44 protein-coding genes (1 of these 44 running past the window's edge) are annotated in these 57,671 nt (G+C 45.7%); 22 read left to right on the top strand and 22 right to left on the bottom strand.

The genetic code is table 11. The annotated features are described in order from the left end of the window. On the bottom strand, positions 1–615 hold the 5' portion of the coding sequence (locus F0364_RS21525; RefSeq protein WP_153799883.1) for a DUF2306 domain-containing protein. Its footprint begins 3 nt before the window's first position; 615 of the gene's 618 nt are visible here — the first part of the coding sequence; it begins with the start codon at positions 613–615; the stop codon falls past the left edge of the window. 534 nt (positions 616–1,149) lie between these two features. Between F0364_RS21525 and F0364_RS21520 the strand changes: the two genes are divergently transcribed. Further along, positions 1,150–1,527 (top strand): septal ring lytic transglycosylase RlpA family protein, encoded by a 378-nt coding sequence (locus F0364_RS21520; protein WP_153799882.1) that lies wholly within the window; start codon positions 1,150–1,152, stop codon positions 1,525–1,527. A 103-nt stretch (positions 1,528–1,630) separates the two neighbouring features. Here the strand turns inward: F0364_RS21520 and rho are convergent, their stop codons facing one another. Further along, entirely contained in the window at positions 1,631–3,313 is a 1,683-nt protein-coding gene (rho, locus tag F0364_RS21515; protein ID WP_153799881.1) for a transcription termination factor Rho, read from the bottom strand. 498 nt (positions 3,314–3,811) lie between these two features. Continuing rightward, positions 3,812–6,967, bottom strand: a complete 3,156-nt coding sequence (locus F0364_RS21510) for a PAS domain-containing protein (RefSeq protein ID WP_153799880.1) — start codon at positions 6,965–6,967, stop codon at positions 3,812–3,814. 120 nt (positions 6,968–7,087) lie between these two features. On the opposite strand from F0364_RS21510, the gene asnS reads away from it, so the two are divergent. Then, the gene (gene asnS / locus F0364_RS21505; RefSeq protein WP_153799879.1) at positions 7,088–8,527 is read left to right on the top strand and encodes an asparagine--tRNA ligase; all 1,440 of its coding nucleotides are present in this window, start codon (positions 7,088–7,090) and stop codon (positions 8,525–8,527) included. 106 nt (positions 8,528–8,633) lie between these two features. On the opposite strand, the gene F0364_RS21500 is transcribed toward asnS, so the two are convergent. The 6 genes from F0364_RS21500 to F0364_RS21475 all read right to left on the bottom strand — a co-directional run bounded on the left by F0364_RS21500 (position 8,634) and on the right by F0364_RS21475 (position 13,284). After that, a complete protein-coding gene (locus F0364_RS21500; protein WP_153799878.1) occupies positions 8,634–9,317 on the bottom strand; it encodes a 3-keto-disaccharide hydrolase in 684 nt (227 codons plus the stop codon). 559 nt (positions 9,318–9,876) lie between these two features. Next, positions 9,877–10,860: an EamA family transporter gene (locus F0364_RS21495; RefSeq protein WP_153799877.1), complete on the bottom strand. Its 984-nt coding sequence runs from the start codon at positions 10,858–10,860 to the stop codon at positions 9,877–9,879. A gap of 3 nt (positions 10,861–10,863) precedes the next feature. Then, positions 10,864–11,334, bottom strand: a complete 471-nt coding sequence (locus F0364_RS21490; protein ID WP_153799876.1) for an Lrp/AsnC family transcriptional regulator — start codon at positions 11,332–11,334, stop codon at positions 10,864–10,866. A gap of 431 nt (positions 11,335–11,765) precedes the next feature. After that, positions 11,766–12,092, bottom strand: a complete 327-nt coding sequence (locus F0364_RS21485) for a hypothetical protein (RefSeq protein WP_153799875.1) — start codon at positions 12,090–12,092, stop codon at positions 11,766–11,768. A gap of 55 nt (positions 12,093–12,147) precedes the next feature. After that, positions 12,148–12,525: a response regulator gene (locus F0364_RS21480; RefSeq protein ID WP_153799874.1), complete on the bottom strand. Its 378-nt coding sequence runs from the start codon at positions 12,523–12,525 to the stop codon at positions 12,148–12,150. A 438-nt stretch (positions 12,526–12,963) separates the two neighbouring features. Beyond that, complete coding sequence (locus tag F0364_RS21475) at positions 12,964–13,284, bottom strand: Dabb family protein (RefSeq protein WP_153799873.1); 321 nt, start codon at positions 13,282–13,284, stop codon at positions 12,964–12,966. 136 nt (positions 13,285–13,420) lie between these two features. On the opposite strand from F0364_RS21475, the gene F0364_RS21470 reads away from it, so the two are divergent. Next, the gene (locus F0364_RS21470; protein ID WP_153799872.1) at positions 13,421–14,965 is read left to right on the top strand and encodes a bifunctional metallophosphatase/5'-nucleotidase; all 1,545 of its coding nucleotides are present in this window, start codon (positions 13,421–13,423) and stop codon (positions 14,963–14,965) included. A gap of 897 nt (positions 14,966–15,862) precedes the next feature. On the opposite strand, the gene infB is transcribed toward F0364_RS21470, so the two are convergent. From infB to F0364_RS21455, 3 genes are all read right to left on the bottom strand, one after another. Further along, positions 15,863–19,030, bottom strand: a complete 3,168-nt coding sequence (infB, locus tag F0364_RS21465) for a translation initiation factor IF-2 (RefSeq protein WP_153799871.1) — start codon at positions 19,028–19,030, stop codon at positions 15,863–15,865. Positions 19,031–19,222: 192 nt separating this feature from the next. Next, the gene (gene nusA, locus F0364_RS21460) at positions 19,223–20,467 is read right to left on the bottom strand and encodes a transcription termination factor NusA (RefSeq protein WP_153799870.1); all 1,245 of its coding nucleotides are present in this window, start codon (positions 20,465–20,467) and stop codon (positions 19,223–19,225) included. A 48-nt stretch (positions 20,468–20,515) separates the two neighbouring features. Continuing rightward, entirely contained in the window at positions 20,516–20,986 is a 471-nt protein-coding gene (locus F0364_RS21455) for an LSm family protein (protein ID WP_153799869.1), read from the bottom strand. Positions 20,987–21,448: 462 nt separating this feature from the next. On the opposite strand from F0364_RS21455, the gene F0364_RS21450 reads away from it, so the two are divergent. After that, the gene (locus F0364_RS21450) at positions 21,449–21,688 is read left to right on the top strand and encodes a hypothetical protein (RefSeq protein ID WP_153799868.1); all 240 of its coding nucleotides are present in this window, start codon (positions 21,449–21,451) and stop codon (positions 21,686–21,688) included. A 29-nt stretch (positions 21,689–21,717) separates the two neighbouring features. Here the strand turns inward: F0364_RS21450 and F0364_RS21445 are convergent, their stop codons facing one another. Further along, positions 21,718–22,332, bottom strand: a complete 615-nt coding sequence (locus F0364_RS21445; RefSeq protein ID WP_153799867.1) for an HAD family hydrolase — start codon at positions 22,330–22,332, stop codon at positions 21,718–21,720. Between the two features lie 317 nt (positions 22,333–22,649). On the opposite strand from F0364_RS21445, the gene F0364_RS21440 reads away from it, so the two are divergent. Further along, complete coding sequence (locus F0364_RS21440; RefSeq protein WP_153799866.1) at positions 22,650–22,955, top strand: hypothetical protein; 306 nt, start codon at positions 22,650–22,652, stop codon at positions 22,953–22,955. Positions 22,956–22,972: 17 nt separating this feature from the next. Here F0364_RS21440 and F0364_RS21435 read toward each other — a convergent pair whose 3' ends face one another. Then, positions 22,973–23,692 carry a Crp/Fnr family transcriptional regulator gene (locus F0364_RS21435; RefSeq protein ID WP_235921189.1) on the bottom strand — a complete coding sequence of 240 codons (720 nt, stop codon included), beginning with the start codon at positions 23,690–23,692 and terminating at the stop codon, positions 22,973–22,975. Positions 23,693–24,216: 524 nt separating this feature from the next. Between F0364_RS21435 and F0364_RS21430 the strand changes: the two genes are divergently transcribed. The 3 genes from F0364_RS21430 to F0364_RS21420 are packed head-to-tail and all read left to right on the top strand — an operon-like array spanning position 24,217 to position 26,722. Continuing rightward, positions 24,217–24,828: a methyltransferase domain-containing protein gene (locus tag F0364_RS21430; protein ID WP_153799865.1), complete on the top strand. Its 612-nt coding sequence runs from the start codon at positions 24,217–24,219 to the stop codon at positions 24,826–24,828. A 38-nt stretch (positions 24,829–24,866) separates the two neighbouring features. Further along, positions 24,867–25,058 (top strand): hypothetical protein, encoded by a 192-nt coding sequence (locus F0364_RS21425; RefSeq protein ID WP_153799864.1) that lies wholly within the window; start codon positions 24,867–24,869, stop codon positions 25,056–25,058. Further along, positions 25,055–26,722: a SulP family inorganic anion transporter gene (locus tag F0364_RS21420; protein WP_235921188.1), complete on the top strand. Its 1,668-nt coding sequence runs from the start codon at positions 25,055–25,057 to the stop codon at positions 26,720–26,722. The genes F0364_RS21425 and F0364_RS21420 overlap by 4 nt, the downstream gene beginning before the upstream one ends. A gap of 149 nt (positions 26,723–26,871) precedes the next feature. Here F0364_RS21420 and F0364_RS21415 read toward each other — a convergent pair whose 3' ends face one another. Both F0364_RS21415 and F0364_RS21410 read right to left on the bottom strand, forming a co-directional pair. Then, a complete protein-coding gene (locus F0364_RS21415) occupies positions 26,872–28,344 on the bottom strand; it encodes a sensor histidine kinase (RefSeq protein WP_153799863.1) in 1,473 nt (490 codons plus the stop codon). 2 nt (positions 28,345–28,346) lie between these two features. Next, positions 28,347–29,057, bottom strand: coding sequence for a response regulator transcription factor (locus F0364_RS21410; protein ID WP_153799862.1), 711 nt, complete (start codon positions 29,055–29,057; stop codon positions 28,347–28,349). A gap of 210 nt (positions 29,058–29,267) precedes the next feature. Here F0364_RS21410 and F0364_RS21405 point away from each other — a divergent pair, with 210 nt between their 5' ends. From F0364_RS21405 to F0364_RS21395, 3 genes are read left to right on the top strand one after another with little or no spacing between them, the layout of a single operon-like run. Next, positions 29,268–29,735 carry a YHS domain-containing (seleno)protein gene (locus F0364_RS21405; RefSeq protein WP_153799861.1) on the top strand — a complete coding sequence of 156 codons (468 nt, stop codon included), beginning with the start codon at positions 29,268–29,270 and terminating at the stop codon, positions 29,733–29,735. Further along, positions 29,732–30,175, top strand: coding sequence for a YHS domain-containing (seleno)protein (locus F0364_RS21400; protein WP_153799860.1), 444 nt, complete (start codon positions 29,732–29,734; stop codon positions 30,173–30,175). The genes F0364_RS21405 and F0364_RS21400 overlap by 4 nt, the downstream gene beginning before the upstream one ends. Continuing rightward, positions 30,175–30,585, top strand: a complete 411-nt coding sequence (locus F0364_RS21395; protein WP_153799859.1) for a DoxX family protein — start codon at positions 30,175–30,177, stop codon at positions 30,583–30,585. Before F0364_RS21400 ends, F0364_RS21395 begins: the two co-directional genes overlap by 1 nt. Positions 30,586–30,696: 111 nt before the next feature. On the opposite strand, the gene F0364_RS21390 is transcribed toward F0364_RS21395, so the two are convergent. The 4 genes from F0364_RS21390 to F0364_RS21375 all read right to left on the bottom strand — a co-directional run bounded on the left by F0364_RS21390 (position 30,697) and on the right by F0364_RS21375 (position 36,320). Next, on the bottom strand, positions 30,697–31,068 hold the full coding sequence (locus F0364_RS21390) for a diacylglycerol kinase family protein (RefSeq protein ID WP_153799858.1): 372 nt from the start codon (positions 31,066–31,068) through the stop codon (positions 30,697–30,699). 554 nt (positions 31,069–31,622) lie between these two features. Further along, positions 31,623–33,269, bottom strand: a complete 1,647-nt coding sequence (gene betA, locus F0364_RS21385; RefSeq protein ID WP_153799857.1) for a choline dehydrogenase — start codon at positions 33,267–33,269, stop codon at positions 31,623–31,625. Position 33,270: 1 nt separating this feature from the next. Beyond that, the gene (gene betB, locus F0364_RS21380) at positions 33,271–34,755 is read right to left on the bottom strand and encodes a betaine-aldehyde dehydrogenase (protein ID WP_207632819.1); all 1,485 of its coding nucleotides are present in this window, start codon (positions 34,753–34,755) and stop codon (positions 33,271–33,273) included. Between the two features lie 32 nt (positions 34,756–34,787). Continuing rightward, positions 34,788–36,320: an amino acid permease gene (locus F0364_RS21375; protein ID WP_153799856.1), complete on the bottom strand. Its 1,533-nt coding sequence runs from the start codon at positions 36,318–36,320 to the stop codon at positions 34,788–34,790. A 347-nt stretch (positions 36,321–36,667) separates the two neighbouring features. Between F0364_RS21375 and F0364_RS21370 the strand changes: the two genes are divergently transcribed. The 6 genes from F0364_RS21370 (at position 36,668) to F0364_RS21345 (ending at position 45,564) form a co-directional block, all read left to right on the top strand. Continuing rightward, a complete protein-coding gene (locus F0364_RS21370; RefSeq protein WP_153799855.1) occupies positions 36,668–37,882 on the top strand; it encodes an aromatic ring-hydroxylating oxygenase subunit alpha in 1,215 nt (404 codons plus the stop codon). Further along, positions 37,882–40,305 (top strand): GcvT family protein, encoded by a 2,424-nt coding sequence (locus F0364_RS21365; RefSeq protein WP_153799854.1) that lies wholly within the window; start codon positions 37,882–37,884, stop codon positions 40,303–40,305. The genes F0364_RS21370 and F0364_RS21365 overlap by 1 nt, the downstream gene beginning before the upstream one ends. Further along, positions 40,302–41,567: a sarcosine oxidase subunit beta family protein gene (locus F0364_RS21360; RefSeq protein ID WP_153799853.1), complete on the top strand. Its 1,266-nt coding sequence runs from the start codon at positions 40,302–40,304 to the stop codon at positions 41,565–41,567. The genes F0364_RS21365 and F0364_RS21360 overlap by 4 nt, the downstream gene beginning before the upstream one ends. Positions 41,568–41,871: 304 nt before the next feature. Next, positions 41,872–42,177 (top strand): sarcosine oxidase subunit delta, encoded by a 306-nt coding sequence (locus F0364_RS21355; protein ID WP_153799852.1) that lies wholly within the window; start codon positions 41,872–41,874, stop codon positions 42,175–42,177. Further along, positions 42,174–44,873, top strand: coding sequence for a glycine cleavage T C-terminal barrel domain-containing protein (locus F0364_RS21350; RefSeq protein WP_153799851.1), 2,700 nt, complete (start codon positions 42,174–42,176; stop codon positions 44,871–44,873). The genes F0364_RS21355 and F0364_RS21350 overlap by 4 nt, the downstream gene beginning before the upstream one ends. A gap of 130 nt (positions 44,874–45,003) precedes the next feature. After that, positions 45,004–45,564 (top strand): sarcosine oxidase subunit gamma, encoded by a 561-nt coding sequence (locus F0364_RS21345; RefSeq protein ID WP_153799850.1) that lies wholly within the window; start codon positions 45,004–45,006, stop codon positions 45,562–45,564. Positions 45,565–45,702: 138 nt separating this feature from the next. Here the strand turns inward: F0364_RS21345 and F0364_RS21340 are convergent, their stop codons facing one another. Beyond that, complete coding sequence (locus F0364_RS21340) at positions 45,703–46,560, bottom strand: phosphatase PAP2 family protein (protein WP_153799849.1); 858 nt, start codon at positions 46,558–46,560, stop codon at positions 45,703–45,705. Positions 46,561–47,025: 465 nt separating this feature from the next. Between F0364_RS21340 and F0364_RS21335 the strand changes: the two genes are divergently transcribed. From F0364_RS21335 to F0364_RS21325, 3 genes are all read left to right on the top strand, one after another. After that, a complete protein-coding gene (locus F0364_RS21335; protein ID WP_153799848.1) occupies positions 47,026–47,808 on the top strand; it encodes an amidohydrolase in 783 nt (260 codons plus the stop codon). Continuing rightward, positions 47,801–48,901: an N-acetylglucosamine-6-phosphate deacetylase gene (gene nagA / locus F0364_RS21330; RefSeq protein ID WP_153799847.1), complete on the top strand. Its 1,101-nt coding sequence runs from the start codon at positions 47,801–47,803 to the stop codon at positions 48,899–48,901. Before F0364_RS21335 ends, nagA begins: the two co-directional genes overlap by 8 nt. A gap of 311 nt (positions 48,902–49,212) precedes the next feature. Beyond that, on the top strand, positions 49,213–50,814 hold the full coding sequence (locus F0364_RS21325; RefSeq protein ID WP_207632818.1) for a T9SS type A sorting domain-containing protein: 1,602 nt from the start codon (positions 49,213–49,215) through the stop codon (positions 50,812–50,814). 344 nt (positions 50,815–51,158) lie between these two features. Here the strand turns inward: F0364_RS21325 and F0364_RS21320 are convergent, their stop codons facing one another. Further along, a complete protein-coding gene (locus F0364_RS21320; RefSeq protein WP_153799845.1) occupies positions 51,159–51,980 on the bottom strand; it encodes a hypothetical protein in 822 nt (273 codons plus the stop codon). A gap of 164 nt (positions 51,981–52,144) precedes the next feature. Here F0364_RS21320 and F0364_RS21315 point away from each other — a divergent pair, with 164 nt between their 5' ends. Both F0364_RS21315 and F0364_RS21310 read left to right on the top strand, forming a co-directional pair. Beyond that, positions 52,145–55,741, top strand: coding sequence for a T9SS type B sorting domain-containing protein (locus F0364_RS21315; protein ID WP_207632817.1), 3,597 nt, complete (start codon positions 52,145–52,147; stop codon positions 55,739–55,741). Positions 55,742–56,102: 361 nt separating this feature from the next. Then, positions 56,103–57,206 (top strand): IS110 family RNA-guided transposase, encoded by a 1,104-nt coding sequence (locus F0364_RS21310; protein ID WP_153795953.1) that lies wholly within the window; start codon positions 56,103–56,105, stop codon positions 57,204–57,206. Positions 57,207–57,671: the final 465 nt, after the last annotated feature.

Here is a 57,671-nt window from a genome sequence, read left to right as displayed (position 1 = left end):
CATGCCTAGCCATTCTATTATGGCAGGGCCCCAGTAAAATTTGGTAAAGTAGTAGGTGCCCACGGCCAGTATTGCAATCATCAGCAAAATAACTATGGTTGATAAAGCCTGCAGAAGCAAATGCATTTTTTTACCCCGCATACGGATAAACGCTTCCGCTATAAGCAGGTTGGGCAGGTAAAAGAAAAAGGCCATTATCCTGTCAAACAGGCCTTCAAAATTTTTTTGGTGGCCAATGCCGTCTGCCAGCATTAACCAAAAGCCATAATCCATCCGGTACAACCAGCTACCTATTGCCAGGGCATAGAGGCGCAGTGCCCAGGCTCTGTGCAACTCCAGCCGCCTGGCTATCGCATGGCGCCAAGTTTCTATTCCCGCTATCAGCATCAGCAGTCCGTATAAGCCGAAGCCAGCGTTCATAACAGCGCCGCCAATAGTGCCTTTTACCGCAATGAATGCAAGGCCGCCAAGAGCTGCCAGCAGGCAGGCCACAACGTAAACCCTGCCGGTAAAACGATGAAAGGCAGGCCACCTGTTCCTTATTTTTTCAAGCAATTGTATATTGCCTAACACCAGTATAATGCCGCCCATGGCAAAATGTACCCCAATGCCCATTGTTGCAGCAGGGGCGTCTTTGTTATATAGGCCGGGGAGGTTTGGAGGGGATAATCGCAGCCCTGGTTGCGGTTGCTGACATAGTGCCTGTGTGGTTTGAACCAAAATAAGAAAAGCCGTTTTATTTTCCTATGATATAACCTTAAATTTTTAATAGGGGAGGACTGTGGTTCACAATATTTTGAATACAAACCTGCCTGTTAAATAAGCGGCGTGCTGCACCTTTGGGTGAGGGATTGAAGCGGTTACCCCGGTGAGGCCATAGCAGCAGGGCCCTGCGCCGGAGTAATAGCGGAAAGCCCGACCCGAGGCACGAGGGGCACCCCCAAAACAAGTACGAAGAGTGAAGTACGAAGTACTTACTTATGTTAGATGTTTGATGTGGGATGTACGATGTAAGTGTCTCGGGGGTGTCATTTGTTATTGATGCTACGCATGGACGGGAATAGCATCCAGGTAGTTATCTGCACAATGGTGGAAAAATGCTTTGTGTAAACCGTATGTATGCGGCTATTTTTACAGAAACCAACATCCATGAAGTATTTGACGGGAGCCACAAACCTTCTTCTTCATTTAGCTATAACTATACTGTTTGCATCCTGCGGCAGGTATATTACCGAATCTGGCCAGGCATCTTACTACGCGGATAAATTTGAAGGGCGGAAGACGGCCAATGGAGAAGTTTTCAATCAGTCACATTTAACTGCGGCGCATAGAACGCTGCCTTTTGGCACAACGGTTAAAGTTAAGAATCTTTCAACCGGAAAAACGGTTAAAGTACGTATTAATGACCGCGGCCCGTTTGTTACCGGCAGGATTATAGACCTGAGCAAAAAGGCAGCTTCGAAAATTGACCTTACCCAAAAAGGTGTGGCGCAGGTTCAGATAAAATACAGGAAAAAGAAAAAGTAAATGTGGGGACCTGGCTGCAAATGAATGGGAATGATGTGCATTATAAAAATAAAGCCGCAATGTTTTTTATTGCGGCTTTAATGATGTATTAAAAGTGAGGAAATTATCCGTTCATGCTTGCGAGGAACTCTTCATTGCTCTTGGTATTGCGCATACGTTTCAGCAATTCAGACATGGCTTCTTCTGTGTTCATGTCGTTAAGGTATAAACGCAGGAGGTTCATGCGCTGAAGCACTTCTCTTTCCAGCAACAGGTCATCGCGCCTTGTGCTGGAAGCAACCAGGTCGATAGCAGGATAAATACGCTTGTTGGCCAGCCTTCTGTCTAATTGAAGTTCCATGTTGCCGGTACCTTTGAATTCTTCAAAGATTACTTCATCCATCTTGCTGCCGGTTTCAATAAGCGCCGTAGCGAGGATGGTCAGGGAGCCGCCGTTTTCAATTTTACGGGCAGCGCCGAAGAACTGCTTGGGCTTCTGCATGGCGTTGGCTTCAACACCGCCGCTCAGTACTTTACCGCTTGCAGGGGCAACCGTATTGTGTGCACGGGCAAGACGTGTAATGGAATCAAGCAGTATTACTACATCGTGGCCGCATTCTACCAGGCGTTTTGCTTTTTGCAGGGCAATGGTAGAAACTTTAACGTGTTTTTCGGCCGGCTCGTCAAAAGTGGAGGCGATTACTTCGGCCTTGACGCTGCGCTCCATATCGGTAACTTCTTCAGGCCTTTCATCAATCAGCACCACCATCAGGTAACATTCCGGGTGGTTGGCCGCGATGGCATTGGCCACTTCTTTCAACAGCATTGTTTTACCCACTTTGGGTTGCGCAACAATTAAACCGCGCTGGCCCTTACCAATGGGCGTAAACAGGTCCATAATGCGGGTGCTGTAATTGTTGGGCTGCATGAAAAGGTTAAGCTTTTCAAACGGAAACAGCGGTGTGAGGTAATCGAAAGGAACGCGGTCGCGGACTTCATCCGGGCTTTTGCCGTTGATGCTTTCCACTTTGAGCAGCGCAAAATATTTTTCACCTTCTTTGGGTGGGCGAACGGCGCCAAATACGGTATCACCGGTTTTTAAGCCAAAAAGTTTTATTTGAGATGGTGATACATATACATCATCCGGGGAAGAAAGATAATTATAGTCTGAGGAGCGCAGGAAGCCATATCCATCGGGCATCATTTCCAGCACGCCTTCAGATTGGATGATACCGTCAAACTCAATATTGAATGCAGGTTCTTTGCGGTATTGTGGCCTTACCGGCGCTACAATATCTTCGCTGGCGGGGCCGGCCTCTTCTTCGTCAAAAGCTTCATCAATATCCTCTTCTTCGTCATCGTCGAAAATAGGTTCGTCATCGCCAAAAGCCATTGCCAGTAATGCTTCTCCAATCTGGGGCTCATGGGCGGCAGGTTCAGGATTAGCGGGCTGTTCGGTTAACTCTTCAACCGGTTCATCAATTACCGGCTCTTCTACTTTTGCTTTGGCTTTTTTAGCAATTCTTTTTCTTGGTGTTGTTTCTTCGGCAGCTTTTGCGGTTTTAGGTTCGCTCATCACTACTGCTTCTTCCGTAGCGTTAGCGGTACTGGCTTTCACAATACGTTTACGCTTTGGCTTATCTTCTGCGGTTTCTTTTTTTTCGCTTGCCATAACAGCTTGTTTGTCTAAAATTTGGTAAATAAGTCCCTGTTTATCCAGCTTTTTTGAATTTGGGATATTCAATTGCTCTGCAACATCCTGTAATTCGGGTACTAACAGGTCGTTTAATTGCGAAATATCGTACATAAAAGGGGTCTGAAGAATCGTTTTTAAATCACTAATTCCAGTCTAAAAAATGATTGAAGAAAATTAAATTTGGTTGATTACAAGAAAACAGGTGAGCTGAGAGGATATGATTTATATGAACTGATCAGCTTGTTTCCAGTGCAATGTTACGGCAAAATGTTCAAAAACAAAACAAATTTTGAAAAATGCCCGGCCCTGAAAGTATGTTTGCCACATATTAAGAATCCTTTATAAAAAACGGGCAGTTTCAAAGCTTTACCAATTACCGGTGTGCCAATTAAGCCTGGTTTTATTTCTAATCATGTGATACTTATGCCACCAGAAATTGCCACATGCTGCCACCCATTAATATTACAGATACCGGATAATACGACTACGCATCCGCAAACACAATGCCATTTCAAAAAAATACCGCTCAAGTGGTTATCCACAATTTAGGCTGCTGGTTTTAAACAACGATAAATTGGGGTTATTTACGGAGTAAAAGGCTGTAAAACATCAATTAACCGGCAGTGTTTTACCTGTAATCCTGCGGATAACTTCATCAAGTTCTTCCGCAGATAATTTGAGTTTGCCAAGCAACTCTGAATCTTCGTTTTCTATTCCCGGGTCTTCCGTAAGTAAAGAAATAAGGCCGAGTATGTTGGCAAGGGGCCTGCGTAATTCGTGAGATTGTATCCTTGCTATTTCTCTCAACTGCTCGTTTTGCCTTGAAAGCTTTATCTCAAAGAGTTTTCGTTTATCAATATTGGATGAGTTGATAACATAGCCAATGTAATTATCTTTCTCGTTGTAAACGGGATAAAACTTTCGGTGAAACCATATCTTATCGCCATCAGGATAAAATACCTGTTGCTCCAGCTCTACGGATTGTTTTTCCTGTAGATTTTGAAGGTTTTGTTTGAAAATTTCGATGCTGTCCTGCGGCATGTAATCCAATATGTTGGCGCCCTGTTGTAAAGCTTTGTTGCTTAGTTTTAAGAAATGGTGGGTTGCGGCTTTATTGTAAAAAATAACCTTATTGTCGGTGTTGATAAAGAGGATATTATCTGACGAACTGTTAATTACCGCTTCTAACTGGTTAATGGTTTCCCTTATCAGCATTTCGTTCTGCCGTAGTTGCTCGTTTTGGTTACGGCTTACTTCAATTAATTCTTTCAGCAGTTGGTTCTGGTGTTCTATCTGGTATTCTTTTAGTTTAATGCTGGTAATATCGGTAGCAATAACAGTACAGCCGGAGTAGTTGCCATTTTCATCGTAAACTGGGAAGAATTTGTTGTACAGCCAACGCCTTAAGTCGTGCGCCAGGTTAAGTTTACTCTCAACAAAAACAGATTTGCCGGTTCGTTGCACTTCGTTGATAAAATCTGCTGCCGGCGCCCTGTTTTCTTCCGGCAAAAAATCCAGCAGGTTGGCGCCCTTGGTATAAGGCTTACCAAGGTAAGTAAGTGCAGCTTCGTTGGCTGTGCTATTAAAGAGTACCACACGCATTTGTGTGTCTAAAAGAAGAATATAGTCAGACGAGCTGTTGATGAGGGATTCAAGCTGTTTTTTTGTTTCTTTAATAACAGCCGTTTTTTGTTTTAGTTCCTCATTTTGCTGCTGTAGTTTAAGTTCTGCGCTTTTGCGCTGGGTGATGTCGCAAACATTGATAAAGCTACCGATATAAGCGCCTCTTGCATCTATGGTAGGAAAAATGCGGATAGAATACCATGCTGTTGCGCCTCCAGGCATCCTGAACTTTTTTTCAAGGTTTACTACTTTATTATGTTTAGCAATTTCAAGGCTTTCGTTTACCTGGCGGTGCAACGTTTTGGGCATAAAGTCAAATAAATAGTCGCCTTCAGTAACAATCCTTCCCCAGTATTTCATGGCGAATGTTTCACTTGCCCTATTGCAAAAAACTTTTTTGTGGTCGGTATCAATAAAAGCGATAATGTCTGAGGAACTGTTAATAGCTGTCTGCAATATGTTCCTGGTGGCCCTTAGTTCTTCTTTCTGCTTCTCTTCTACTTCCACCAGGGCCTTTAGCTGCCTGTTTTGTTCCTGTATCTGCAATTCCTTTTCTTTTATAGAAGTGATGTCTGTAACTATCATGGTGCAGCCGGCATAATTGCCGTTTTCATCAAAAACAGGAAAATATTTGCTGTAAAGCTGCAATGTTTTGGTTGCCAGTGTAAGAGATGTTTCCCTAAATACAGGCTTTCGGGTTTCAATAACTTTTTGAATGCATGTTTTCAGGTTTTCGCGGTTTACTTCTGGTAAATCCATTGGGCTAAGCACATCATAGTCGGCCTTCCCAAGGTACTTAACCGCAGTGCGCCTTACTTCATCGTTGTACAAAACCACCTGCATATCCGCGTCAAGCAGTAATATAAAATCCGAAGAACTGTTGATAAGATTTTCAAATTGTTTTTTGTTTTTACTTATCAGCACTTCCTGGGCTTTCAGTTGTTCATTCTGCAGGCGAAGGCGCAATTCATTTTCTTTTCTTTCTGTTATGTCAGTATAATTTAGCACACAGCCTGTATAGGCGCCCTTCTCATCGTAAGTGGGGTAAAATTTTATATAGTACCATTTTTCTTCCCCATTTAAAAATTGCAGCTTTTCCTCAGCAAAAACTTCTTCCCTGTTTTGCACCTTATGCAGGCAGGCCATAATAACTTCTTTTCTGCTGCAGGCTTCCAGCAGGCTTATAACATATTCGCCTTCTTTTACTTCCCTGCCCAGTAAGCTAATGCCAAACTGCCTGGCTTTAGGGTTGCACAGTACAATCCTGAGTGATGTATCCAGGAAAAGGATGCAATCCGATGAACAGTTTAAAATGGCGTCAAGCGTTTTCTTTAAGGCATTGGTATTTTCTTCCTGCTGTTTTTGTTTGGTAATGTCTGTATAGGAAGTTACCACTCCGTAACCCGGCAGGTTAAGATAAGCCGCGGATATATTTACCCATGCGGTATCCTGGTTTTTTCTGTTAAGGCCAAGGGTAACATTTTTTATAACAGTTTTTTGTTCAAGGGCTGCTGCACTTGGGAATTCGGCTGGCTCAATTGGAGTATGGTCTGTGTGCACTATTTCAATATTCTCCAGTTTTTCCCTTACCGTCATGTACGAAGATTCTTCCCTGCTAATTCCAAATAATTCCTGTGATGCGGTATTGCATTCAATAATAAACCCATTATCGTCACTGATAACAATTCCTTCAGGAAAAAAATCGTAAATGCGCTGCATTAAAAGTTTTCCATTTACCCTGTCATTCTGGTCGCAGTCTGCCCCTGTAACGTCTTTAAGCACACAAACAAGCTGTTTATTGCCGCCAGGTACTGTTGCGGATGGAAATATTTGCACCGCCATACAGGCATTTTTTCCACGCAGATGAGAAACATACTTAAAATTAGTGATGTTATTACCGGCAGTGCACTCTTGAAGCCGTGCATTAAGAATGTATGCATCTTCAGGCGGCAGCACGTTGGCTATTTCGTTATGGATGACATGGTTATAATGGAGGTTTACCATGTTTAAGAAAGACTGGGAGGCATGCACTATTTCAAACCCTGCGCCAGCTTTTGCAGTTACCGCAAAAACGGCATCTGCAAAAGGCTCTGCATAATTATTCAATGGCGTTTGATTTTTCGGGTATATGGACGTAATCATAAACGGGGTATGGATATGCTGAACATTAATTCACACGCAAAATAAGATACCTCTAATTCAGTCATGCCATATCTTTGCCGACTAATTAAAAAATTAAGGAGTTTTAAATATCCGCCATTTATGCTTAACCACAGATTGAAGATAAAGGCCCTGCTGGCAGATGAACGTACCGGGTACGAAACCACAGTAATGGGCTGGGTACGCACTTTCAGAAATAACCAATTTATTGCTTTAAACGATGGAAGCACCAATAATAATCTGCAGGTTGTGGTTAACCAGGGTTTACTGGATGAAACGCAGCTAAAGCGTATAACCCCCGGGGCTTCTTTGAAAGTTACCGGCGAAGTGGTGGAAAGCCTTGGCAAAGGCCAGAAGGTGGAACTGAAAGCGAAAGCTTTGGAAATATTCGGGGACTGTGACGGCGAAAAATACCCCCTGCAATTAAAAAACCGGCCTTCGCTGGAGTATTTGCGGGAGATAGCCCATCTGCGTTTTCGCACCAATACATTTGGCGCTGTTTTCAGGGTGCGGCACAGCCTGGCTTTTGCTATACACCAATTCTTTAATGAAAAAGGATTTGTTTACCTGCATACACCTGTAATTACAGCCAGCGATGCCGAAGGTGCCGGTGAAATGTTCCGGGTAACAACACTGCCCTTTGATAAGCCGCCACGCAATGAAGATGGCAGTATTGATTTTAAAGAAGATTTCTTTGGCAAAAGCACCAACCTTACAGTGAGTGGTCAATTAGAAGGTGAATTGGGCGCCATGGCTTTCAGTGAAATTTATACGTTTGGCCCCACTTTCAGGGCAGAGAACAGCAACACTACCAGGCACCTGGCCGAGTTCTGGATGATTGAGCCAGAGATGGCTTTTCACGATATTGAAGACAATATGAACCTTGCCGAAGAGTTCATCAAGTACATTATACGTTATGCCATGGAGCATAACCGCGAAGACCTGGAATTTCTTGCCCAGCGCCTGGCCGATGAAGAAAAATCTCTTCCGCAGGACAAGCGCAGCGAACTTGGCCTTATAGAGAAACTGGAGTTTGTTGTAAACAATGCATTTGAAAGAATTACCTATACCGAGGCGGTAAACATTCTTCGCGAAAGCCCTGCTTATAAGAAGAAAAAATTTCAGTATGATGTAACCTGGGGTATTGACCTGCAAAGCGAGCATGAGCGTTACCTGGTAGAAAAGCATTTTAAAAAACCGGTTATTGTTACGGGTTACCCGGCCGCAATAAAAGCTTTCTATATGCGCATGAACGATGATGGCAAAACCGTTGCCGCAATGGATATACTGGCGCCGGGCATCGGGGAAATTGTGGGGGGATCTCAACGCGAAGAAAGACTTGAAAGGCTGGAAGCCCGCATGAAAGAAATGCACATACCGGTTGAAGATATGAGCTGGTACCTGGATACACGCCGCTTTGGAACCGTGCCCCATGCCGGGTTTGGACTGGGCTTTGAGCGGATGGTGCAGTTTGTAACCGGCATGACCAACATACGCGATGTAATACCTTTTGCCAGGACCCCAAAAAATTGTGAGTTTTAGCTTAGTTCTGTGGCAATCGGTGCAATAAAAACAGGGAGCGGTTTAACTACTGCTCCCTGTTTTATTTGGCAATATGGGTGTATTACAAAAGGCAATGGAAAATGCATCACAAAACTTTAATCTTAATATTCTTAAACCATATCGGCGCACCTGCATGTTTGCCCTGCAGCCCTATATGGCCATGCAGTGGCAATGTTGCCAGCGGGTTGCTTAACCATGCCGGAATTTCAGAGCCGTCGGGGTTGGTTTTGGCCGAAGTATAAAGGCTCATGTCAAAGCTGTTTACAAGCTCTCCGTTCAGCGCAATCCATATTTTTTTGCCTTTGCAGGTGATGGTGTAATGGTTCCATTCGCCGGCTTTTTTTACTGTTCTTTTGGTGGCTGCCTGGTGGCCAAAAACGGCAGCGCATTGCCAGTAGGCCGGTGCTTTAGACCATTGCTGCGAGTAATCATCCGCAATTTGTATTTCAACGGAATGCGGTATCCAATCCTTTATGTCGCTTGCATGCACAATCACGCCACTGTTGGTGCCATCGGCGTTTTTAAAGTACAGGTCAAGAACAAAATCGTCGTATGCATCCTTGCTCCACAGCGCTTCATCCTGTGTTGCTGTAAAAATGCCATCGCTGCAACTCCAAACGTTTTCAGGAAACAACGCATTGGACAGGTCTGGTTTATACAAATCTATCCATCCCGGGCCAGAGGTATCAGGGTTAGTATAGGCAGAGTCCTGCGCGGTGGTTGCAATAACGGTGATGAAGGAAATACAGCACAGCAATGTTTTTTTCATAGACAAACTTTTGATAAACTAAGTTAAGTGTTGGTAGTGCAATAAAATAAAAAAGACCTCCTTGTTAACAGGAAGTCTTTTGCTGATGTTATTATGTAAGAAAGGTACAATGCTATTTTGGGGTGCCCCCAAGCTATCGCAAGGGGTCGGGCAGAACTGCGTTCGCAACCTTCGTCAAAGCAACATTTAGTTGCTTTGACGAAGGTTGTGCTATTACTCCGGCGCAGCGCCTTCCTGCGATTCCTTCACCGGGGTAACCGCTTCAATCCCTCACCCGAAAGCGAGTTACCGGTTACCAGCCTGTTGATTTTTTAGACCCCCTTTTTGTATTAATCATCTCTTGTTTAACATTCATTTTGTGAGTGGTGCTATGTACTTTATTCCATTTCTTCATTCAACATTCCTTGTTCCTTGTTCGATATTCAATACCCGGGTCTAAAAAGCCGCCCAATGAACCGAACGATGAAGTGATTGCGACGCAACGATGCTCAATTGAAATACCAAACGCTGGTATCCAAAAAATGGTTGAATAACTGATAGTACCGATTGTTGGGTTTGTTTATACCGCTATTGCTTTTCCCTTGGTGTTAAGCCTTGGTATAGCTTCTTTCTGCTGTTTTTCTTTGCTGTGTTTGGCCATGTTGATTAGCAGTACACTGGTTAGTATAACGGCCAGCCCGGCAATCTGCAACGGGCTCATGTGCTCGCCTGCAATAAAAACGCCCAGTAGTACCGCCACTACAGGGTTTACGTAGGCGTAAGTGCTTACCTGTGTAGCCGGCCTTACCTGCAACAACCATACATAAGCACTGTAACCAGCCAGTGAACCCATGGTGACAAGATAGGCAACAGACAGCCAGGATTCCAGCGTAACGGCCTCCCATTTAAACCCGCTCCAGTCATTACTAATAAAACTGCTGGGTATAAAAGCTATACCGGCAGCCATCATTTGCCATGCTGTGTTGACAGTGGCAGAACCGGTTGATTTATACCTGGAATAAAGGGAACCGCCAGCCCAGCTCATAGACCCCATAACAAGCACTAACAGCCCTATTATCTGGTAAGCATTGCCCGGGGTGGATAAGGCTGCGCTAACCCTTTCTTTAAACAGCAGTATTACACCTACAAATCCTACTGCCAGCCCCAACAGTGTTTTGCGGCTGGTGAAGTTTTCTTGCCATTTGGGTTTATCCAGCACTACAAACCATATAGGCGCGGCGGACACCAATACCGCTACCAACGAACTTGGCAGTGTTTCCTCAGCCCAAATTACGGCGCCGTTGCCAATAAAAAGCAACAGAAAACTGCTGATGGCGGCATGTTTTATCATTTGCACATCCCAAAGTTTTTCGCCTTTAAAGGCGCACCAGGCCATAAGAATAATGCCTGCCGTTATAAAGCGTAAGGCGCCCAGTATAAACGCTGGTATATGCGCTACCGCTTTTTGTATAAAAAAATAAGTTGAACCCCAAACAAGGTAAACGGTGGCAAAGGCTATGATAACCATTGCCTGCGAAGCGGATTTTCTTTCAGTGGTTAGCATGATCTATTTTTTTAATATCACTAATTGCTGTTGCTCTTTTACGGTTTCTAACACTATGGTGGTTTTGGTGGAAAGGATGCCCGGAATCTGCTTAAGCGAATTGCGCATCAGCGCCATCAGAGAGGCAGAATCTTCGGTACGTACTTTTACCAGGAAACAATCTTCGCCGGCTATATGGTGTACTTCCTGTACTTCGGGCAGGGCTGAAAGTGCATCGGCTGTGTTGGTGCTGCAGGTAAAACCTTCCTGGGATTTTATAAAGATGAATGCCAGCAGCTTCTGGTTTACAGCCTGGGGGCTAATGGCTGCATTGTAGCGTAGTATTACTTTCTTCTGTTCCAGCTTTTTTACTCTTTCCAGTACCGCGGAGGCTGCCATGTTCAATTCTCTTGCCAGGTCGGCATTGGAAATGCGGGCATTGTTCTGCATCAATTCCAGTATTTGCAGGTCAATGTTATCCAGAGTTATATCCATTTCCGATTAATTTTCTGTAAATGTAGATAATTCAGAATAAAATTCTGAATTATATTATTTATAATGAATATAAATCTGTTTAAATGGCTAAAATTCGTATTCGGAAGGTTCAGTTGGCTGTAGGGTGGGGCAGAGGTTCCGTTTCTGTTTGGGATGAATAACTTTTGGTGGAAACAGGAAGGGTACGTTTAAGTTATTCATCCCAACAGGTGAACGGGTAATGGGGAAACGCTTTTGCCTAAAAAGGTGGGATGTGGATAGAGGAGAATATGGTATATGGGCAGCGGCGTTTCCGTGTTACAGGTTTTTATAAAGCTGGATTAAAAATCAGGTTACACAGGGGGATTAAAGTAACAGTTGCATAGGATATGGATTAATACCGGGTACTGAATTAAAAACCGGTTGCACAGGATAAAGGATTAAAAAAGGGGTCAATTACAGATTTTACCTGCAAGAAAATAATGGGGGTCAATAGAGAACATATAATCAACCTGGCCGGGGCATTCGCCAAGTTCCATTTCAAGGCATTCTTTGTTTTGCTTCATTTGCCACAGGAAAAGTTTTTTACCTGCCGCGGATGTTTCTACCAGGCCCGGAAGCATTTCGTACAGCATGCCGTTCCAGCAGGCATCTTCCAGTTGTTCCGCTTTTGACAAAGGACGGCTACCGGGTATTTCGTTTTTCTGGCACCATTGTCTTTGGGTGAAGCTTGTGTTGATCATCAGCAGGATCTCCTGCCGGATAGACTGGTTTTTCATAAACGCTTGTTTAAGAAGGTTTTGGTGATTATTTCACTTATGTATTAAGGAGCAGTTAAGAAAATCTGGGTTTTTTGCTGCAGACTGCCGAGAGGCTTTCGGCTAATAAGCCCGGTGCAGCTTTATCTTTAACCAGGTATGTTTCAGCACCCATTTTTACCGCTTCTACAGCGCCTGGCAGGGTTTCCGGTGCGGTTAAAATAATCAATGCTATATTACCGCGTATATACAACAGTTCTCTTATTATTTCTTTTACTTTAATGCCTGAAAAGCTAATGTCGAAAATAATAGCGTCAAAATGCAGTGATTTAAGTAATACCATCGTCTCATCTATCCCGGCTGCAGTGGTAATGTAACAGTGGCTGCATTTTATTAGCTGACTTTTAACCCACCTGAGCGTACTCTTATCATCGCCAAATATTAATATTTGCATAGGTATGGACTAATTGGGTATCTGCCAGCCTGGCATTTTTGCCATTGTTTTATAGGGTGTACGGAAGAAAAACGGAGCCTTGGTAAAGCCACCTTTTGCAGGGTGGCTTTGTTTATAACTCACCTCACCAGGCTCTTGTAGGATATTGGATTTTGTATGTACGGATAACTTCTTTGAGTTTGGTTTTTTACAGGATAATCAGCTACTCTGATGACACAAAGTAACTAACAGAACAAGCCGGAAAAAATAGAGGTTTTCATGTAATAAGGGTACAACTTATTTCATTCTTCCTGTAGAGATTCTACTACAACCACTACCTACGATATGGCTACCGGGCAACTGCCCCTTTAAGTTTGTACATGCCGTTACCTGACAAATAAAAGGCCTCGCCTTTATGGGGCAGAGGCCAGAGGCATTAACAGCGTTGAAATGTTTTAACTATAGCGCGTCAACAGAATCATATACAACTACTTTGCTCCACAGGTGGCCGCATTCCTTTATAAAATCCAGGTGCATGGGATCTGTCTGGTAACTTTCCTGGTCTTGCGGGCTGGCAAAAAACAATAGCCACGAGGCGGCGTAAGAACTGTCAATTACATCCCTGTTGGTATTTGCGGGTTTACCAATGTAAAATGATTGTATAGAAGGTGTTTTGCTTAGTTTTTGTAATCCATCCAGCAACTGTTGTAAATCCTGTGTGTTGCCGGGATTTTTAAGCCAGAAATATACGTGGTGAATAAAAAGTCCTTTGTTGCTCATACGTTATTTTGTTTTTAGCTAAGATAACCAATAACATGGCACGTTGATTGCCACTTCAACCTGCCTGAATTTGTTATCATTTGCCTGCAAATGCCAGGCGGTTGCGGCTTAACTTAAACCTTAACTTTGTTGGCCCATGAAAAAAAATTACGTTTTATTACTTCTGGCTGCGTTGTTTTGTTTTACATCATGCTCGGTATTACGTACCGGTACGGTAAAGGAAGATGGGAAAATTGATATTGTGCTTTTGCAGGTAAATGATGTGTATGAAATAGCGCCGCTCGAAGGAGGGCGTTTGGGCGGCATGGCAAGAGTGGCCACTTTAAAAAAACAATACCTGGCGCAAAACCCCAATACCTTGCTTGTAATGGCCGGCGATTTTGTAAGCCCGTCCGTTTACAATGGCCTTAAGTACCAGGGGCAGCCTATCAGGGGCAGGCAAATGATTGAAGCCATGAATGCCGCTGGTATTGATATAGCAGCTTTTGGAAACCATGAATTCGATATCAGCGAGCAGGAACTGCAGCAAAGAATAAACGAGTCGGCTTTCCGGTGGGTGTCCAGCAATTCCTTCCATAACCTTAACGATAGAGTAATACCATTTACGAAAACTGTTAGCGGAATTACTGAACCATTACCCCAGTACATCATAAAAACTTTTACCGACAATGATGGAACAACAGCCAAAGTAGGTTTCATCGGCATCAATATTCCATTTAATAAAGCCAGGTATGTAACCTATAAAGACCCATTTGCTACTGCGCTTACCGTGTATAACCAAATTAAGGATTCCTGCAACGCGGTTGTTGCCATTACCCACCAGTTAATAGAAGACGATATGAAGTTGGCTGCACAGGTGCCGGGGCTTGCGGTAATATTGGGTGGCCACGAACATGACATGAGGTTTGAAAAACAAGGCAACATTTACATTACAAAAGCGCATGCCAATGCAAAGTCCGCCTTTGTGGTTAAGTTGTCTATTGATACCCGCACCAGGGCAATGCAGGTAGTGCCTGTTCTTAAAAACCTGAACGATTCTGTTGTGTTGGATAGTGTTACAAGTGGGGTAGTTAAAAAATGGGGGGCCATTGCAGACTCCAGCTTCAGGGAATCCGGGTTTAATGCAGCAAAAGTGGTGATGCCTGCGGGCCAGGCCCTTGATGCCAGGGAATCTGTTATACGCCGCCAGCCCACTGCCTTAACGCAGCTTATAGTTAAAGCCATGGCCTATGCCTGCCCCGATGCCAACCTGGTAATTTTTAATGCAGGCTCTCTAAGGCTTGATGACGAGTTGCACCCGCCTGTAACCCAATACGATATCCTGCGCACCTTGCCCTACGGCGGAGCTATAAGAGAGGCCGATATGACCGGCAGGCTTTTAATTAAAACGCTGGATGCCGGCGTTAAAAATAAAGGGCTGGGTGGCTTTTTGCAGTATTCATCTTTTGTAACCCGCAAAGATGGAGATGGCAAATGGTACATACATAACCAACCTGTGGAGCCTGAAAAAATTTACAAAGTGGCGCTTACGGATTTCCTTGTTTCCGGTAAAGAGGTTAACCTTGATTTTTTGAATGAAAAAAACTACGATATTCATCGGTTGTACAACCCGCAAACTTCTCCCGAAAATTCTAAAAGCGATATACGGCTGGCACTGATACGCTATCTTGAAAAAATGTAAAAGCCTGCGGCTTTTTAGGATTTTAGTTTGGGGGTGTCCCTCGTACCTCGGGCCGGGCTTTCCGCTCATACTCCGGCACAGGGCCGGCGCACAAACCTTCACCGGGGTAACCGCTTCAATCCCTCACCCGAAGGCGGATATACCTACGATTCGTCATTTATCCCGCAAGTAAATGTGCGTTAATCGTGAATCGCAAGTTGGTTTTTACTTCATCATTCAATATTCCTTGCTCCTTGTTCGATATTAATTTCGTGAGTGGTGAATGGTGAATCGTGAGTGGGGGCATTTCGTTCGTTCAATATTCCTTGCTCCTTGTTCGATATTAAGTAGTGAGTGGTGAGTGGTGAATAGTGAGTGGGTTGCATTCCGCTTCATCATTCAATATTCTTTGTTCCTTGTTCCTTGTTCGATATTAATTTCGTGAGTGGTGAATGGTGAATCGTGAGTGGGGGCGTTTCGTTCGTTCAATATTCCTTGTTCCTTGTTCGATATTGATATCGTGAGTGGTGAGTGGTGAATAGTGAGTGGGTTGCATCCCGCTTCACCCTCATCATTCAATATTCTTTGTTCCTTGTTCGATATTAAGTAGTGAGTGGGTTGCATTCCGCTTCGCCCTCATCATTCAATATTCCTTGTTCCTTGTTCGATATTAGGTAGTGAGTGGGTTGCATTCCGTTTCGCCTTCATCATTTAACGTTCCTTGTTCCTTGTTCGATATTTCTACCCGGGTCTGAAAAGATGCCATGAAAAACCGGACGATGAAAGTATTGCGACGCAACGAAGTCTCCATAAAGTGATGCAGCCAGGCTCAAAAAAAACAAAACGTGTAATACCTAAAGCACAAAACGCCGGTATTTACCGGCGTTTTGTGCTTTATAGTTTAACTGTTAAAACTGTTTAGAGCGTTCTTTTCACTTCTTCCTGCTCGTATGCTACTAATGTATCGCCAACAGAAATATCGGCGAAATTTTTAAGAGTTAAGCCGCATTCGTAACCGGCAGCAACTTCTTTCACATCATCTTTAAAACGCTTCAGGCTGCCCAGTTCAGCAAAGGCGCCTTCCTGCCTGGGGTAGGTAAGAATGCCATCGCGGAACAGGCGTATTTTGCTGTCGCGTTTAATTTTGCCTTCGGTAACATAACAGCCTGCCACGGTGGCTTTGTCAAATTTAAACACGTCGCGTATTTCAACTGTAGCCACTTCTTTTTCTTCCACCTTAGGTTCAAGCATGCCTTCCATGGCGCTCTTGATTTCTTCAATAGCGTTGTAAATGATGGAGTACATTTTAATCTGTACGCCTTCGTTTTCAGCCAGTTTGTTGGCCTGTGATGACGGGCGGACGTTAAAGCCCACGATGATGGCATCAGAAGCGGTTGCCAGTACCACATCGCTCTCCGAAATCTGGCCCACACCTTTCAAAATAACCCTTACAGCTATTTCTTCGGTAGACAGTTTTTGCAGAGAATCGCTCAGGGCTTCTACAGAACCGTCCACGTCGCCTTTAATGATAACGTTGAGTTCCTTAAAGTTGCCCAATGCCAGGCGTCGTCCAATTTCGTCAAGCGTAATATGTTTTCTTGCACGCAGCCCCTGCTCACGCAGTAACTGTGCACGTTTGGTAGCTACTTCTTTGGCTTCGGCTTCATCCTCGTACACACGGAATTTTTCACCGGCCTGCGGGGCTCCGTTAAGACCTAATATTACCACCGGGGTAGATGGAGGCGCTTTTTCAACACGCTGGTTACGCTCGTTAAACAAAGCCTTGATGCGTCCAAAATGCTGGCCGCTCACCATCAGGTCGCCTTGTTTCAGCGTGCCGTTTTGAACTAGTACCGTTGCAACATAGCCACGCCCTTTATCCAGCGATGCCTCTATGATGGTTCCGTTGGCTTCTCTTTCCGGGTTAGCCTTTAAATCAAGCAGTTCCGCTTCAAGAAGTATCTTTTCCAGCAGCAGGTCAACATTCAGGCCTTTTTTGGCAGAAAGCTCCTGGCTTTGGTATTTGCCGCCCCATTCTTCCACCAGCAGGTTCATTTGAGAAAGCTGCTCGTAAATTTTGGTTGGGTTGGCGCCGTCCTTGTCTATTTTGTTAATGGCGAAAATCATGGGAACACCGGCAGCCTGTGCGTGGCTGATAGCTTCTTTTGTTTGGGGCATTACCGCATCGTCCGCGGCAATTACAATTACAGCGATATCTGTAACCTTGGCACCACGGGCACGCATGGCAGTAAACGCTTCGTGGCCCGGCGTATCAAGAAAAGTGATGTGTTTTCCGTTAGGTAAGGTAACCTCGTAGGCGCCAATGTGCTGGGTAATGCCACCGGCCTCGCCTGCCACCACACTTGCACTGCGTATATAATCGAGCAACGATGTTTTACCGTGGTCAACGTGGCCCATGATAGTTACAATTGGCGCACGTGGCTGCAATTCTTCTTCCTCGTCCACAATTTCTTCATCTTCTTCTTCCACATCATCTATCCCAATAAACTCAACTTCGTAACCAAATTCACCCGCTACCAGTTCAATTACTTCCGCATCAAGGCGCTGGTTGATAGATACCATTATACCCAGGCTCATACACTTGCTGATAACATCAGCGAATGTTACATCCATCAGGTTGGCCAGCTCGCTAACGGTAACAAATTCCGTTACCTGCAGCTTGTTATCATCACCTACATCATGCATGGAATCGGCCATTTCCTGCCGTTTTTCCCTGCGGTATTTGGCTTTCAGGCTCTTGCCACGGCCACCGGTACCAGCCAGTTTGGCCTGTGTTTCACGTATTTTTTCCTGTATTTCTTTCTGGTCAATCTCTCTGTCCTGGTGTATGGGGCGAATATCCCTGCCACCACGGTTGGGGCCTCCTGGGCCTCTGCCACCTTGCTGGCCACCACGGCCGCCTTGCTGGCCGCCGCCACCTCCACGGTTAAAACCGCCACCGCCTTGTTGGCCACCATGACCACCGGGGCCACGGTTAAAGCCGCCTTGCTGGCCACCACCCTGTTGACCGCCGCCGCGGTTAAAACCACCGCCTTGCTGGCCACCGCCACCGGGTCCACCCGGGCCACGGTTAAAGCCGCCTTGCTGGCCGCCACCACGGTTAAAGTCGCCGCCGCCATGGCGCTGGTTAAACTGGCCGCCACCCTGTGTATCGCCTGCCTTCTTTTCAACAGGTATACGTTTGCGTTTGCGTTTTTCGTCGTTGGCCTGCTGTCCGCCGCCGCCTCCACCGGTGCGTAAGACTGTTGGTTTGGGGCGGGTATCGCTGTCAACAGGCAGTTCTATTTTGCCTAAAATTTTTGGGCCTTCTATTTTGCTGGCTTTAATATTTTCAATTACAGGCGCTGCTGTTTCGCCGGATTCTTCCTGCTCACTTACCGGTGTAGTTTCCGGCTGGTCAGCCACTACAGGTTGTTCTACTTCCCTGGCTTCTTCTCTTTCCTTTACAACAGGTGCAGCAGGCACGTCGGGCTCTTTTTCTTCCGCTATTGATGGCTGCTTTGTTTCAGGTTCTTCCGTAACGCCGGCTTTTTGTATCGTTTTCCTCGGCCTGGTAGATGAGTCTATGGCAGAAAGGTCTATTTTGTCAATAATCTTTGGCCCTTCCAGCTCAGGTGCATCAATACGCACAATAGCTTCGGCTGCCGGAGCTTTAACCTCCGGTTCCGCAGCTTTGGCCTGCTCTGGTTCCGGTGGGGCGGCAGCAGTAATGGGAGGTACAATTTCCGCAGGTTTTTCTTCAACAGCAGCATCCTGCCTGGGCTCCTCTTTAATAACCGGTTTTTTCTCTTCCTTCCTGAAAACAATCTCTTCTTCTTCCCGTCTTTTTCTCGCTTCGCCCTGGGTACCTTTGGGTATCTCAATCAGGTCAGCTTTGTTTTTGGCCACCTTATCGTTTTGAAAACCTTGCTGCAGCGAACGGTACATTTCTACCGTAAGCTTTGCGGATGGTTTCAAATCATCACGGTTAAACCCTTTGCCAGCCAGGAATTCAACCAGGGTATCCTGGCCAATATTGAACTCCTTGGCTGCCGCTAATAATCTTGGTAATTTAATTTCTGACATTCAGTTTTTTTTATACCGCAGGCTGCTGTATTTCAAACCTGCCGGTTTTATTTTATTCAACCCGGATGCAATACTACTACTCTATTTCCGGAAAATTAGCGGTTAATACCGCTGCCCGGTATTGTGTAACCTTTCTCCCCCTAATAAACCTCAGTTTTTTAGCTTACCCTGTACAACTGTTGCAGTTAATTGCTACCCTCTTTCAAATTCTTCTTTAAGAATTCTCCTGAGTTCCTGGATGGTTTCTTTTTCCAGGTCGGTTCTCCTTTCCAGTTCTTCAACAGTAAGTTGTAAAACACTGCGGGCAGTATCGCAACCAATACGTTTTAATTCATCAATTACCCATGGTTCAATTTCATCGCTGAATTCTTCCAGGTCAACATCAAATTCCTCTTCCCCTTCATTTTCACGGAAAACATCAATTTCGTACCCTGTTAATTCACAGGCCAGTTTAATGTTAACGCCGCGGCGCCCAATGGCCAGCGAAACCTGGTCGGCTTTCAGGAAAACTTCAGCATGCCTGGCTTCGTTATCCAGCTCCATATAGCTTATTTTGGCTGGCGTTAAGGAGCGTTGTATTAACAGTTGTGTATTGGCGGTAAAGTTAATTACGTCAATATTTTCATTTTTCAATTCGCGTACAATACCATGTATGCGGCTGCCTTTCATACCCACACAGGCGCCCACAGGGTCAATCCTGTCATCAAAACTTTCCACTGCAACTTTTGCCCTTTCGCCGGGTTCCCTTACAATTTTGCGGATGCTGATAAGGCCGTCGAATATTTCGGGTACTTCAATTTCAAGCAACTTGGCTAAAAAGTCAGGGCTGGTGCGGGACAGTATAATAACAGGTGTGTTATTTTTCATGTCCACCTTTTTTACCACTGCACGAATGTTTTCGCCTTTCTTAAAATAGTCCTGGGGAATTTGTTCGCTTTTAGGCAAAATAAGTTCGCTGCCATCTTCATCCAGCAATAACACTTCCTTTTTCCAAACCTGGTAAACTTCTGCGCTTATAATTTCACCAATACGGTCGCTGTATTTTTTTACCAGTACATTTTTCTTAAGGTCGCTTATACGGCTTGCCAATGTTTGCTTGGCAGCCAGTATGGCCCTGCGGCCAAAATCAAAAATGTTTACTTCTTCATACAATTCTTCACCCACCTCAAAGTCGGGTTCAATTTTAACAGCGTTGGTGTATTCAACTTCCGCCAGCGGGTCCATTACTTCACCGTCTTCCACAATCATACGTCTGCGTATAATTTCCAGGTCTCCTTTTTCGGCGTTTACAATCACGTCAAAGTTCTCATCGCTGCCAAATTTTTTGCGGAGCAATGTTTTAAACACGTCTTCCACCACTTTCATCATGGTAGGGCGGTCAATGTTTTCAGCATCTTTAAACTCCTGGAATGCCTCAATTAAGTTAATACTTGCCATACGTTAAAATTTAAGTACGAAGTACAAAGTACCCAACACGTACACAATTTAAAATTGAATTTGAATTGTTGTTGTTTTTATGTTACTGAATGGTATTACAATTTGTTGTGTAACAGCCTTTTTGCCTTTGCCCGTTGTTTCTTCTATAAGAATATCTTCTTCTGCCACCTGTACAAGTTTGCCTGTTTTTTTGCTGTCATCGTTAAACGTGATTTCCACCTGCCTGCCCTGGTTTTTGGCATATTGGCGGTGGTTTTTAAGAGGCTCACCAACCCCGGGGGATGAAACTTCAAGCGAAAACTCACCTTCCGGGTACATAGCCGCTTCTTCAATCAATTTATACAGTTTACGGTTAAACTGCACACATTTATCAATAGCTAATCCTTTGTCTCCATCAATAAATACTTTAACGTTGTTGGTGGGCTTTATCCTCACATTAATCCTGAAGTACTCAGGCTCGGAAGACAACATCTCGTCCACCATCTGCTCAATTACCTGTATTTGGGTATCTGGCGCCATAGTAAAATTCCGTAAAAAATTTTCAATATCAAGAAGGCTGCAATCCCACTGGTGTTCCAATAAACCTCAGAAAAAAGACGGCGGTATTTATCCTGAATGGCTGCTGGAGAATTTCGGGAAAAAGAGAAGGGAACGGCTTCGTTCCCTTCTTTTGTATCTTCTTTTCTGGCGCAAATGTAGCATAATTAATCAATAGCTTCCAAATTTTAAAATAGCATCTGTAATGCGGTAACATACAGGATACAAATACAAAATCCGGAAAGAAATTTCGGGCGTGCCCAAAGGGCCGGGCTTTCCGCTACTACTCCGCCACAAATGGCAAACGCACAACGCCTTCAGCGGGGTAGCCGCTTCAATCCCTCACGCGGCAGCCTGCATATCCCTGGCCATGCGGGTATATTTTGAACAGCCGTTTAACATTTTATGAGCATTTCATTAATACAACGCCGTTAACTTTACAACATGTTGAAAATATTGCTTTACATATTCCTGTTTTACATGCTGTACAAGCTCATTTTCGATTTTATTTTGCCGGTTTCAAAAGCAACCTCCCAGGTAAAAAGTAAAATTCGCGAAATGCAGGAAGCCCAGGAACAGCAGATGCGCAGCCAGAGAAATAACGCTCAGTCACCAGAGCCCCCCGGCAAATCTTCTACTACCACTACCGATGGCGAATACATTGAGTATGAAGAAGTGAAATAAGCTGTTTTTTTCGACCGCTTTTAGCCGGATTATAAATCAAGTTGCAATACAGAAGATGGGGGTACCAGGTGAATGGTTTGCAAACCTGCCTTTTTTGCTCCTTCAATGTTGGAAACAGTATCGTCTATAAACAGTGTTTCTCCCGCCAGCAGCCCCTGTTCTTCAAGAATTTTCCGGAATGATTCAGGATAAGGCTTTCTCAGGCCCAGGTCGTGGGAATAATACGCTTTGATGAAATTACTGTCAAAGTCCTGCCGGCCGGTGTCTTTACGGTAAATTTCGCGGAATACATCATAATGGATCCTGTTGGTATTGGAGAAAAGGAAAACTTTGTATTTGTCTTTTATGCCTTCCAGCCACTCAATTCTTTCTACAGGAAAATCAAGCAGCATGGCATTCCAGGCACTGTGGATCTGTTCATCGGTAAGGGTAACGCCCGATGCCTCCCTAAAACCTTCATAAAATTCCCCGGGTGTAATTTTACCGGTTTCCAGCAGTTCAAAAATATCTGAAGCATGGTGTTGCGTGTAAAGCGTGGGGAAATGGGTAACCCCCATATCTATAAACGCCTTTTCTGTTTTGGGGTAATCTATGTTCAAAAAAATTCCCCCCAAGTCGAATATGATATTTTTGATTGGTTGCATGGCGCAAATCTAAAAGAATTTTGTCACTAACTACAGGCGGCCCAGGCTACCGGTGACAGGTATATAACTGTGAAGCCTGTTGAGTATGGTGAACAGCGGGCAAAGTATACCTGTAATGCTTCCGGGTGCTGCATTTGTTGTTAAGGAAAGTTGCCGGGTACAAGTGACACAACCGGGCCGCCATTCCGGCGAAACCACAGTATGCCAAAGTGATTTTTATCAACTTTTTCAGGATGTATCCTGTTTAGCTTTGGCAAAGTAAAAGTTTGCGGTATGCAGGCCTTTGCGATTGCAAAGGGCCAGCATTTAATTGTAACATGAACCCAGCACAGACAGTCATATCAAGGGAGCCGGATAAATTACTGATCGAAAAAGAGTTCAGTTTTCGTACGCTTACCACATGTGAGTGCGATAAATCCGGTCATCATTATCTGAAATTCGAGTTTATTAATATTGACTTGCCTGAAGTGCAGATTCTGACCAGCCTGTTTGCCGAAGGGGGAATAGTTGGTGTTAAGTCGGCAGTACTCAAAAAGCGTCAAATTAAAATCTCGCGGCTGTACATTGTCCATATCCGCATGGATAACGATATTGTTTCCTGGGAATGCCGCAATGAAAAATAAACAGGGAGGATCGCCATTTATCTATAATTTGCAATAGCGATAAGCCTGGCTACATCCTTAACCATAATTTTCCTGCCTTTGGTTTCTACAATGCCTTGCTGCCTGAACTCAGAAAGAATGCGGACAACATTTTCGCGGGCTGTTCCTACCAGGCTGGCCAGGTCTTCCCTTGAAAGGTTGATCTCCACCAGCATTCCCGGCTGAAAACTTTCCTTGTATTTTTCCCTGATAACAATCAGTTGAAGAGCCAGCCTTTCCCTCACTGATTTCTGCGAAAACAACGAGAGGCTGTTAGCCAGCACAGCAAATTCATGAGCAAGGGTTTTTAAGAGCCGCTGGTTGAGGACAACAGATTGATGAAGCGCCTCTGTAAAATTTTGCCGGGCTATAAACGCAATGATGGAATCTTCCAGTGCGGCAGCCGAATCCGGGTATCGCCCTTCGGACAGTACTGCGTGGTAGCCGATCAGTTCGCCCGTATTCGCCACATAAATAATCTGCTCCCTGCTCTGTTCATCTATCTTGAATTTTTTAATTTTTCCGCGGACAATGAAAAAAATCCCTGCAGGATATGTCCCTTCCCTGAAAACTGTTTCTCCCTTTTTGTAAAGTTGTTCCTGCCGGTCAGCCATCAGCAGTGCCAAATCCCCCGGCGGCAACCCGGCAAGGACAGAGGCAGATTTAAAATCCCATTTGTCAATTGGAAAAAGACCATTGATACTCATGATGCTGCTCAAAGCTACTTAGTTGGGCAGCAATAAAAAATTGAAAAATATCACTTTTAAAGGTGATAAGGTTTACCGCAGGCTGTAAATACCAGTGATAGCTTTGCAGCATGATGACCGGGGGGCAGTTAGAAAAGATTTGTTTTATAGGCCTCACATGATGGATTGACTTTAAAGGAACCATTGCCTATGCTTGTGTATGCCCGCTTAGATTGGCGGGTATAAAACTGGTTAAGCAAGTAATATTTTCTAAAAACGGCGGCCTGTAAAAGCAAGGTGATTTAATGGCGATCTTTTATACGAATGGTTATTACATTCTCATTTACTTGTATAAAACCTGCCCGCAAAAGCAGTAGCGTGCTGCACTTTCGGGTGAGGGATTGAAGCGGTTACCCCGGTGAGGCCTTCGCAGCAGGGCTTTTGTGCCGGAGTAATAGCGAAAAGCCCGGCCCGAGGTACGAGGGACACCCCCTAAAAAATATTGCAGCGGCGAAACAGTACAAATTAGTTCAAAAAAGAAAATGCTAAGGTAAAGTATGCAGCGACCCAGTTTTGCTCCGCATAATGTAGATACATGGTTTCAGTCGGATTACCAGTTTCACCAGCTTTACCCTGCGCCGATGCAGGCGCTTGCCCGCAGGCACTGGACACCGCTGACAGTTGTACAAAAAGCAAGCAGGTTCCTGGCTGCAGAACCCGGAGCGAGGATACTGGATATCGGATGCGGCATTGGCAAGTTTTGTTTGGGAGCAGCCTATTTTAAACCGGATGCGCTGTATTATGGCATAGAACAAAGGAGAGACCTAGTTGGGTATGCGGAAACCGCCAGAGATGAGTTGGGTTTTGAAAATGTTTCTTTTTTACATGGGAACTTTACCCAACTGGATTTGAGGGACTATGACCACTTTTACTTTTACAACTCCTTTCACGAAAACCTGGAAACCACGGCAAGAATTGATGACAGTATTGCTTACTCCGGAGAACTCTATAACTACTACAGCCGCTATTTATTCAGGCAACTGGACCAATTGCCCGCAGGCGCAAGGCTTGCCACTTTTCATAGTATGGAAAATGAGATACCCCCGGATTTTCATGTTGTAGGAACGGAAATGAGCAACCTTTTAAAATTCTGGATAAAGACCGATTGAGCAATGGCAGTATAACGTTTATCCTGCAAACTTTTAATATGCCAACCATGCTGCAACTGGAAGCTTATAAGCTGTTAGTGAAAATCTTATCCGCAGAATGGCCGGAAATTGTAACAAATGTTATTGATAATACGATGAAATGGCGCAATATCATAACGGCAAAAATGTATTTCAGCAAGATGAAACGCGGCCTGGAAACGAAGGCCGGATATAAAATTAACCGCAGTTGATATTCAAACCGAAACTTGTAGATACGCTGAGGGGGTACCGCAGACCCCAGTTTGTACAGGATATACTGTCGGGGATTATTGTTGGCATCATAGCCTTGCCGCTGGCTATCGCTTTTGCTATTGCATCTGGCGTATCTCCTGAAAAAGGTGTGTACACGGCCATTATTGCCGGCTTTGTAATTTCTGCTTTAGGAGGCAGTAAGGTGCAGATAGGCGGGCCAACCGGCGCTTTTATTGTTATCGTTTACGGGATAGTGCAGCAGCATGGTGTAAATGGCCTCGTTATTGCCACATTTTTGGCGGGTTTAATGCTTACGGGCATGGGCTTTGCCAAACTGGGAGCGATCATAAAATACATTCCGTATCCGTTAATAACAGGGTTTACCAGTGGTATTGCGCTGATCATTTTTTCTTCCCAGGTAAAAGATTTGCTTGGATTGGAAATGGGGGCTGTACCGGCGGATTTTGTAGATAAATGGAAAAGCTATGCCACCCATGTTCATTCGGTTAATAAGTATGCCTTATTTGTTGCCATTGCCACCGCAGGAATAATTTTATTTTGGCCTAAACTGACACACAAAGTGCCGGGCTCGCTTATGGCGATAATTGTTACAGCCGCAGCCGTACACTTTCTCCATTTACCTGTTGACACAATCGGGAGCCGTTTTGGCGACATTCCGTTTTCTTTGCCGGCCCCCGGCATACCGGCACTTGATCTTAGCACTTTAAAGAGTTTGATACAGCCTGCATTTGCCATCGCGCTATTGGGCGGCATTGAATCCCTATTGTCTGCCGTGGTAGCCGATGGTATGACAGGCGGCAACCACAGGTCTAATACAGAGCTGATAGCGCAGGGAGTTGCCAATATATGTTCTTCCGTTTTTGGGGGAATTCCGGCAACCGGTGCTATAGCAAGAACGGCAGCCAATGTTAAGAATGGAGGCCGTACACCGGTAGCCGGCATGATACATGCGCTTACCCTTTTGCTCATCATGCTGTTTTTTGGAAAATGGGCTGCATTGATCCCCATGGCAACACTGGCAGGTGTGTTAGTGGCAGTTGCGTACAATATGAGTGAATGGGAGCATTTTATTGCCGTGTTCAAAGGGCCGAAAAGCGACAGGGCTGTTTTGCTGGCAAGTTTTTTACTCACCGTATTCGTAGACCTGATTGTGGCTATTGAGATCGGGATGGTACTGGCAGCCTTTCTTTTTATGCGCAAGATGATACAGATAAGTGATGTAAGCTTAATCAGCACCGGGCCCAACGATGAAAAAAATGACCTTTCTGATAAGGAAACCATAGCTAATTACAGGATACCCGCAGAAGTGGAAGTCTTTGAGATTACCGGCCCACTTTTTTTTGGCGCTGTTTATAAATTTAAGGACGCCATCAGGCTGATAGAGAAGCCGCCGAAAGTGCTGATCATCCGAATGAGGCAGGTGCCTATTATTGATGCTACAGGTATCAAAACCATTGCCGAAGTTCACAAGGAAACCAGGCGTCAGGGTACTAAACTTATATTGGCGGATGTTGGCAGTAAACAGGTACGGCAGGCGCTGGGGGAGGCCCGGCTTTTATTCGCTATTGGAAAGGCCAATGTAACCAGCAGCTTTGAAGCTGCCCTTAAAAGATGCAGTGAGGTACTGAAAGATGCAAGCTGACAATGGGCGGACGAATATTTTTCCCATGCTTAAGCGATCATTTATTCAACGCACCACTCAAGGATAAATTGCTGCAAAAAAGTATAGCTCAAAGTTTATGGAATGTTGTAGGATTATAAACCGGTTTTACTTTTACAATAACCCATTTTTTAGCTGGCTATCGGCAATTCAAACCAAAAACTGGTACCCTTTCCCATTTCACTCGTTACACTAATATGTGCATGGTGCAGTTCCAGTATTTTCTTCACGATGGCAAGGCCAATGCCCATGCCTTTTTTGGGTGAAGCTTCTCTGTCCAGTTGCTTGTAGCGCTCAAATACAAAAGATTGTTCTTCAGCCGGTATCCCAATACCTGTATCTGCGATTTCTACTTTAACACCCCCGGGCATTGCAGAAAGCTGTATCGTAATGGCGCCGCCACCGGGCGTGAATTTGAAAGCATTGTCCAGCAGATTTTGCAGCACCCTTTCCGTAAGCGCAATATCTGCGAATACGGGAGATAGCCCTGACGGCTTTTCTATCGAAAGACGAATATTCTTTTCCTGTGCCTTCAACTGGTAAGCTGCAATAATATCCGAAGCCAGCTCTTCAAGTAAAAACACTTCTTTTTGTGGTATAATAAGATTGGCTTCAAGTTTGGCATACTGAAAAAGTTGTTCCACGAGCAACGACAGTTTTTTGTTACTGTCAAAAACCACCGAAAGGTACCGGTCCCTTTCTTCCCGGGTAAGATTTTCTTTTTTCATCATCAGGGTTTCAATGTAGCCCTGCATAATGGACAGTGGGGTACGCAGGTCATGCGAAATGTTAGCAATTAACTCCTGCCTGAATTTATCCGTAGCCGATATCTTCTCTATATTATCTACAATTACGTCGGCCATTTCATTAAAGGTGGAAGTAAGTACGCCCAGATTCCCCTTGCCAAAGCCTTCTATGCGGGCAGCATGGTCCCCTTCTTTAAAACGCGTTACTACGCCGGCAATATGGCAGATGCTATCCGTTATCAAAAAGAAAGTAACTATACCCACAATAAATGCCACGAGCAGCGCTGCGAAAAACATATAACTGCTAAGCTTAACAAACAGGTGGCTGTCCAGTGCCCTTAGTATCTCCTGTTGCTTTTCACTGGCAAGCACGGCATATACATAACCGGTCAACTGTTGCCGCTCATATACCGGCGCCACGGAAAAAATACTCAATTCTCCCGGTTGCTTTGGGTTATCGCCCATAGGCCGGCTCATATCATCTGTGCTTAACCACAGCTTTACCTTACTAATATCAACACGATGCATTTGCACCGTTGTATCAGGAACTACATAATCAAGAATATTGCCCGCGGTATCAAGCAAATAAACTTCCACGCTTGGGTTGGCTACCATTGTTGAATGGATGATATCATGCGTTACCGAAGTATCCGGTTTGCCGTTTTTAAAAGGTTGCGTATAAGTGGCAAGGTGACTGGCAATATCACCAAATAATTCCTGGTGGGCGGCTGTATAATAAGTATTCGAAAATTTTGATGCAATCAAAACAAAAACGATCCCCAGCACAATCAGCAGGCCGCTGAAGACAGCGGTTATCTTCCAGAAAAGCAGGTTTCCTCTAATGGTTCTTACTGACATGCCTATAGTTCTTCATTAAACCTGTAGCCGATGCCCCAGGTGGTTAAGATAAATTTCGGGTGCGCCACATCCTGTTCAATCTTGGCCCGCAGGCGGTTGATGTGGCTGTTTACCGTGTGCTCATATCCCTCAAAATCATAACCCCATACCAGGTTCAGCAAACGCTTCCTGCTATAGCTTTTCCCGGGGTTGGAAGCAAGCAGTGTAATAAGCTCAAACTCTTTTGGAGACAGGTCAATACGGTTGTTATTAAGCATTACCTTTCTTTTGTCAATATCAATTTCCAGCCCGCTGCATTTAATCAGGGAGCGATTGGTTTGTTGTTCGTTTGTTTCGGGGCTGGTTTCAGACCTTCTGAAGATGACTTTTACCCTGGCAATAAATTCCCGTACGCTGAAGGGTTTGGTGAGATAATCATCCGCACCGGTTTCAAGCCCCATTACCTTATCAATTTCTTCGGAAAGCGCCGTCAGCATCATGATGGGTGTGTGATGGTCAGCCTGTCTTATTTTGCGGCATATCTCCATGCCGCTGAGGCCCGGTAACATCAGGTCAAGTATGATTAGGTCGAACAGGGAATTCCTGGCAAGTTCCAATGCTTTCTGCCCGTTGCTTTCTGCAAGTACATAACAACCCAGGTCACGGAGGTGTATCGTAAGCAACTCTATGATGTTGGGATCATCTTCTGCTATCAAAACTCTTTTATTGTCCATAGTGTGGTTAAGCAAAATTGAAGAATAAAAACAGATAAAACAGGGCTGTGATACTTTTGTTATCTTTCTGAGACGGCTTTGGGATACCGGTTGGCTTATTTTGCATTATCAAAAAACAAAACCATGAAACTTCTTTTTCCGGGAATTTCCAAACCCTGATAGTTTTACCACATTACCTGCAATCAACAATATCATTAAAGTAACCATTCAATGAAGCATTTCATCATCATTACAGCACTGTTGAACTTAATAGCCGGCAGTCTTACCGCCCAAACAACGGCAGCTATCCGTAAAAAAGAATTTAACATCGAAAAGTCCGGATTAGCCATACAGGGTTATGACCCCGTGGCTTATTTCACTGGTAAAGCAAAAGAAGGCAACGAAAAAATAACCGCCAGTTATAACGGTTTGTTGTACCGGTTTGCATCTGTAGAAAATCAAAAGATTTTCAATGCAACGCCGGAAAAATATGAACCGCAATATGGCGGCTGGTGCGCCTATGCCATGGGTGCCAAAGGTGAAAAAGTTGAAGTGGATCCGGAAACGTTCAAGATTATTAATGGTAAACTATACCTGTTCTATAACAAATTTTTCAATAATACTTTAAAAGCCTGGAACAAAGACGAAGCACGTCTTAAAACAAATGCAGATATTAACTGGAAAAAAATCATACCATGAAAAAAATCATCCTTTCCTGCTTTACCTTGATACTATTTGCCGGTATTGCAAAAGCACAGACCAATGAAATATTTGCCCCGGATGGAAAAGCCATCAGAGGGTACGACCCCGTAGCATTTTATAAAGAACAGAAACCGGTGAAAGGAATAGACAGCCTTGCCTACACCTGGAAAAACGCGACATGGTTTTTTTCTTCTGCCGCTAACCTTGATTCGTTTAAAGCTAACCCCGGGCGATATGCCCCTCAGTATGGAGGATATTGTGCTTACGGAACTTCTGAAGGGCATAAGGCGCCCACGGAAACAGATACATGGACTATTGTAGATGACAAACTTTATTTCAACTATAACACAAAGGTTAAAGAGCGCTGGACAAAAAATCAACAGGAGTTGATTGAAAAAGCCAATGCGCAGTGGCCTTTGATTAAAGACAAACAGTGATGACACAACAACAAAAGAATATTGGCCGCTGGATACTGCGGTTAGTGGCTGCCGTTATAATGCTGCAAACGCTATTTTTTAAGTTCTCGGCAGCACCGGAATCAGTTTATATTTTTTCAGAGTTAGGCATGGAGCCCTGGGGGCGTATAGCAACCGGCGTGCTTGAGCTGCTGGCCTCAGTCCTCATTCTCATTCCGGCATCTACTTCGCTGGGTGCGCTGTTGGGGGCCGGTTTAATGGCTGGGGCGGTTAGCTTTCATCTCACTAAGCTGGGCATTGCAGTACAGGATGATGGTGGCCAGTTATTTGCGTACGCCCTTATAGTACTTTTTTGCTGTGTTGCATTGTTGGTGATATACAAAAAGCAACTGTTGCAATTCATATCTAAGCCTTTTAAAAAAGCAATATAAATACAGCGATAATGAAAACTAAAAAGCAATTGGTATAATTGCGTAAGATTTGAAGCTAGGAGGCTTTAACTGTGGCTTGCGATGGGAGTAAAGCGGTGCCGGAGCTGGCTGCTATGCCAATACGCTGTTACACAGGTAAGGCAGGTAAATAATCAGGGCGCATATGCATGCAAAAATGCCCATAATCAGCACCGCTCCTGCGGCAAGGTCTTTTACATCGCCTATCAATTGGTCGTGCTCTTTTGTAACCCGGTCTGCAAGTTTTTCGATAGCTGTGTTGAAGATTTCGGCCATCATCATCAATCCAATTAACATCAACGTAATAAGCCAATCTGTACGGCTAACCTTCAGCAGTATATTCACAAGTATTACCATAATGGCAGCCGCAAAATGAAAACGCATATTATGTTCATACAACAGCGCTATTATTATCCCACGTATTGCATAGCGATAGCTGGCCAGGTGTTTTTTAATAATGTTCATGTGTTGGTTCTGTTAGGTTACTACATGCGACAAATAAACGAAACTGTAGATGACGATGCAGGCAAATTTTTTTGGGTCAGGTTTCGAAAAAATATTTTGATGTTCACATTTATCGTTGAAGGTATAAACACCAAGTAACCAAAACATGGCTGACACCCAAATATCTATAAAGTCGAACCGCCCGTTCATAAGATGAAAAAGTTGCAATAATTCCAATCCAACCAGCCTTTACTCGGTTCAAAAATTCCCGGGAGAAGACAGGGCTGTTGCATTCTGCTGTAATAATATTTTTTTGGGGGTACCCCCAAGCTATCGCAAGGGGTCGGGCTTTCCGCTCATACTCCGGCACAAAAGCCCTGCTGCGACGGCCTCACCGGGGTATCCGCTTCAATCCCTCACCCTAAAGTGCGGCATGCTGCTTATTTCGTGGGCAGCTTTGTTACAGGTAAATTAAAATGTAACCACTCTGCTGGTGAGGGGCTTAATAATAAAAGGTTACGAATAATTCATAACCTTTTTTGTTTATATCCATGCATTTTTCAGGCACAACGGGCTTAGCCTGGCTTCCTGTAGAAATCAGTTTTTTCAGCCTTTAGTGGCTGATTACCTAAAATAATATCGGCTGCCTTCTCTGCAATCATCATAATGGGGGCATACAGGTTTCCATTTGTTATATACGGCATCACGCTTCCATCTACCACCCGCAAACCCTCAAGGCCATGCACTTTCATGGTTAATGGGTCTATAACAGACATATTATCCGTACCCATGCGACAGGTGCAGGATGGGTGCAAGGCAGTCTCTGAATCACGCCTTACCCAATCCAGGATTTGCTCATCGGTATCAACGGCTGGTCCGGGGGATATTTCACCGCCATTAAACTCGTCCATCGCTGGCTGATTCAGGATTTTTCGGGCACAGCGGATGGCTTCCACCCACTCTTGCCGATCCTGTTCAGTAGAAAGATAATTAAACAGGATGGCCGGTTTTTCTTTTGGATCAGATGACTTGATTTGAATAGACCCACGGGCATCGGAATTCATGGGGCCCACATGCACCTGGTAGCCATGACCTCCCGATGGAGAAGTGCCATCATACCGTATTGCCACTGGCAAAAAGTGAAACTGGAGGTTAGGGTAATCAACTGTTTCATTGCTCCTGATAAACCCTCCCCCCTCAAAGTGATTGGTTGACGCTGGCCCTTTTTTAAACAGCATCCACCGCAAACCAACCCAGGGTTTGTTATACCATTTCAATGCCGGCCATACGCTCACTGGTTTTTTGCAGGCATACTGAATATATACTTCAAGATGATCCTGCAGGTTCTCTCCAACACCCGGAAGATCGTGCAGCACTTCAACCCCTGCCTTTTTCAGGTGTTCCGGATTTCCTATTCCTGACAACTGGAGGATCTGGGGAGAATTAATAGCCCCCCCACAGCAAATAACCTCTCCTGCTGTAACCTTGTGCAAACTGTTTCCTTTCAAAAATTCTACGCCGGTCGCACGGTTTCCCGAGAAGAGAATTTTTGTGGCAAGGGCCCCGCAAATTACTTCCAGGTTTTTCCGTTCTTTTAAAACAGGGTGTAAATATGCGCTTGAGGCAGACCAACGTTTCCCATTCTTGATGTTGCGGTCGAACATGCCAAAACCTTCCTGCTGAAAACCGTTGACATCGTCTGTTAACGGGTAACCTGCTTGTTTAGCAGCGTCAAAGAATGCTTTGAATAAGGGATTGGTGGCAGGCCCGGTTTCGAGATGTAAGGGGCCGCCACCACCACGAAAAAAGTCTGTTCCGGCAGTTCTGTTTTCCGACTTTTTAAAATAAGGAAGGCAATGGGCATAATCCCAGGTTTCCATTCCCGGGTCTTTTGCCCATTTTTCATAGTCCAATGGATTACCACGAATGAAAATCATTCCGTTGATGGAACTGGAACCCCCTAATATTTTTCCACGGGCATGGTATACCCGCCTGTTATTCATGAACGGCTCAGGTTCTGATTGGTATTGCCAGTCATAATATTTACTGCCAATGGGGTAGGTAAGGGCAGCCGGCATATGAAGAAAGATATCCCACCAGGAGTCTTTTCTTCCTGCTTCAAGCACCAATACTTTGTGGCCTGGATTCTCACTCAACCGGTTTGCCAGCACACAACCGGCAGACCCACCTCCAATAATAATTGTATCGAAAACTTTATTCATCTTAATATGGGGATTCTACATTTCCTAATTCTACGTAAACACTTTTTAGCTGGGTATAATGCTGAATAGCGGCAAGGCTGTTCTCCCTGCCCAAACCTGATTGCTTATACCCGCCAAAAGGAAGTTCAATAGGGGTTATATTATAATTATTGATCCAGCAGGTACCTGCCTGCAATTGGTGAATTACCCGGTGGCCACGTTTGATATCATTGGTGAATACACCGGCTGACAATCCAAACTCAGTATTATTAGCCCTTGCAATCACCTCTTCTTCTGAGTCAAAACTGAGAATAGAAAGTACCGGCCCAAAAATTTCTTCCCTGCAAATTTCCATCGAGTCATCACAATTCGTAAAAATGGCCGGGGTAAGAAAATTGCCGGAAGTAATATCACGTCCTTTAAAATCTTTTTCAGGTCTTATACCGCCGGTTAATAAGGTTGCGCCTGAAGCTTTTCCGGAATCAATAAACCGGGATACTTTTTCCAGGTGCGCTTTACTGATTAGTGCGCCCATCTGGGTATCGGGATCTGCGGGATCTCCTATCCTGATTTTTTCAGTCCGCTCTTTTAGCTGCACTAAAAAAGCATCCAAAATTTGTTGCTGTACAAATACTCTTGTGCCGTTCGAACAAACTTCGCCCTGAGTATAAAAATTGGCGAGCATGGCTGCTGATACCGCATTAGGTATATCGGCATCTTCAAAAACAATCAGCGGAGATTTTCCGCCCAACTCAAGCGTTACCTTCTTTAATTGGTTTGCGGCGCCGGCAAGTATTTTTTTCCCGGTTGGTACGGAACCTGTCAATGAAATTTTTGCTATGCGGGGATGCCCTGTTAACATAGCCCCAACCCTGCCATCCCCTTGAACTACATTAAACAAACCGGGAGGGGCGCCGGCTTCCATAAAAGCTTTCGCTAATTCCAGTGCCGTTGCCGGGGTAAGTTCAGATGGTTTAAAAATCATTGCGTTGCCGCAGGCCAAAGCTGGTGCAGCCTTCCACGCAGCAATCTGTATTGGGTAGTTCCATGCACCTATTCCCGCACAAACGCCTAAAGGCTCAGGCCGTGTATAGCCAAAGGCGTTTTTCAAATCAACATAATCCCCATGTATCGTGGCTGCCATCCCCCCAAAATATTCCAGGGCATCGGCAGCGGAACTAACGTCAACCGCCAGCGATTCCGAAATCGGTTTTCCAACATCCTGTGTTTCCAGCAATGCAATTTGCTCCAGCCTGTACCTTAAAATTTCGGCTGTCTTTAATAAAACCCGGCCACGTTCTGCCCCGGTTTTGTTCCTCCATATATGGAAAGCTTTTTCAGATGAATTCACCGCGGCTTCAATGTCCTCATCCTTGGCCTGGTAAACTTCTCCCAGCGGCGTATTATCGGCTGGGTTATAGTTTATCCAGGATTCCCTGTTAGAACCTGCAGTTAATGCGCCATCTATAAACTGAGTGTACACCATACGTTTTTCATTATTGTCCAACTGAATTTTTGAGAATGCTTTCTGGCAAGGGTTTAAACTTGCTCCTTTTGCAGGGAAGGTTGGGGTGAGATCTTTGAAAGTCTTTTGTTTTTATTTAATTTATAATAGTGAATAAACACTCCAATGCAAACCAGGGCAGCCGTATAAATCCATGCTGCATATTGGTTATACCATTCAAAACCATAAGTCGCAGTCCTGGGCCATGAAACATTTATCACCATAAAACTGCTCCATATAACGGCTAATATATTAACTGGCAATCCCCACTTACCCAAACTGAATTTTGCATCCATATTTACTCCCTTCCTTGCAGATGCAATCCTGTTTTTCAGTTGAACGGCAACTACTATCCAATAGGCCAGATTAGCCCAGAGTATAGCCATAGAGGTAACCAACTCAAAAACTTTCGGAAATTGAATGTTCACCACCAGGATAATGATGGCGAGCAATCCACAAAGCAGGGTGGCTAAAACGGGCACCTGGCTTTTAGAAGAAACTTCCGATAACGATTTACTAAAAGGCATGCGCCCATCACGTCCCATGGCAAACATTAATCTTACAGCCCCGGAATGCACGGCAAAGGTGCACACTATGATGGCAAAAATCACAATGCAAAGAAAAAGATTGCCCATTGTTGCACCCAGTACAGATTTCACCAACATCGGTAAGCCGCCCTGTATGTTTCCCAAATCGGGCAAACCCAAATCCGGCGCTGCCATCAGGGCAAAAAGTAACACGAATAGCCCGGCAGTTCCGGCGGCAATCAGCGCCTGCAGTATAGCCCGGGGGGCTTTTTTACGGGGCTCATGTGTTTCTTCTGCCAATGTTCCGGCGGTATCAAACCCATACAAAACATAAGAGGCTGTCAGGGCAGCCGCGGCCATTAAAACCGTCAGGTCAGGAAAAGACTTCAATGCAGCTCCGCTGTTTTGAATATTAACAACAGCATCTAACGGAGACCTTACCCTGCTTAAGAACAGCAGGACTATCAGGATTACAATTCCGATCAACTCGGTAAATACGCCGATGTTATTTATCACGGCCAGCAACTTTATGCCTTTAACATTAATTATGGTGCTTATAACAATCAGGATAGAACCCAGTAAAATGGCGTTTACCGCAATAGACTTGGGGTCGTTTAAAGTTCCGATAATCTGGAAGGAGCTTGAAATTTGTGGCAGGCTCACCTGCAGTGCCATCGCCACGGCAGCAAGCGTAACAATAAGGCAGGCCAGGTAAATCCAGCCTGTCATCCATCCCAGGAAAGGGTTTCCGGTAAACTTTGCCCATTGGTACACCCCGCCGGATAATGGAAACCGGGAAGCCAGTTCTGCAAAGCAAAGCGCCACCAGCAATTGGCCAATTAACACAAAAGGCCAGGTCCAGAAAAACGCGGGCCCGGCAACCCCATAACCTAAATGAAACATCTGGAAAAGGCCTGTAAGAATTGAAATGTAAGAAAAGCCTGCAGCAAAACTGGAGAAGCTGCCCATGGAACGCTTTAACTCCTGGCGGTAGCCAAAACTGGCCAGGTCATTATTATCAGTAACGGGGGAATCCTTCATGTTTGAGTTAGATTTTGTTTTCAATATGGGTACTTATGTTACTTTGATAAACAAATTTTTAAAAACTGTGAAATACAGTTCTTAGGTACCGGCCCCGGTTTTCCATGGCGACTTCGTTGCGTCGCAATCACTTTATCGTTCAGTTCATTGGGCAACAGTTCAGCCCTTATAGACTAATAAGCACAAAAACTTTCCCGGTAAAATCTAATGATGGGGTACGCTGGTTCAATTTCTCCATGCCGTTGATTTTTTTTGGCCTTCACTCGAATGGAATATTGAATAGCAAACTTATCTTTATGTTTTAGTTAAGTTTTTATATCTAGCCCCCAAATTACAAAAAAATCAGTATGTCCTTTTCCGGAATAGACCCAAATTTTACTTTACCTCCGCGCTTTTATACGAGCACAGAAATTTTTGAGGAGGAGCTTGAGCGGATTTTTTACAGCCGCTGGATTTATGTGGCTTGCGAAGCGGATCTTCCAAAGCCAGGTGATTATATCACTTTAAAAATTGGCACCCGGTCCTTTTTTTTACAGCGTACAGAAAGTGGGGAAGTGCATGGATTTTACAATGTATGCCGCCATCGCGGCCATGAACTGGTGCAGGGCGAAACAGGCAACTGCCGGCGGCTCATCTGTCCTTACCACAACTGGACATACGACCTTAACGGAAATCTAAAGCATGCCCGCGGTATGGATGCTGATTTTCCAAAAGAAGATTTCGGTTTGAATCCAATAGAGGTTGCCGTGATTGGTGGCCTTATTTATGTTTGCCTTAGCTCACCCGCACCCGCTGATATTGAACAGGTGCGCAGCATGCTTACTCCGTATCTCGCTCCTTATGAATTGCCAAAAACTAAAATAGCCTGCCAGAAAGATATTATTGAAGCCTGCAACTGGAAACTGGTGATAGAAAATAACCGTGAGTGCCTGCATTGTACCAGCAACCATCCTGAACTGCTGGTGCCACTTTACAGCTCCGGCTTTGGCAAGGGGCTGGACAAGGATAATGTACAGCCTGATGAGCGGCGTTTCCAGGAAAAGCTCCAGGAAAAAGAAAGAGAATGGGAAAACCTCGGCCTTCCTTATGAATTAATAGAATTTCCCGATAACCTGTGGTTCCGCACCGTCCGGTTGCCATTGGCCAATCAATGTATCTCCCACACTTTAAAACCCGAACACGCTTGCAAAAAGCTGCTTGGTAACTTTAAAAAGCCCGAAGGCAGTGGCCTTTCCTTGTGGACACATCCCAATTCCTGGAACCACTTTTTAAGCGACCATATTGTCACCTTCGCGGTCTTTCCTCTTTCAGTTGACAAAACCCTGGTGCGTACCAAGTGGCTTGTGGCTGCAGATGCGGTGGAAGGCGTTGACTATGATCTGGAAAACCTGACCCACGTTTGGACCCAGACCAATGCACAGGACCAAAGCCTGGCAGAAGGCACTTACCGTGGCATTTGCTCTGGTGGCTATATGCCCGGCCCGCTGGCTGACGAAGAATACCTCGTAAAACAATTTCTTTCCTGGTATAGCGATCAACTCACTGAAACTCCCGTACACTAATGCCAAAAATTATAATTATCGGAGCCGGTATCGTTGGCTGTTCATTAGCCGACGAACTCACAGAACGCGGCTATACTGACGTAATCGTTATTGAAAAAGGGCCACTTTGGGCTCCTGGCGGTTCCACATCACATGCCCCCGGCGTTGTTTTCCAAACCAATGGTTCTCGTACCATGGCGCTGTTTGCCCGCCAAACCGTTGAAAAATTGCATAGTACGCAGTATAACGGCGAGACTTGTTTCCTCAAGGTAGGCAGCCTGGAACTTGCAACTACGCCGGAGCGTTTGGCCGACCTTCATCGCAGGGCAGGATTAGCTATTGCTGTTGGCATCAATGCCCGTGTTATATCTCGGGATGAGGCGTTGAAATTACATCCACTGCTTGTTCAGGATAAATTACTGGGCGCACTCTATGTACCTGATGATGGCATTGCCCGGGCCAAACTTGCTGACGAAGTGATGGGGCAGCGTGCCATCAGCCGCGGTGCAAAATTTATTGCAAACTGCGAGGTTATCGGCATTGATCAGAGTGAAGGTCGCGTTACAGGTGTTCAAACTACACAAGGCTCATTCCCTGCAGATATTATTGTTTCCTGCGCCGGAATATGGGGCCCAAAGATTGGAGCGATGGTAGGCATGTCGAAGGCAATACAACCCCTGGCGCACCAGCTTTGCTACACGGCGCCTATGACTGAACTGGCAGATTACAAAACTGAAGCTGAATTGCCCGTGCTCCGTCACCAGGGTTCTGATCTTTATTTTAAACAAAGGGGGCAAAGCCTCGCAGTTGGCTGGTATGGGCACCGCCCTCTTCCCGTTAAAGCTGAGGACATTCTTCCCAATGAACAGGCTGAAATAATGCCCAGCCAGATGCCATTCACTCCCGAAGAGTGGAAAGGCGCTATGGAAGGTTCCATTGAGGTTATTCCTGCCTTGAAGGACGCTGAGATTGCTGAGTCAATGAATGGACTTTTCTCCTTCACGGTGGACAATTTCCCTTTAATGGGCGAATGGTCTGGGTTAAAAGGCTTCTGGGTGGCAGAAGCAGTATGGATTACCCATGGGTGCGGTGTGGCAAGGGCAATGGCTGAATGGATTGTCAATGGTCACCCCACACTGGCCGTACATGAATGTGATGTAAACCGGTTTGAAGCCCACCAGTTAGGTTCACAACATATTGAAGAACGTGGTTCGCAGAACTATATTGAAGTATATGATCTCCTGCATCCCCTGCAGCCGATGGAATCGCCACGTCCGTTACGCACCACTGGTTTTTACCAACGCCAGCAGGAACTCGGTGGCTTTTTCCTGGAAGCTGCCGGTTATGAGCGGCCGCAGTGGTATGAAGCAAACGCCGGCCTGCTTGCTAATTATGATATTCCGTCGAGGGATGAATGGAGTTCAAAATTCTGGTCGCCCATCATCGGTGCTGAGGCACTTGCAGTGAGGGAGGGTGTGGGCTTGTTCGATATCACCACCCTAAAACGCATTGAGGTTATTGGTAAAGGTGCATTAGAGTTTCTGGAGCGATTGACAACGGGCAACCTGCGCAAGAAACCGGGCTCAATTACCTATTGCCTGCTGCTAAACGAAAACGCCGGTATCATGAGTGACGTCACTGTTATGCGGCGTGGCGAGCATGACTTTTTTATCGGCGTAAACAGCAATATTGATATCAATTACCTAAAACTGGAGGCGCCGGATACTGTGCATGTCAAAGACATCACGGCAGGTACCGTTGCCCTGGGCCTGTTTGGACCCAAGTCCCGTGAACTTGCCCAGTCCTTGACCAGGGATAACCTGAGCAATGAGGCGCTTGGATATTTTAAGCTGAAGCACACTTATCTTGGCCATGTACCGGTAATGCTCGCCAGGCTCTCCTACGTCGGCGAACTGGGATATGAAATCTATACCACCGCCGACTTTGCGCTGAAACTATGGGACACGCTGTGGCAGGCAGGAAAGCAATACGGACTCATTGCGGCTGGCCGTGGAGCATTCAACTCCATGCGCCTGGAAAAAGGATACCGCAGTTACGGAACGGATATGAACAGTGAGCACAATCCACACGAAGCCGGACTGTCCTTTGCAGTGCGTAAAGGTGGTGGGCATAAAGGTGCAGAGGCGTTCAATGAAATAGATAAGAATGCACTGAGCAAACGATTGGTGTGCCTGGTACTTGAAAATCCTGAGCATGTGGTGCTGGGTAAAGAGCCTGTCCTGCATCAGGGCAATGTTGTTGGGTATGTTACCAGTTCCTACTTCGGCCATACTATCGGTAAGCAACTCGCTTATGCCTGGGTGCCCGCAGAACTGAGTAAGCAGGGCACCGAACTCACTATCAGGTATTTTGACAACGATTACCCGGCCATCGTTGGCCAGGACCCACAGTTCGATCCTCAAATGACAAGATTAAAATCATGACGAACACGAACGATATATTACCCCCCGGCACCATTGGGCGAAGACGGGCCGCGGCTCTCCCCGAGCAGCCACCTCAGCTTTGGAAAAATGTGAAGCCGAAAAAAGCATACAATGCAGTTATAGTTGGCGGTGGTGGTCATGGACTTTCCACTGCTTATTACCTCGCAAAGAACCATGGCCTTACTAATATTGCGGTATTGGAGAAAGGCTGGCTTGCCGGAGGTAACACGGCCCGCAACACCACCATCATCCGCTCTAATTATCTGTGGGATGAATCGGCGGCCATTTACGAGCACTCACTAAAACTGTGGGAAACACTGGAGGAAGACCTCGGTTACGAAATGTTCTTTAGCCAGCGTGGTGTGCTTACACTTGCCCATTCGGTGAGTGATGTGCGGTCGAAAAAACGGAACTTCTATGCGAATGCACTCAACGCCATAGACAGCGAATGGCTCACGCCGGAAGAGGTGAAGAAGCTGGTGCCCATTATCAATATCAGCCCGGATGTGCGGTACCCCGTGCATGGTGCTACTTACCAGCCTCGTGGCGGCATCGCCAAACACGATTGGGTAGCCTGGGGTTATGCGAAAGCGGCGAGCGACCTTGGGGTAGATATTATCCAGGGTTGTGAAGTAACAGGTTTTGACATCCACAACAATAAGGTGCAGGGTGTACACACTTCGCTGGGCACTATTGCTGCGGGTAAAGTGGGTCTTGTAGGGGCGGGTCATTCCTCGCTGTTGGCGAATTTTGCAGGCTTTTCCATTCCAATACAAAGCAGGCCATTGCAGGCGCTGGTTAGTCCGTTGCTTGAACAGGTACTCAACACCGTGGTCATGAGCGGGGCAGTACATGTTTATGTAAGCCAGGCGCACAAGGGTGAGCTGGTGATGGGGGCTGGCACCGACGCCTTTAACTCCTACGCACAACGCGGCGGCTTCCATGTCATCGAACATCAGTTGGCGGCTGCGTTGGAATTGTTCCCTATTTTCTCCCGTGCACAGGTGCTGAGGACCTGGGGCGGCATCGTTGATATTGCTCCTGATGCTTCGCCTATTATTGGTACCACCCCGGTAGAAAACCTGTTCATCAACTGTGGTTGGGGAACAGGTGGTTTCAAAGCCACGCCTGGTTCGGGTTGGGTTATGGCTTACACCATTGCTCACGGCGCCCCACACGAATTGAACCGGCCTTTTGCGCTTGACCGTTTTGTGACTGGTCATCTGATTGACGAACATGGAGCGGCAGGGGTAGCCCACTAAAGCACTTAATGCTTTGAAACTGTTTGAGTTTCGTTTTGAAGATTTTATACAAGCCTGAAGTCGCCATTATAATTGAACGATCAAGTGCTTGCGACGCAACAGGCGATACCATGAAAAACTACTGCTGGTATCCAAATGAATCATTTTTTAAAAGCCCTTTAATTTTTTTGTTACCGACAATTGTATTTCATGGCATCGTTCCTTGTGTCACTCACTTGTACTGCAGTACAGATGGCATCATTGATACACGAAACCGGCTTTCTGTTAAAACGAAAGATCGGAGGTAGCCACAAAAACTTATAATATGCTGAACATTCCTTGCCCCCATTGCGGACTGCGCAACGAAACTGAGTTCCACTACGGAGCTGAGGCTGGGGTAGCCTATCCGGATCCCAATACGCTGACTGACAGCGAATGGGCGAAATACCTGCACATACGTGCCAACCCCAAGGGCTGGCTTGCTGAACGCTGGGTGCATTTTGCAGGATGTGGCCGGTGGTTTAATTTATGGCGCAATACCATTACCCACGAAATCGGGCCGGTATATCTTCCGTTTACCACACAACCAAAAATGCCGGGTAATACCGTGCAGGAGGGCCCGGGCAAATGAGCGAAATTATTTTCAGCTTTGATGATAAAATGTATAAAGGGCAGCATGGTGAGCCGCTGGCGGCTGCCTTATTGCGCAACGGCTTGCTGTCTATAACCAACAGCACCTATCATGGCCGTCCGCGTGGTGTTGTGGGATTAGGTGTTGAAGAACCCAATGCACTTGTGCAATTGGTGTCAGGCACGCAGGAGTCAATGCTGCCTGCCACTGTTATTGAAGTGGCGGAAGGATTGTCTGCACGCAGCCTTACCGGTATTGGCGCCCTGCCCGACGCCCCGGATGAAGCACGGTACGACAAGACCAATTGCTATGTGGATACATTGGTTATAGGGGCCGGGCTTGCAGGACTTAAAGCTGCCGGTGAGGAGCTTCGTGCAGGCCGTGAAGTTTTGCTGATAGACGACCAGCCAGGGCCTGGCGGTCATCTCCGGCATCTTGGGGCGGGATTACCATCGGCACTACAGGATGTTCTTGCACACCAAAACCTCACTTACCTGAGCAGGTGCACTGCTACCGGCTTATACGATCAGAATTATGTTATTGCCATTGAACGACGAAGCGACCACCTTGGTAGCGCAGCACCAGCTAACCGTGCCCGTATCCGCGTCTGGCATATCCGTGCCGGTCAAATTGTGTTGACCCCAGGTGCTTTTCAACGCCCATTAATCTTTGCAAATAACGACAGGCCGGGCATTATGCTCTCCCATGCGGCAGCAACCTATGTTACGGTTAATGGTGTGCGGATATTCAGGACTGCCGTGGTTACAACTGTTGACAACCAGGGGTATCGTGATGCGCTGAGGTTGCACAATGCAGGAGTACAGGTACAAGCCATTTATGATGCACGGCCCGGGGCTAAAGGTTCCAGCGTTGATGCGGCAAGCGCAGCAGGAATTCCAATCCGTTTCCGGGCTGCTGTTCTCGACACGGCCAGCAATGCGGAAGGGGCTTTGCATAGTGTTACAATACAAGACCTTGATACAAAGGATGCATTTGAAATAACTGCTGATCTGCTCGCCGTATCCGGCGGCTGGACCCCAATCGTTGACCTGGCCACCCACATTGGCATTAAGCCAAAGTGGAGCGAGGAGCATGCAGCCTTTCTTGTAAACCATTTTACAGACAAGCTTCGTACTGCCGGTATGCTGGCCGGCGACTTCGGCGGTGATGACGACCCATCGGTATTCTTTGGGCCGGCGCTTGACGCTGAACAGGCCCGTTACGCTTACATTGACCTGCAGCGTGATGCAACGCTGCATGACCTGCGCCGTGGCGTAGGGGCAGGCTTATCCAGCATTGAACATATTAAACGCTATACTACCATTGGTACCGCACACGACCAGGGCAAGACCAGCGGCATGCTTACCATCGGGGCGCTTTGCCAGCTTGGTGATGCAGGGCAAGGCGGCAAGCCTGGATTGTCACCCGCTGATGTAGGTACACTTTCCTTCCGTCCACCGTATGTGCCCATACCTTTTGTTGCGCTTGCCGGGCGGGAAAGAGGAGAGTTGTCTGACCCTATCCGCATCACACCGTTGCATCAATGGCATGTGGAAGCTGGCGCCGTGTTTGAGGACGTCGGTCAATGGAAGCGGCCCTGGTATTTTGCGAAGCCGGGTGAAAGTATGGAAGATGCTGTTCGGCGAGAGTGCATTGCAGCAAGGGAGGGAGTGGCCGTAATGGATGCTTCTACGCTTGGAAAGATAGATATCCAGGGCCCAGATGCTGCCGTTTTCCTGGACCGCATCTATACAAATATGTTCTCCACATTACCGGAGGGGCAGTGCCGCTATGGATTGATGTGTAAGGCTGACGGTATTGTGTTTGATGACGGTGTTACTACCAGGCTCGGTAAGAACCATTTCCTGATGACTACTACAACCGGCGGTGCTGCCAGGGTGCTGGCATGGCTGGAAGAGTGGCTGCAGACGGAATGGCCTGACCTGAAAGTCTACTGCACTTCTGTAACAGAACATATTTCCACCATTGCACTGGTAGGCCCTAAGAGCAGGCAGCTTCTTTCGGAGTTGGTTACTGATATTGATCTCTCGAAGGATGCATTTCCCTTTATGCACAGCCGGATGGCGACAATTGATGGCATACCTGTGCGTATTGCCCGTATCTCTTTTTCCGGAGAGCTGGCATTTGAGGTTAATGCTGAATGGGGTTATGCCCGGTATATCTGGGAAAGACTGTGGGCACTTGGACGAAGCTATGACCTGACTGCTTATGGCACAGAGACCATGCACGTATTGCGGGCTGAAAAAGGTTATATTATTATAGGGCAGGACACCGATGGAACGCAAACGCCACATGATTTAAACATGTCCTGGATTGTCTCCAAAAAGAAAGAGTTCATTGGAAAGCGCTCTTTCCAGTTACCTTACCTGAAAGCTACGGGGAGGCCACAGCTTGTTGGCTTGCTGCCGGAGGATGGCGACGAAGTCATACCGGAGGGAGCATACATTACCGCACTTAATGCCCGGCCGGATGAACATGGTAAAATTCCTCATACAGGTTTTGTGACCAGTTCTTATTATTCCCCGGCGCTTGGGCGTGCATTTGCATTGGCACTTGTAGCCGATGGCCTGAGCCGGATGGGAGAAATGGTTGACGTACCCATTGGAAAAAAACTGCTTAGTGCCACTATTTGTGATGCTGTATTCATAGACAAAGAAAATATCAGAAGGGACTAAGCAGCTAATGCGTTAACTGAAGATTTTTAACCAGGCAACTATAAATTGCTCAACGAAAACGCCACGAAAACTAAAAGCTGGCTACATAAAAGATAAATAAATCAAGGAACATCTAATTTGAAATTCAAATATGATTGCTAAAGAAAGTCCGCTGAAAGGAATGGACACAGGAACTGCTGCTGCGGTGACGATCCGGGAATTGCCGGGATTGCACACCATTGATCTTCGTGTGGCGCCCGGAACTGAGGCGCAGGCAGCAGTTGCTGAAGCGTTGGGTATAGAACTACCAGGTAAGCCAGGCCGGATTAGAGCAGTGCAGGTGCTTGGTGAAAGTGAAGCCCATGCCCTGTGCCTGGCACCAGACTGGTGGTTGATTGTTGGATACCAGGAGGCTGTAGAGAAGCTTGCGCCGTTGAAGAATGGTCATCATTTCAGCGTTGTTGATGTAAGCGGCCAGCGAACAACGATTGAACTGGAAGGGCCCAATGCCCGTGAAGTATTGGCCCATCTTTGGGAGCAGGATCTCCGGGAAAAAAGTTTTCCTGCTGGAAGTGTATCGCAGGGCCTTATGGCGAAAGCACCAGTGATTGTTTGCCATATTGCTCCATCACGTTATCGTGTGATGGTACGAAGCTCTTTTGCTTTGCACTTGTGGAAGGCGCTGGTTGATGCTGCGGAAGAGTGGAATTAAACCACCAGGCAGAAGCCGGAAACCTTTATCTCCATAGCATGAGGGCTTCGCTAACGGGGCGATTAATGAGTTACATGATTAACGGCTGACGAAAACAGACAAAATATCCGTTTATCAACGTTCTTTCGTCCACATGCCTTATAAACCTTCCACCTTCTTTTTACCCCCAAGCCCTACCAATAAGGTTAAACCGCCGCCACCATTGGGTGCATAATAAGGCGCAAGGCTAAGGTTGTCGTGTTTTTTGATGATCCTGTGCAGTTCCGGTACCAGTATGCCGGATGTAGCGCCGGCCAGGAAACCGGTAAGCACATCTGTTTTAAAATGCTTGCCAGCCTTCATGCGGTAATAGCCCACCAACGCCGGTGGTACGGAAGCACCTGCGAAAATCAGTATCCTTTTCCAGCCCTTTATCTGGTGGTAATCTGTATAAACTTTGGCGGCAAAAAAAGTAGCGGTAGTGGCAAACGATACATGCCCGCTAAAAAATGAGTTGCTCTTTCCTTCACCGGTTCTTTCTTTAATGGGTATTTCCGTCATGTAAGTTAACGGCCTCGGCCTCCTTACCGGAAATGTGCCTAAAAAGTACAGGCTATTATCTACGGTGTGAGAGGCCAGGTAAAGTGTAATAAGGTCCAGCCAGTCTTTGCGTATATTTTTATCCAGCGCCAACACTACCGGGCTTACAAGTGAAAAGTTCAGGAAAAAGTCAGACGCTTTTTGTGCACTGGCATAATTGGCCGGGTTAAAAAAGCCACCCGAACGGTCAAAGCCATTCACATCATTTTTGTTTAGCCGGGCAACTTCTTCTTCCGTCATTATAGATACCTTATCCAGGCGCCGGAAGCCAACGTTGGAAAGCAGGATGGCGGCGCCAGACGCAGGCAGCTCCCATGCCAGGTGCATTTTATATACTTTTTTCCTGGCCGTGTCTTGCTGGCCGAAAACAGAAGCTGCAAAAACAATAGCTAAAATAAGGGCGATGCTTTTCCTCATAAGTTTTGGTATTAATTGGGGCTTTTCAGTCAGCCAATATGCATTGCAAATATATCCACCCTGCTCAAAACAACAGGTATATTACGGCCTTCAAATTTTTAGTATAAAATATAACGGGTTGGACTTTTTATGGGCCCGGCAGGGTGAACTACTATTGAGCGTCCCTTGCGTCGCACTCTTGTACGCTTTATCCGCTGCTCAACAATGGCGAAGCAGGTATCAGCTATACTGTTGCCTTAGGTTACAGGCGTTACGTAATTGCCTGTATACTCGTTTGATCATAAGGGGCATGCAGGGCTATTACTACCCACCGGTAAAAGCTGCATAGCGAATCTGAAAGTACAAGAGTGCGACGCAACGGCAGCCCAATGCTTGTCCTTCTGCCGGGCCCATAAAAATGTATTTACTATCTTACGTGCCTTAACAAATTTCATTACACACACAAACGTTGAACAACACACAATCATGTCGTCTCTTACGTTTACATTAATACAAACCAACCTGCACTGGCAGGATAAAGCAGCCAACCTGGCCATGCTGCAGGAAAAAATAGGCAGCCTGCAAAGCAAAGCTGAAATAGTGGTGCTGCCGGAAATGTTTAGCACAGGCTTTAGCATGCAGCCGCAGCAAATGGCCGAAGACATGAGCGGGCCAACCGTTGCATGGATGAAAAAAATGGCGGCATCTAAAAAAATAATACTTACCGGCAGCCTAATTATACAGGAAGGCGATGCTTTTTATAACCGGCTTATATGGATGCAACCTGATGGCCGGTATGGTGTGTACGATAAGCGCCACCTGTTTGGCTTTGCCGGCGAAGATGAGCAATACAGCCCTGGTGTACAACGATTGATTGCATCTGTAAAAGGCTGGAAGATAAACCTGCAGGTTTGCTACGATTTACGCTTTCCTGTATGGGCACGGCAAACGGAAGAGCCTTACGATGTATTGCTGTATGTAGCCAACTGGCCGGAGCGCCGTAACCATGCATGGAAAACCCTGTTGCAGGCAAGGGCCATAGAAAACCAATGTTATGTAGTGGCGGTAAACCGTGTAGGTAACGATGGTAACAACATTTATCATAGCGGCGACAGTATGGTAATAGACCCGCTGGGCGAAGTGCTTTACCACAAAGCACATGAAGAAGATGTGTTTACCATTACTTTGCAAAAAGATGCACTTGCCGATACAAGGGCCAGGTTTCCATTTTTAAAAGACGCTGACCACTTTAAAATACTTCATGACTAACAGGATAGCTTACACCGCAGCCAATATTTTTAACGGTACGGATATGTTGCAGCGCCACGCTATTGTGGTTGCGGGCAGCTTTATAGAATCGGTAACGCCGCTGGTATCCCTGGATGAGACCATAGAGCTTGTTGATTTTGGAGACGCTTATATAGCGCCGGCGTTTATAGATATCCAGTTGTATGGCGCCCATGGCAGGCTGCTGTCGGTATATCCCGATGCGGAAACTGTAACCGCCATAGTGGATTATTCTACAAGCGGTGGTGCAGCTTATTGTATGCCCACTGTTGGTACCAGCACTTATGAGGTGATTTTTAAGTGCATAGATGCCATAAGGGATTATTGGAAACAGGGCGGTAAACACGTGCCTGGCCTGCATGTGGAAGGCCCCTGGATTAGTAAGGCAAAAAGGGGCGCCCATAATGAAGAATGGATTTTTTCGCCAACCGTAGCGCAGGCAAAAGAACTGCTGGACTATGGCAAAGGCGTAATTAAACTAATCACACTGGCGCCGGAAGTCTGCGGAGATGATATAGTGCAACTGGTACGCTCACATAACATATTTGTATCTGCCGGCCATAGTAATGCCACTTACCAGCAAGCAACCGCGGCGTTTGATAAAGGCATAGAAATGGCCACCCATTTATACAATGCCATGAGTGGGCTTATGCACAGAGAGCCCGGTATGGTGGGCGCTATTTTCAATCACCCTAACGTAAGGGCAAGCATAGTGCCTGATGGCCACCATGTTGACTTTGCCGCTATACGCATTGCCAAAAAAATGCTGGGCGAAAGGTTGTTTGTAATTACTGATGCCGTAACCGAAACCACAGAAGGTTTTTACCAACATAGTTTTGACAATGATAAATATGCCGCCAACGGAATACTCAGCGGCTCGGCATTAACCATGGGCAAAGCTGTAAAAAAGCTGGTGGAGCATGCGGGAATCTCCCTGCCGGAGGCACTGCGTATGTGCAGCCTTTACCCTGCCCGGGCCATTAATCTAAGCGACGAAACTGGCCTTATAAAAAAAGGTTACCGTGCAGATATGGTGGTGCTTGATAACAACCTGAATGTGGTGCAAATTGTTTAAGTAGCAAACCTTCCGGTTTTTCATGGCGTCTGCAGTTTATAGTTGTACAGGTTATATTTTAGCTTGCAGCATTTACTTAAAAAGTATTTTAATTTCAGCTTACGCTATTGCATTTTACAAATAATGTTTATACTTTTAGAATCAATTCAAACCAATCATATCTCCAAGGGAAGTTTCATTAACCGGAAATATCTTCTCATCTAAAGTTATCCTTTGTGACCTCTTTGATCTGAATTTGATTTATACCTCCGTTATCATGCCTGCGACAGGCCATGCATGCATTTTATTTTCTCACTTTTAAAATAACGGGTATGAAAATCAAAGATCTCCGCTTAGGAATTGTTGCCTTATCAGCTTTTATCAGCTTTCCGGATGCAGCTTTTACACAAGGTTCGTTCTGGAGTACGAGTGGCAACACAGGTACCAGTTCATCAGCCAATTTTGCCGGTACCCGGGATAGTACAGATTTTGTAATAAGAACAAATAAAGTAAGGCGAATTACAGTTAAAGCTAATGGTGATGTGGGCGTAGGGGTATTTAGCGTTGCCCATAAACTTGATGTTGGCGGCAACCTTAATATAAGGCCGGGCTTTGGCTTATACCTGCATAACCAAAAGTTTATCAGTATGCCGGGCGATAACAACCTTTTTATTGGCCAGCAGGCCGGCGAAAACAGTGATGGGTTTGACAATTTTTTCATCGGAACGCAAAGTGGGCGAAATGGTGGCGGTTTTCATAACACTATAATCGGCTACCAGGCAGGTTTATATAATTTCGGTGCAAACAATACCTTCTGCGGCTACCAAAGTGGCGTGGCTAATACTGCCGGTACGTACAACACTTTCTTCGGCCTTGCAACCGGATATTCTAACACCATTGGGGATGGTAACTCCCTGTTTGGGCAGAATGTGTTGGGTTCCAATATCAGCGGTTCTTGGAATTGTTCTTTTGGTTTTGAAGCCGGTAATATGGGTAATACCAGTGGAAACTGTTTTTTTGGAGTAAGAACCGGGTTTGCCAACATAACCGGCGCCAACAATACATTCATCGGTTATATGGCCGATGCCAATGGGTCTGATTACAGCAATTCTACCTGTATTGGTAACACGGCCCAGCTAACTGCCTCTAACCAGGTACGCCTTGGTAACAGCGAGGTTACATCTATAGGCGGGTATGCAGATTGGAGCAATATTTCTGACGGGCGGTTTAAAACTGGCATACAGGAAAATGTGCCTGGATTGGATTTTATTACCGGGCTAAAACCCGTAACCTACCATCTTAACGTTACCGGCATTAATAAATTCGTACAACGCAACCACGCTGTGGCTAAAGAAGGTATGCCACCTGTACAAACCGCTGCAGGCAAGCGTGCCATGGAAGAAAAAGAAAAAATTGTGTACTCTGGTTTTGTTGCACAGGAAGTGGAGTCGGCTGCACAAAAAGTTGGATTTCACTTCAGCGGGGTAGATGCACCTAAGAATGAAAATGACCTGTATGGGTTGCGCTATGCACAATTTGTTGTACCGCTTGTTAAAGCCGTTCAGGAACTTGCCAGCCAAAACGATGATATGAAAAAGCAACTTGACGCCCTTCAACGGCAGGTAAACGATCTGCTGCTGAAGACAGGTGTATCTGCTGTTGGGCAAACCAATGCCGCCAGGCTTGAACAAAACAGTCCCAACCCGTTTGGCCAGGCATGTATCATTAGCTACTTTATACCTGCGGGCACATCCAATGCCGCCATTAATATTTATGCTGCCAATGGTAAGCTGGTAAGGTCTTATGCTATTCCAAAAAATGGCAACGGCCAATTGCACATCAGGGAAAATTCATTGGCCTCCGGGTTGTATTACTATACATTGCTTGTAAATAGCAAATCAATAGACACCAGGCAAATGCTTATTACCAAATAAAGCATTATGCCGGTAAATTATTGCAAGGCCAGTCCGGCTAAATCTAGCCGGACTGGTCTTGTATTTTTATTTGGCTCATCGTAAAAATGCGTACCTGGCATCCGTAAAATTATCCGGAAAAATATGGGGCTTTCGGCTATAGCATTTCAGTGTAACTGTAGTCCCGGCTTTTCACTGCAACTCCGCCACAGGCCCATTGCACAAGCCCTTCAGCGGGGTTTCCGTTTCAATCCGGCAGCCAGTCAGGCTTCACCGCGTTACCCAGCTTATGGCTTGCGTTCGCCCCCTCATGTATTGCCCTCTGAATAATTAACCGGTTAGTTATGGATTTTTGCGATGGACCTTTATTTTTTAAACAATCTATCCGGTAAGCTAAATGTCAGCCCCGCAAAAGCATTAAAATTTCTTATCTCCGGGTAATCTCCCCTGGGTGCCCCGCAAAAAGTAACGCCCAGGTCAAGCTTCATCCAGGTTATTTTGGGGAAACCAAATTGGGTATTGAATGTAAAGTCTTTAAAAGTGAGGGTGCGGTTTGCAATCTTATCAAGGCTGAAATAGGATAACTCCCTGTCTGTATAAGTTGAGTTGATACCGGAGTACTTAACCCATGCCACCCTGTACACCAGCCCTAGCCTGAAATACCGGCTGAATATAAGATTAATGCCAGGTTGCAGGTACCACTTGCGCATGTTACTGCGGTAGGTTCTGTTATAGTCAGCCGAATCAACCATTCCATTATCGTTAATAGAAAAGTTTCCGAAACCATAGCCGCCATAGATATTGTAAGTAATAACGCTGCCCGGTATAACAGGACTGAAAAAGCCGGCGCCAAATTCTGTAAGCTTCCTTTTGTAGCGTACATCCGAGCTATCGAAAATATTGTTCAGCTTAACAGGGTAAACATCCCGTTCTGTACGGCCATAATGCGAGAAGGTGAGTGCCAGCCTGTTAATGGGTGCATAAGCAGCCTGCACATCCAGGCCATAATTCAGGTATTGGTCGCCGTTATTGTTACCGGAGTAGAGTACGGACAATTTGCTGTCGCCCGCCTGTCTGAAATACGGGTTATTGGGAACGGAAGGCGAATAAATATTGCGTGGCGTATGGCAGGATATTGCAAATACGCAAAGCACAGATAACAGACGGGATGGTTTTGGCGGATACATGCGGTCAAGAGCCTTGTAGCCGGTTAAATGCTGCCCGCAATGGTTAGCAGGAAATTAAATTGTGCAACGGAATCATTTTATGCATGGTCTTTTATAGATTAGGGTAAGAATTTGATGACAGCGATATGCAACTGTTACAAGTTTTCGCCGCAAACCAAAGACACATGCGCTACCAAAGCCTGATTGCTTATATATTTATTTGCATTACCTGCCTGCCGTTTGCTTTATTTGTACAAGCCCAGGCGCCGGTCTCATGGGCCTGTGGGGATGATAGCTTGGATTCCATTGCTAATCAATTTGTTCCCAACTACCGGCTACTGGAGCAACGCAGTAACCTGAGAATAAAGTCATACATACAAGACAAACTTGTTAATACTAACGACCGGCTTTTCGGAAGTGGCTCTCCTGGCGACAGTATTTACACTATACCTGTTGTTGTTCATGTAGTTTATTCAGCCGGCCAGGCTTATGGCACGGGCGCCAACATTTCCTACGGGCAAATACGATCCCAGTTAGAAGCGCTCAATGCTGCTTTCAGCAAGTCTTACCCGGATTATAACGGACAGTCAAGCCCCGCATATGCCCAGGATACACGCATCCGCTTTTGCCTTGCCAGGATAGCATCACAGGGAAAAAGCTGGTATGCAGGACCGGGCGGCACCGAGTACGGCGTTATGCGCTACCCAGATAACGCATTTGCTTATAACCATGATATCAGTATTGAATCCGCAAGAGAATTATTGTCGGTTACGCACCCGTCGGCTACAGATTTTCCCACAAGCAAATTTTTCAATATCTGGCTGGTGCAAACCATCGGCGGTGGCAATAACATTATGGGCTATGCACCCAAGCCGTTAATGGGTGCTTATCCGCTGGACGGTGTAGTTATACGGGCTGATATTTTTGGCGATAATACCGCTGGTGGCAGCTATCCGCTAAGTTATGGTCTTACGCAGGGCAAAGTTTTGGCGCATGAGTTAGGGCATTACCTTAACCTTTACCATATATTCCAGGGCGGGTGCGCCGGGGCTAACCGCAGCGGCTCATCCTCAGATGCCTGCGATATGTACGGCGATTATATCTGCGATATAGAACCTTCCATTACCCAAAATGTTCTTTGCAATAACGGTACCTACAATACCTGCACTACTAATTACAACACCGGCACAGTTGATTACGACATGATCAACGATTTTATGAGCTATGCGGATGATGACTGCATGAACACGTTTACGCTAAACCAGGTGCAGCGAATGTGGGCTACACTAAACCTGGACAGGCGAACCTTATGGCAGGCCTCCAACCTTGTGGAAACTGGTGTTTTTGGTAACGAGGGCTGCATACCACCTTATCTTAATGCGTTGATCAATACAGATAACAATGTTTTCTGCGCAGGTACACCTGTACGGTTTTCCAACCCTGTAGCAGGCAATACAGCAACCAAATATGAATGGTTATTCTCTGGTGGCAACCCAGCTACGGCACATAAGGATACCGCAACAGTTTTTTATAACACACCAGGAGAATACAAAGCCGTACTCATGGTAAGCGATGGTGTAAATACCCGCAGGGATTCTTTGCTGTTTTCAGTAATCACCTGCCAGCTCGATTCTTCGCTGCAGCACATGGCGCATTGGTACTTTGGCTATTTCTGTTCGCTGGATTTTAGTTCGGGCCTGCCTGTTAAAACAAATACAGCCCTTGCCAACTATACCATGCAGGGTGAGTCGACTTATCCCGGCCAGCTTCCCTCGGTCTCCGCTACTGTCAGCCTTAGCGATTCCTCTGGTAACCTATTGTTTTACAGCAATGGGGTAAGTGTATGGAACAGCAAACACCAAAAAATCAACAAATCTTCTATTTTAGGTAAAAGTGATATCAACGCAAGCACCGGTATTTGTTATGTGCCCTTTCCCGGTGATCCGGGGAAATATTTTATAGCAGGGATTTACCCCAATTTTAATGAAACTGACTGCGGGGTTCGTTTTGCTTTGATAGATTTAGCTTCCAATACGGTGCAGCAATACCGGGAGTTTAATCACTCTTCCCTGCCGCGCAGGTTTTCTGAGTTTCTTACTGTTGTACCGCATTGCAACGGAACAGATTACTGGATCATCGTCAAAGGTTTTAACCAGGATAAGAATTTCTACTCCTTTCTCGTTACCGTCAATGGAATTGATGCCGGCCAGGCGCCGGTAATTTCCGGCGGCTTTACACATCCGGGATATGGAGGCAGCGGTAACCAGTTAAAGGCCAACAAGCAGGGCAACAAATTAATGCTTGCTTCTCCCCACGGTTATGTTAATATTGAGGCTGGCGCCCTGTACGATTTTGACAGCCGTACCGGTGAAGTAAAAAATGAAAAACAAATTCCCAACGTGCCAGGGTATAACAATGTACAAAGTGGCACAGCCTTCAGCCCCAATGGCGAATATTTTTACCTTATGCGCAGCTCTAACCTTGCAACCAATGGCCCGCCATATTGGATGTTTCAATACCGGGTTAGCGATATGCAATATAATATTCTGGCCACAACCGGTTTTTACTTCTCTCATCCCTTCCAACTGGGGCCGGACAAACAGTTGTACATTGTAAACGGGTATAATTACCTGGCCAAATTATCCAATCCTGATTTGTGGGGCGGCGCCGCCTTTAACGGTGAATTTATTAGCTTTAGTGAAGGCAGTTTTTCCATGTCTGCCGGGGTTAGCCTACCCGCATTTATTGATGCAAAGAGGCCCGAGCCTACGCATCCAGAGTTTATTGTAGAGCCTGTTAACTGTCAGTCTTTTACTTTTACCGCTTTATGTTTTGATGATTATACCGCTTCCTGGGATATGGGTGATGGCTCCCCCATTCAAACCGGTCATGTTGTTAACTATACTTACAATGAAAGTGGGGTCTTCAATGTAACGTTAACGCTAAGTAAAGCAGCCTGGGCTTATGGCTCAACCACAAAAAAGGTAATTGTATTGCCGCTAACGGCCAGCATTACCGGTCTGGATACAGTCTGTATAACACAGTCTTTTACCAGCCAGTATTATGCAAACAACCTGCCCGGTGCAGATTATAAATGGAGCATTACCAACGGCGCTGTACAGGGCCTGGATAACCTATCTTATGTGGATATAGTATGGCCCGGCGGCAGAAACACCGGCCAGGTAAAAGTTACACTATCCCGCGAAAAATGCAGCATCAGTGCTACCCGAAACGTAGTCATTAATAACCGCCCGGTGATTGAATGGAATGTAAAAAACAGGGTGTGCATTACTGACGCCCCCTTTGCTTTACAGGCAACGCCTGCGGGCGGCGCTTATACCGGCAATGGCGTTCAGAACAATATGTTTTATCCCTCAACCGCAGGCAAGGGAAATCATATACTTACGTATACGTATGCAAGTGGCAGCGATTGCTTTGCGCAAATCGATAAAACCATTGAAGTAAATACCACCTGCGTTCCGCCTGTTATTGATACCAGTTTATTTCGTGGTCCCGGTATACCTTCGGCCTTTACGCCTAATAACGATGGGCTGAATGATGTATTCCGCATCCCCTACGATGCATCTTTCCAGGTAAAGCAATTATCCATTTATAACCGTTGGGGGCAAATCATTTATTCTTCCCGCAACATTTTGAAAGGCTGGGATGGTACAATTAAAGGACTGCCGGCACCGCCAGCTACCTATATTTATTCTGTAACAGGTACACGCACAGATGGTTCCCCGGTAACCTTCAAGGGCTTTGTGGTACTTATGCGGTGATGGTTTTAATACAAACTATATAGCCTTGTGGCATCGTCCCTTGCAAATATGATTTTGTTATCAAATGGTCTTTCTAAAGAACATTTAATAATCAATCCGTTCATCGTTTGGTTTTTCATGGCGGCTTTTCAGACCCGGGTAGGTAACGTTTCTGCCACCTTTGGTGCCAGAAACGAAAGCGCTGATTACCGGTTCAGCAAACATGAAACTTTTGAACGCTAAAATATTGAACAGTTACAGCCTGCTGCCCAATGCTGCATAGCGTACAAGTCGTACAAGTGAGTCTATATGTAAAAGGTTTCGGTGCAGCGGCAGTCCTAAAATTAGGCTGCAAAGAAGAATTTTGCTAAAAAAAACAAATATGAAACAGCAAACTTCAGCCACAACCGAAACCTTGGACAAAGGTAGAAGCCTGATTGATTTCAGCGGCAAAATCATCTATGTAGGAATAGATGTACATCAAAAAGATTACCAGGTTGCCAAATTATTAAATGGGATTTGCCTGGGTAATCACCGTATGGGCAGCAACAGTGAAGACCTTATTAAACACCTGAATAGCCACTATCCGGGGGCCACATTTAAGTGTGTGTATGAAAGTTCGGCCTGGGGTTTCACCCTTCAGCGTTCACTGCAGTCCGCAGGAATGGAGTGCATCGTGGTTCATGCTGCCGATGTATCCACCAGTGATAAGGAGAAGAAAAGGAAGACCGATAAGGTGGATGCCTTAAAGCTGGCCCGCAACCATGCAGCCGGTGAGCTTAAGGCCATCCATGTACCGGGGGAGGATATTCAAAAAGACCGCAACCTGATAAGATTCCGCAAGAAACTGGTAGGGGATCTAAACAGGAGCAGGAACCGGTTGAAAAGCATATTGAAATACCAGGGCATCCAACTGCCGGCTAAATATGAAAAGACCAACTGGAGCCATAATTTTCTGGAATGGGTGGAACAGGAAGCTCAAAAAGACGAACGGCTGAAAAGCACTTTAGTGCTGATGTTGGAACAAATCAGGTTGCTGCGCCAGTTGCTGTTAAAAACGGAAGGTAAATTGCGGGAACTGAAAAAAAGCCGGTACCAGCAAAATACCAGCCTGCTGTTGAGTGTTCCGGGAGTAGGCCCTACAACAGCCCTGTGGTTTTTGCTGGAAGTGGGCGATATCAACCGGTTCAAAGGATTTGACGCATTGAATGATTTAATAGGTTTCTGTCCTGATACGGACAGCAGCGGCGATAAGGAAAAAGATACCGGTATTACCACCCGGCGCCACAAACAATTGCGCAGCCTGCTGATAGAAGCTGCCTGGCAGGCCATAAGGATAGATCCGGCTTTAATGGATTGTTATCAGGCATTAACCAAAAGAATGAAAGGCAACCAGGCCATTATCCGTATTGCCCGTAAACTGCTGCGCAGGATAAGGGCTGTTTTGATAAGCGGTGTGCCTTATCAAAAAGGTGTGGTAAAGTAACGGGAACAGAAATGAGTTTTTTTAAGCCATCCGGCTTACCGATAGTAATACAAAAGGAGCCGCCATGACGGCCCCCTCTATACTATCGTATAAGCACAGGCCCTATCGCTGGCAGGTTGTCCTCCGGCAGAGCCCGCTTCCTGTTCAGGCCGGTGCACAAACTTAAAAATCTAATTTTGAAGCAAACAGTATTATTCATATCACAGAAAGGTAATATCAAACAGTTATAAGGACTGCTTTTTGTGTCCTGCAGTTGCAACATACTGCTCAAGTGAGTCTGCAGCCTTATACTTTTACTTTATGGGATTAATAAAGATTTGCAGCGGCCATGTGCCGACTGCTGATAGGAGTTTCACCACCTGTGATAAAAATCTTTTTTCCAATGACTTAAAAAAACACAACATATTAACCTTGTTTTGCAACCTTTTTCAGGATGGCAGGCAGCGTATTCCTTTACATAGGAGT

Origin of the sequence: Foetidibacter luteolus (genome assembly GCF_009650435.1) — a bacterium.
GTDB lineage: Bacteria > Bacteroidota > Bacteroidia > Chitinophagales > Chitinophagaceae > Foetidibacter > Foetidibacter luteolus.
The sequence above is the reverse complement of the archived record's forward strand: the minus strand, read 5'-3'. Positions and strand labels throughout refer to the sequence as shown.

What these genes read in the sequence shown, in the direction of transcription:
- F0364_RS21345 (WP_153799850.1), top strand. Translation starts at nt 45,004, where the DNA reads ATGATTGCTAAAGAAAGTCCGCTGAAAGGAATGGACACAGGAACTGCT.
- F0364_RS21475 (WP_153799873.1), bottom strand. Translation starts at nt 13,284, where the DNA reads ATGAGCAACAAAGGACTTTTTATTCACCACGTATATTTCTGGCTTAAA.
- F0364_RS21390 (WP_153799858.1), bottom strand. Translation starts at nt 31,068, where the DNA reads ATGAACATTATTAAAAAACACCTGGCCAGCTATCGCTATGCAATACGT.
- F0364_RS21440 (WP_153799866.1), top strand. Translation starts at nt 22,650, where the DNA reads ATGAACCCAGCACAGACAGTCATATCAAGGGAGCCGGATAAATTACTG.
- nagA (WP_153799847.1), top strand. Translation starts at nt 47,801, where the DNA reads ATGACTAACAGGATAGCTTACACCGCAGCCAATATTTTTAACGGTACG.
- F0364_RS21510 (WP_153799880.1), bottom strand. Translation starts at nt 6,967, where the DNA reads ATGATTACGTCCATATACCCGAAAAATCAAACGCCATTGAATAATTAT.
- F0364_RS21490 (WP_153799876.1), bottom strand. Translation starts at nt 11,334, where the DNA reads ATGGATATAACTCTGGATAACATTGACCTGCAAATACTGGAATTGATG.
- F0364_RS21430 (WP_153799865.1), top strand. Translation starts at nt 24,217, where the DNA reads ATGCAGCGACCCAGTTTTGCTCCGCATAATGTAGATACATGGTTTCAG.
- F0364_RS21425 (WP_153799864.1), top strand. Translation starts at nt 24,867, where the DNA reads ATGCCAACCATGCTGCAACTGGAAGCTTATAAGCTGTTAGTGAAAATC.
- F0364_RS21315 (WP_207632817.1), top strand. Translation starts at nt 52,145, where the DNA reads ATGCGCTACCAAAGCCTGATTGCTTATATATTTATTTGCATTACCTGC.
- F0364_RS21355 (WP_153799852.1), top strand. Translation starts at nt 41,872, where the DNA reads ATGCTGAACATTCCTTGCCCCCATTGCGGACTGCGCAACGAAACTGAG.
- F0364_RS21455 (WP_153799869.1), bottom strand. Translation starts at nt 20,986, where the DNA reads ATGGCGCCAGATACCCAAATACAGGTAATTGAGCAGATGGTGGACGAG.
- F0364_RS21325 (WP_207632818.1), top strand. Translation starts at nt 49,213, where the DNA reads ATGAAAATCAAAGATCTCCGCTTAGGAATTGTTGCCTTATCAGCTTTT.
- F0364_RS21405 (WP_153799861.1), top strand. Translation starts at nt 29,268, where the DNA reads ATGAAGCATTTCATCATCATTACAGCACTGTTGAACTTAATAGCCGGC.
- F0364_RS21480 (WP_153799874.1), bottom strand. Translation starts at nt 12,525, where the DNA reads ATGCAAATATTAATATTTGGCGATGATAAGAGTACGCTCAGGTGGGTT.
- F0364_RS21410 (WP_153799862.1), bottom strand. Translation starts at nt 29,057, where the DNA reads ATGGACAATAAAAGAGTTTTGATAGCAGAAGATGATCCCAACATCATA.
- F0364_RS21375 (WP_153799856.1), bottom strand. Translation starts at nt 36,320, where the DNA reads ATGAAGGATTCCCCCGTTACTGATAATAATGACCTGGCCAGTTTTGGC.
- F0364_RS21400 (WP_153799860.1), top strand. Translation starts at nt 29,732, where the DNA reads ATGAAAAAAATCATCCTTTCCTGCTTTACCTTGATACTATTTGCCGGT.
- F0364_RS21395 (WP_153799859.1), top strand. Translation starts at nt 30,175, where the DNA reads ATGACACAACAACAAAAGAATATTGGCCGCTGGATACTGCGGTTAGTG.
- F0364_RS21365 (WP_153799854.1), top strand. Translation starts at nt 37,882, where the DNA reads ATGCCAAAAATTATAATTATCGGAGCCGGTATCGTTGGCTGTTCATTA.
- infB (WP_153799871.1), bottom strand. Translation starts at nt 19,030, where the DNA reads ATGTCAGAAATTAAATTACCAAGATTATTAGCGGCAGCCAAGGAGTTC.
- F0364_RS21445 (WP_153799867.1), bottom strand. Translation starts at nt 22,332, where the DNA reads ATGCAACCAATCAAAAATATCATATTCGACTTGGGGGGAATTTTTTTG.
- F0364_RS21470 (WP_153799872.1), top strand. Translation starts at nt 13,421, where the DNA reads ATGAAAAAAAATTACGTTTTATTACTTCTGGCTGCGTTGTTTTGTTTT.
- F0364_RS21350 (WP_153799851.1), top strand. Translation starts at nt 42,174, where the DNA reads ATGAGCGAAATTATTTTCAGCTTTGATGATAAAATGTATAAAGGGCAG.
- F0364_RS21500 (WP_153799878.1), bottom strand. Translation starts at nt 9,317, where the DNA reads ATGAAAAAAACATTGCTGTGCTGTATTTCCTTCATCACCGTTATTGCA.
- F0364_RS21520 (WP_153799882.1), top strand. Translation starts at nt 1,150, where the DNA reads ATGAAGTATTTGACGGGAGCCACAAACCTTCTTCTTCATTTAGCTATA.
- F0364_RS21495 (WP_153799877.1), bottom strand. Translation starts at nt 10,860, where the DNA reads ATGCTAACCACTGAAAGAAAATCCGCTTCGCAGGCAATGGTTATCATA.
- betA (WP_153799857.1), bottom strand. Translation starts at nt 33,269, where the DNA reads ATGAATAAAGTTTTCGATACAATTATTATTGGAGGTGGGTCTGCCGGT.
- F0364_RS21310 (WP_153795953.1), top strand. Translation starts at nt 56,103, where the DNA reads ATGAAACAGCAAACTTCAGCCACAACCGAAACCTTGGACAAAGGTAGA.
- F0364_RS21415 (WP_153799863.1), bottom strand. Translation starts at nt 28,344, where the DNA reads ATGTCAGTAAGAACCATTAGAGGAAACCTGCTTTTCTGGAAGATAACC.
- F0364_RS21360 (WP_153799853.1), top strand. Translation starts at nt 40,302, where the DNA reads ATGACGAACACGAACGATATATTACCCCCCGGCACCATTGGGCGAAGA.
- F0364_RS21450 (WP_153799868.1), top strand. Translation starts at nt 21,449, where the DNA reads ATGTTGAAAATATTGCTTTACATATTCCTGTTTTACATGCTGTACAAG.
- asnS (WP_153799879.1), top strand. Translation starts at nt 7,088, where the DNA reads ATGCTTAACCACAGATTGAAGATAAAGGCCCTGCTGGCAGATGAACGT.
- F0364_RS21485 (WP_153799875.1), bottom strand. Translation starts at nt 12,092, where the DNA reads ATGAAAAACCAGTCTATCCGGCAGGAGATCCTGCTGATGATCAACACA.
- F0364_RS21335 (WP_153799848.1), top strand. Translation starts at nt 47,026, where the DNA reads ATGTCGTCTCTTACGTTTACATTAATACAAACCAACCTGCACTGGCAG.
- F0364_RS21340 (WP_153799849.1), bottom strand. Translation starts at nt 46,560, where the DNA reads ATGAGGAAAAGCATCGCCCTTATTTTAGCTATTGTTTTTGCAGCTTCT.
- F0364_RS21370 (WP_153799855.1), top strand. Translation starts at nt 36,668, where the DNA reads ATGTCCTTTTCCGGAATAGACCCAAATTTTACTTTACCTCCGCGCTTT.
- rho (WP_153799881.1), bottom strand. Translation starts at nt 3,313, where the DNA reads ATGTACGATATTTCGCAATTAAACGACCTGTTAGTACCCGAATTACAG.
- F0364_RS21320 (WP_153799845.1), bottom strand. Translation starts at nt 51,980, where the DNA reads ATGTATCCGCCAAAACCATCCCGTCTGTTATCTGTGCTTTGCGTATTT.
- nusA (WP_153799870.1), bottom strand. Translation starts at nt 20,467, where the DNA reads ATGGCAAGTATTAACTTAATTGAGGCATTCCAGGAGTTTAAAGATGCT.